Here is a 55,162-nt window from a genome sequence, read left to right on the forward strand (position 1 = left end):
GAAATATTTCGCTGGCGTTTTTATCATTAGATTAGTGAAATTAGCTACAACTGCTACCTTTATAACTCACACATTTAACGTTGAGGTGTAACATGGCTGTTTCTGCAATCCCAAAAGGTTACCATGCGGTAACCCCGTATTTGGTTATTGAAGGTGCCACTAAGGCGATAGAGTTCTACAAACAAGCTTTTGCTGCTGAACTTGTAATGCAAATGCCTCTGCCTGATGGTGGGGTGGCACATGCTGAAATAAAAATAGCCGACTCTCATATTATGCTTTCTGATAATTGCCCTGATGTGCAATTTAAGTCGCCGCAACAACTTGGCGGTACGCCGGTGAGCATTATGCTGTATGTTGAAGATGTCGATGCTGTTTTTGCTAAAGCATTATCGCTTGGGGCGAAAGAGCTGCGTCCAGTACATGACCAATTTTATGGCGATAGGTCAGGGACTCTAGAAGACCCTTTTGGTCATATTTGGACTATAGGGACACACAAAGAAGACCTCAGTGAGCAAGAGCTTATGCAACGTATGAGCGAGCTTATGAGTAAAGAGCAAGATGCTTAATACCTATCTGCAAATTATAGTTAATCATTTTGTTCTGATATTTAAATCCGGATAAGAAGGGTATTCGTATGTATGTTAAAACATATGAGTTATCCCATGAAAAAACGAGTTTTATATTGGCTACAAAATGATTTACGCCTAGCTGATAATGAAATTTTATCTGAATTAGCAGATTTTGCTGGCGAGCTTGATTTAGTGTTTGTGATTGAACCGCGTTGGTTTAGGCAAACTAATTACCAACAGAAGCCATATGGGGAACATAAGTACAACTTTTTACTTGAGAGCCTATCTGCATTTGCAAACGCAGTTGAGAATCTTGGCCAAACACTTCATGTGATCACAGGTGAGCCTGAGTATGTAATCAGCCAGCGTTTGCAAAAATATAATATTGAAACATTGGTTTGTACCGAGCAAGTTGGCGTTTATGAGCAAAAACAGCTCGAAAAAATTAAAGCTATATGCCCTCAAGCTGCCGTGAAAACTTATCAGCAAGATACCTTGTTTAAAGCAGCGGACTTACCATTTCAGCTTGATGAATTACCAAAAAATTTTACCGCCTTTCGTAAAAAAGTAGAAGCTGAGCCAACCTTTATAGCTGCACCGCGACCTGCGGTCAGCCGATTACCTCACCCAGTACAGTTATGTGCTGAACACAATATTGCTGACGTAGTTACCCAGTCAGCTAGCTTCAAAGGAGGTTTATTTGCAGCTCAGCAACATTGCAGTGCGTACTTTTCCTCAAAAGCACCAAGCAGCTATAAAGAGACTCGCAATGAGTTAGATGGCTTTAGCAACAGCACTAAGTTTAGTGTTTGGCTTGCTGGAGGCACAATTAGTGCTAAACAACTGTATAACGAAGTTGAAAAATATGAGCATCAAAACGGTGCAAATGAGTCGAGCTATTGGATAAAGTTTGAATTGCTATGGCGCGAATATTTCAAATGGCATGCACTGCAAGCGGGAGCAAAGCTTTTTTTATTCAAAGGTCAAAAGCAAAATGCGCCGCTAACAACGTTTAACAGCCAGCGTTTCACTGCTTGGTGTAATGGCTGCACTCCATTTCCATTGGTAAATGCGATAATGCATGAACTCAACACAACAGGCTTTATATCTAACCGCTCGCGGCAGATTGCAGCAAGCTGTTTGGTTAATGAGTTAGCTCTTGATTGGCGCTATGGTGCAGCTTACTTCGAACAGCAACTTATTGATTATGATGTGGCTGCAAATTGGGGCAATTGGCAATATATTGCGGGTGTCGGTGTCGACCCTAGAGGTGGGCGTCACTTTCATATCAATAAGCAAACAGCGCTTTATGATCCTTTGTCACGTTACATTCGCAAATGGAATGGCGAGCAAACGACCACAACGCTTTTTGACTCGGTTGATGAGGTTGACTGGCCGTCAAGGTGAAAAATACCAATCCGCAATAAATCTGTAAGAGTATATTTATTTGATTATATTTTAGTATTTTTTGCCTTTTTAACTAAAATAATGAATAAGACTTAATTGTTTATCATTAGGCTAGTTATTAAGGCAGATTATGGCATTTAGTGAAGCTTACAATGAACTAAAGTCGCAGCTAGGACTAGATATTGCACAGTTGCTTCTCGAAAGTGGTGATGTGGGAGTTTGGCTCTGGAATGTGCAAACAGGCGAAACAATTTTTAATGATAAATGGGCAGATATCATTGGCTATTCTCTGTGCGAACTAGAACCCGTTTCAATTGATACTTGGCTTACCTTTGCTCACCCTGAAGACTTAGTGAAATCTGAGCAATTATTAAATGAGCACTTCGAAGGTGAATCAGCGCGATATGTCTGTGAAGCGCGTATGAAACATAAACGAGGCCACTGGGTTAAAGTGCTTGATAAAGGCCAAGTACAAACGTGGGATAAAAACGGTAATCCAGAATGGATGGTTGGAATACATATTGATATTACGGAACAATGGCAAAAAGAACGCGAAATTGAATTCCTACATCAAGAACTAAAAAAGTTCACTGATAACCTCCCAGGCTTTGTTTATCAATATGTAATAGACAATAAAGATGAAGCGTTTTTCCCATTTGCTACATCAAAAGTATTTGATATCTATGGCTGCTCTCCCAAAGATATTGAGTCATCAGCAGATAGAGTTATGCAAGCGATACATCAAGATGATCTGGAACGTATTGTACGAAGTATTGAGCATTCACGTGCAGAGCTAACTGATTGGTGTGAAGTGTTTCGCGTTAACCACCCCAAAAAAGGACAGATCTGGATTTCGGCAAAATCATCTCCTATAGCCCGAGCTGATGGCAGTGTAGAATGGAATGGTTATTCTGAGGATGTTACAGAGGAAGTTAAAAGTAATGAGAGAATTAAACTATTAACGGCTGTTTTTTCTACAACTAGCCGAGGGATTCTGATCACCACCGCTGAGTCTGTGATTGTTGATGTAAATCCTGCTTTTGAGCAAATAACAGGGTTTAAGAAGCATGAGGTAATAGGTAAAAAACCTTCAATACTTTCTGCAAAGAAGCAACCAGATGAGTTTTATCAACAAATGTGGACTGAGTTGCTCGATAAAGGCTGTTGGCAAGGAGAGGTATGGAATAAGCGAAAGTCAGGAGAGGTGTTTCCTGAGCAATTATCCATAGATGCACTGTATGATGAAAATGGCTTAGTTTCTCATTATATCGGTGCATTTGATGATATCTCTTCGGCGGTAGAAAAGCGCCAGCTTCTCAATGAGCTAGTTAATCAAGATCCACTTACTAAGCTATTGAATCGCAGAGGACTCGATATTCAATTGCGTGCTTTCTCACAAAGAACGCCAGCAGAGCATAACCAATTTGCATTGATCTATCTTGATCTTGATAATTTCAAACTCGTTAATGATACATATGGTCATGAACAGGGTGACAATTTATTACTGGACATTAGTCAGCAATTGCGTTTACAAATGAGAGATAAAGATGTGCTATCGCGCATTGGTGGTGATGAGTTTGTTATTGTTTTACCTTCATTAACAAAGGCTAGTTTGTGCCAAGATATAGCGCTACGATGTCAGCAGGCGGTTAAAAAAGTAGCGCAAGATTATGAAACGGTTCAGCCGGTAAGTGCGAGCTTTGGTATCGCCATGTATCCTTTACACGGACACAGTGCAAAGGAACTTTTGGCCATCGCTGATAAACAAATGTATGAAATGAAATTGGCTCTAAAAGTCTCACCACTCGGTTGATATTTCAACACTAGGCAGTTTATTCAAAAGCGGAAGTAATGTGCGTTCTTTGCGCAAATCTTTACGCTCGTTTTCTAAATCTTTGCGTTCTCGATAAAGTTCTTTTTGCTGAGTATTATTAAGTTGGTTACTGTTAAGCTCGCCACGAATATCTTTTAATCGACGGTCGATATCGTCAATGCGATTATCAATATAACTCAGTCTTTGTTGCACTTGATATCTATCGTTACCTTCTTGCCATGCTTTACGAAACGCTGTGCTATTACAGACACCATTGTATGACGCGCCTTGCATGCCTAACGTAAAGCCATTTTCCGGTTCACAGTATGTAGCGAGGCCCTGATCGTATCCCACTTTATATTTAGCAATGTCAGCATTTACACCATACTCACTGCATTGTGATAGTGCATCTATGCCATCGCGATACTCAGTGCCATCTGCACCATGTTTATAACCAATACCATGCCAGTCAGCTTGTAAACATTCATTTTTGCTAACCGAGGTGCAGCCTGCTAATACGATTAGGGGCAGTAGAGGAAGAGTCCATTTTCTCATTAAAATTTCAGCTTATGATATTAATAACTTTATAGATTCTAGCCCGAAAAGTTCGTTGTTAGAAAGCTGTTTTTACTTCAAAGCAGTTAATTCAAAATGATGGCCTGAACTTTATTCACCATTGGCAGAATTTCTGAGCAACACGTAAATTAGGCTGAACATTCTTTAAATGAGTTAACTGTAAGATGCAAAGTAAAGTGAAATGGCAGCGCTTTATCAATAAATGGCGGTCAAAAAACATAATTTTAAACCATAGCTTTAATAGTTCTGTGGGCGACATAAGTTTTGCGCTATTCAATTGCCATTGGGTTTGATACTTGACGGTTATTGGGCAAGGCAAGTGTCCTGGGTAAGTTTGCCAAGGCGCAAGTAAAGCTCGTGGGTAATCGGTTTTTAACCATCGTTGATAAAAACGGTGTTTGCGAACGTACTCCACCGGTAAACCCAACGGATACTGTAGGACCTTCCACGAATAAAATGGATGGAAAAACTCCATTTTAAATTCGCAAACCTGCTCGTTAGGAACACTCAAATGGTGGTGTTGATCGTTAAGCAGCAAGAATAATTGAAATGCTTTTTCAAGTGGTAATTCAGCGAGTGGTTCGAAGCTAATTTTTAAGTTAGCTATCAGTTTTTGTTGTAATTGTTCAGCATTATGAACAACTGACTTAGGTAAAAAAGCGTATTGTTGTTTGAGGTAAGCACTGATTAGTTTATCTAAGTTGTTTTCTTTTGCTGCAGCATAAATTTCATCACCGTAATAAATAAGCCCGACCCCAACACTACCGCCATTTCCTGACCAGCTTATTTGTGGTCTGCATACGTTAGTGAAATCTTGATGTTTCGCTTTACGCCAATATTTGCCAAGGCGCTGTTCGACAGATAGCCGCTGGGTGTCTGAAACTTGTATTACTTCTAATGGTACTGCATTTTGTGATGCATATTGTTTAGCACAAAATAGATCTTGGCTATCAGATTGCGAAAAGTTAAACGACTTCAATTGCACGCCTTGGCGCAATAACTCACTGTTAATAAGCCTAGAGTCTAAGCCGCCAGATAAAGTGCAAAGAATTGTTTTATCTTTATGTTTTGCCTTTGCAACTAAAGTTTTAAAAGCCTTTGAGATCCCTTCAATTGCATCTGGTGCAACGAGCTTTTGTTTTGCAAGTGATACCCAATCAAAATATCTTTTTCTAGTTACACCCTGTTTTGCATTAAAGCATAGCATTTCACTTGGGTATGAGCATTTTACGTCTTTAAACGGCGTATGATCTAAAAGAGGATAACCAAGCACGGCAAGCTCAGTTAATGCATCCGGATTGTTCTGTAGTTGGATATCCAACTGCTTAAATAAATTAAGGTTAGTGGAAAATAGTAAACCATACTGTGTTTGTAAGGTATAAAAAGGTTTTAATCCAAGTGGATCAGTCGCTAATGTTAGGCGCTGGCTCTGCAGATCAAATTGACAAAAGCTAAATACTCCTTCGCATTGCTGCAAAGAAAAGTCGAGAGACTCGCAGCCCGCAAGTGTAATTAGGTCCTGTGTTCTAGAGCTTGATATGAGAGGGTGTCCAATGAGTGTTGCAATTTGCGACTCAGTTCGCAACCAGCTCGACTGCTCATAGGCATCAAAATCATACTGAAAAATGGCTCCATACTCGCAATTAAAAAAACGAACATGTTTTTCTTCATAGTTACTAAATACATTAGCTAGTTGATTTATATACTTAAAGTCAGTTTTATCTGAATCATTGAATTGGAAATAACCTGCAATAATAGCCATGTTAACCACCTTTTCGTTTGCTAACTTATTAGTAAAGTTGCAAGCCATAGGCCAAAACGAATAAAGGCCTTAAACAAGGCCTTTGGTAACATTACAAAATTACAAACGCAGATCAGCGATTGTTAAGTTGTTGGTTGATTTCATCAAATATACTCGCATCATCAATGGTAGATGGAATTTGTAGTTCTTCACCATCGACCAATTGGCGTAAGTTCTTTCTGAGTATTTTTCCTGAACGGGTTTTTGGTAGGCGCTCAACATGCAAAACATTCTTTAAACAGGCAATGGCACCAATTTGATGCCTTACAGAATGGACTAGCTGTTGCTCGACTTCTTTGCTATCGCCAAGGTAATCGTCTTTGAGCACTATCATCGCCATAGGTAATTGCCCTTTGAGTGCATCGTTAACGCCAAATACTGCACATTCAGCAACAGCAGGGTGGGCTGCAACAATTTCTTCCATTTCACCGGTTGATAAGCGATGACCCGCAACGTTAATTACATCGTCGGTACGACCCATAATAAATAGATAACCATCGTCATCAATATAGCCGCCATCACCAGAAAGGTAGTAGCCCGGATACTCGCTTAAATAACCCGCTTGAAAGCGTTCATTGTTTTGCCAAATTGTTGGTAAGCAGCCAGGAGGTAAAGGCAGTTTAATTACCACCGCACCATTTTCGTTTGCTGAGCACTGCTGCCCATTCATATCAAGAATTTGTACATCAAAGCCCGGTGTTGGCACTGTTGAGCTACCCGCCTTAGTGGCAAGCTGTTCAATACCAATTGGATTACACGCAATGGCCCAACCAGTTTCTGTTTGCCACCAATGGTCAAGTACGGGCAAGCCGGTGTTGTCTTTTAGCCATTCATACGTGGGAGGATCTAAGCGTTCACCGGCCAAGAATAAACGTTTTAAACTCGAAGTATCGTATTGTTTAAAGCCCTCTGCGGTAGGGTCTTCTTTTTTAATAGCGCGAAACGCAGTAGGAGCACTGAATAAGGCGGTGACTTTGTAATCTTCAACAACACGCCAAAATGCACTGGCATCAGGGGTTCTTATGGGTTTGCCTTCATAAAGTACGGTAGCGCAGCGATAAATAAGCGGTGCATATACAATGTATGAGTGACCTACCACCCAGCCAATATCAGAAGCAGCCCAAAATACTTCGCCGGGTTTCATGCCATACACGGTCTCCATGCTGTAATGCATTGCAACAGCGTGACCACCGTTTTCTCGAACCACCCCTTTAGGTGTGCCTGTGGTGCCTGAGGTGTAAAGAATATAAAGCGGGTCGTCACCTGCAACCGGCACGGCATCGACTGAACTTGCTGCATCAGAGGCTGATTGCCAATCGATGTCTCGGCCATCTTGCATCTCGGCAATGGCTTGCTCACGCTGAAAGACAATACAGTGTTCAACAGTATGCTGGGCGTTTTCGAGTGCTTCATCAAGCAGTGGTTTATATTCAATCACATGATTGATTTCGACCCCGCAAGACGCAGTAAGCACAAGCTTAGGCTTTGCATCATCAATACGCACCGCGAGTTCGTGCGGTGCAAAACCACCAAATACAACGGAGTGAATGGCACCAAGGCGAGCACACGCTAGCATACCAATAACCGCTTGTGGGATCATTGGCATATAAATGACTACGCGGTCACCTTTGCTTACGCCAAGGGATTGCATGAGTCCTGCAAATTTAGCAACTTGAGTTTGTAACTCGCCATAAGTGTATTGTTGTTTAGTATTGGTAACAGGGGAGTCGTAAATTAGTGCAGTTTGGTCGCCATAGCCTGCTTCGACATGTTGGTCGAGGGCTAGATAACAAGTGTTTAGTTGACCATCGGCAAACCAATGGTAAAAATCATTATCGTCATATTGATAAGGGGCACTTGGCTCTTTAAACCAAGGAATTCGTTTACTTTGCTCAAGCCAAAACTGACCCGGATCGCGCTGGAACTGTTGGTATTGTTGTTGATATTCGCCCGCCATTGTGAGGCTCCTATACTTTTTAGTGAGAGATTAGTACAACGTACTAAAAAATATAGGGCGGTTTTTGATTAAATAACATGCGACCTTGGTCGGCATTAATGGGACTAAATGTCGTTAAATTGCCCGGATTTGGGGCGATTTCAGGGAATCGAGATGCTAATTAAACCTGTTGTTCACTAATAAGCGGTAAGCAAATGAGGATCTTAACGCCACCTAACTCACTGTGCTCAGCCTTGATAGTACCTTTGTGCGTTTCTATTAGGCTTTTACAAATCGCAAGTCCAAGGCCTGAGCCACCCGTTTGGCGGCTACGCGATTTATCAACGCGGTATAAACGTTCGAATATTTCAACTAACTGATTGTTAGTCACGCCGGGTGGGGTATCTTCAATGCTAAAAGTAATACTCTGCGCTGAGGCTGTCGCTATAAATTTAATTTTGCCGGGTTTATCAGTATAAAAGGTGCTGTTTGATAAAAGATTAGCCAGTACTTGCTTAATTTTATCGATATCCCATGTCACCTTTATATCAGCAGTAACATGAATGTCACTGGTAAATTCAAAGCCTTTGCTTTGTACAAAAGCAGCAAAGTCTTGCTGCCAAACGGATAATACATCAGCAAGTAAATAGGGTTTGAGGTTCAGGTATAGGCTATCTGAGTCTGCTTGTGCTAGTTGGTGGATATCACGGATCAGTATATTGATATCGGTTAGCTTTCGATTAATTGCATCGTAAGAGGCATCAACGTCTTTTGCGATATTGTATTGCAATGCTTCAACTTGCAATTGTAGCGCTGTGAGTGGTGTGCGAATTTCATGGGATACATCGGCTAGTAAGCGGTTCTTCTTATCAACGACTTCTTGTAATAGTTGTGCTCGCTCGCTGGCAAGTTTACGCTTTTTAAATGAGCGGTAACCAAAGCCTGATATCAATAAAATCACACAGCTTAGGCCGAGTAACCAGGCTTTAAATTGCCATTCACTTTCGCTTAGTTGTGCTGCTTGAATTTGTTTATCTGCACTTAATTGGTTTATTTCTTGCTGATTTCGCATAAAGGCGACTTGGCTTTGCATCGCGGCCACAGTTAAGTCGTGCTGATTTTTACCCGTTTTATTTTCAAGGGTTTGATAGCGGCTTTGCGATTCAAATGCCTGTTTATAAAGTTGTAATGCAAGGTAAGAGTCAGTGAGTAATTTATTTAAGCTAATTTGATCTTCGACATCTTGTAACTCATTAGCCTGGTTTAAGGCCTGTTCTGCGGTTTTAATTGCTTTTGCATGGTCATTAAGAGCTTGATAGATACGTGTTTGGGTGATCGCTAAAGACACTAAATGGGAGCGGAAATTAAAGTCAGTGGCGATTGCCATGGCGCCATCAATATAGGCTTGCGCTTCACTAATGTTATTTTGTTTTAGAGCAATTAACGCCATTAAATTATATGAACGGCACAATCCTGTGTTTGAAGATGAGGGTAGATAATAGCTAATCGACTTTTCTGCATAGTCTGTGGCTGTTGTAAGCTCACCTTGTTTTAGCGCTGCATAGCCGACCTTCATGGCACTATTACCGATATCGACTTTAGAGCCAATTTCTAAATCCAGAACGTGCGACATTTTAAAGTGCTTTAACGATTGGGCACTGTCACCCATACGTCGATAAACTTCGCCAATTTCATAAAGTGCATCAGCAATGCCTTTTTTATCGTCAAGTTTTTGATGTAAAGAAAACGACAAAGTAAGATTGGCTAGTGCGTCGTGGTGGTCACCAATAATTGCTTCAATAATACCTAAGTTCTGCAATGCAGAGGCATAAGATTTATCGTCATCAAACTCTTGTAAAATATTGACTGCTTTTTGTGCTTCATTGAGGGCAGCTATGTACTTATCTTGCCAGCGTAAAATGGCTGCTAATCGCTCATAGGACTGGGCAATCAGCACTGAGTTATTTATCTGTTTGGCAATGGATAATGCAGCGCGATAGTGTTGCTCTGCCTTAAGAAAGTTACTTTTTCTGCCTTGCGCGTAACCTTGAATAAGCATTGCTCGTACTGTTACTGACTGGTTATTGTGCTTTTCCCCGTAATCAAGCAGCTGCTCTGCATAGCTAAGAGCTTGGTCATAATCGCCACTGCCCATATTCATAAATGCCAGCGATTCGAATGCCTCTTGTATGATGTTAGGTTCATTGGAAAGGGTCGAGTCGTTAGTTAATTGCTCAAATATTTTAGTGGCTTGGTTTGGATTACTGTTACGTAACAATTGTGCTTCGTTAAGCTTTTCTAAAGCTTGTTCAGGGGTAATAGCAAGGGTATTTAGCGATAAGCCGCTAAGCAAAATAGCTAAAGCTAAGCCTTTGTAAGATGATTGCGTGTTTTTCATTATAATCTAGGTAAAGGCAGATGCCATTTTTGTAAAATTGCTTGGTATTGACCGTTTTGTTTCAATGCTTTTATGGCATCACTCAATTGCATAGCAAGTTGCTTGTCCAATTTTAGATTCGCGGCTAAATAAAGGCCTGATGGGTAGTCGTCTAAGTGGAGGCTCTTATTAATGTCATTAGGGAGAACTCCTGATAACGCGAGTTCGTTTTGTAAGGTAAGCGTGTTGGTTAGTACAAAATCAATTCGTCCTTTCTCTAGCATTTGCCAAAGTTGATGGTAATGACTGACCAGCACCAAATTTTTATTTTCATTAAAGCCGGCTTGTTTCAAATAATGTTCACTTGAGTAGCCACGAATTGTTGCCACACGGTATTTCTTTGCTTGTTTTAAGCTTTTTATTTCGTGGTTTTGTTTGGCAAGCCCAACTAAATAAGCATCGGCAAAATAGGTTTGTGCTAGCCATTGGAATTTATATTCACGAGACTCATTTTTTAGCAATGAAATCATCAATATGCTTGGGTCATTTTGAAACTCATGAAAAGCTCGGGCCATTGGCATAATTGCGAATTCGCCAGCGATGTTTGTTTTCGCTAGGGCAGACTTTATCACTTCAACAAGCGCACCATCGGCTTTACCTTGCTGATTTTTAAAATGGTATGGGGGTAAATCTTCGGCAATAAAGGTCAGTGTTTTCGCCGTCGTAGCACTACTGATAAAGCAGAAGATAATAACAATCAGCAATGAACGAAGAAGCATAAAGAACCTACACCTTTAAACATATTGTTAACATAGTAATGAATATTAATAAAAAGGTATAGGTTTTTAATCGGTGAGTCGGAATTAGTTGTTCTTTTTGCTTCGTGGCGCACCGAGTAAAATACCGATGTGGCAAACACAGACAGATAAAAACGCACTCAATCCTAATGCACCGCCATAGCCATGTAAGCGTGGCACGAGGTACTCAAACAACAAAGCAAATAGTAATGACGCAATGGCTAATGTAAAAATGCCAAAGCGTTTTGGTGCGCTCATACCGATGAAAGTACCGCCGAAAAATGCCACGCTGTATAGCTCAACATCAACGGGGAATAGACTCAAAATCGCAAATGCAATAATGCTGGTGGCCGCTGATGCGCGAATGCCGTCGAAGCGATTATGATGTGCTAAAAAGTAGGTTGAGTAAGCACCTAATAACGCTGTTATCGCAATAAATATATTCATCAAAAAATCCCTTTTGCAAGCATATAAAGCGCCACACTGGCAAAAGCCACACTACCAAGTCGGCCGCCAAAACCTGCAAATAGATTCATAGTCAAAATATAAAGACTGGCACCGATCAATGAAATAAGACTTAGCTCCCAATAACTGTTTATTAAACTTGAAGAGCACATGCCAGCAAAGCTACCAGCGTAAATGGCCGCATAAGGGTGTGATTTTAACGTTCTTGAAAAAGGTAAAAACGTACCGATTAAGCCTGTCGCAGCAGCGGCTACAACAATAGGAACACGAAAATATTCGTGTAAGACGAAACAGATAAAGCAGCCAAAAAAGAAACAAATATACTTTATTAAAAAAAACCGAAAGTGCTCAAAGCTACTCATGTTTTTAAGCTTTGCTGTGTAATTTAAGATAAAAAGCTTAAGTGATTTCATACTCACTTATAGGTAGTTAGAAAGATAGTGATTTTCACATTATCTAACCACAAAGTACAATTATAAAAGGCATCTGACTTTGCAAGATGCCTTTAAAAATTATGATTGCTGGTGTCGTGGTGACCTAATGCTGTGGTGCCCATAAAGAGATACGATAAGAAAACATCCAAGTGGTACAACAAACGAAACCGCAGTGTTAAAAGCATCTATGGTTGCGGCTTGGATCAGAGGTAAAAATGCGCCCCCTAAAATTGCCATTACTAAACCAGCCGCACCAACTTTTGCATCTTCGCCAAGGCCTTCAAGTGCTGTGCCGTAGATGGTTGGAAACATCAAAGATAGACAGCTTGAAATAGCAACAAGTGCGACTACGCCCACTAAATTAACTTGGGTGGTAACAATAAAACAAAGCACGGCTGCAACTAAAGCCATAAAACGCAGTAATTTAGCGCCGCTAATAAAGCGCATTAGCCATGTCATAATGAAACGAGATACTAAAAACACCAACATCGAATATTGTAAGACTTGGCCGCCGGTAACTTCTGTCGTGTTAAGTGCTTCCATGGTGTAGCCAATGGTGTAGGTCCATACACAGGTTTGGGCGCCAACATTAAAAAACTGTGCCAGCACGCCAAATCGGTAGTGCTTATTTTGATACAAATGTTGAAAGGTCTTTTTAAGTTTACGCGGCTGCGCTGTTACTTTTGTTTCTGTTGCAGGAGAGCGGCTAAAGAAGATACATAGCCATAGTAAGATTAAGCAACAGGCCATACCCACATACGGCACCATCACAGCATCGAGCTCTGCACTCACAACGGTTTTTAATTGCGCTTCACTCATCAGGGCACGGCTTGCGCTATCAGCTTGATTTAAGTTCGGTAAGATCAACGTCGCAGCTAAAAACACACCAATATTAGTCCCAACAGGGTTAAATGCTTGCGCGAGGTTAAGTCTGCGGGTTGCTGTTTGCTCGCATCCTAACTGCATGACGTAGGGATTGGCAGAGGTTTCTAAAATAGACAAACCACCAGCAAGAATAAACAAGGCCAATAAAAAGTGGCTATAGAGCATGGTTTGACTAGCAGGGTAAAACAATAAGGCACCACAAGCGGCCATGGCTAAACCCACTAACAGCCCTGTTTTATAATTAAACCGTCTATTGATCATGGCTGCCGGTAAAGCTAAGCAAAAATATGCGCCGTAATAACTAAACTGCACCAGTGCTGATTGCAACGCACTCATCGAAAATGTTTTGCTGAAAACTTTAACTAATGGGTCTGTCATATTGGCCGCAGTACCCCAAGCAGCAAAGCAAATCGTAAGCAGAATAAAAGGCCAAAGCATTTGGCGCGATACAATAGCGGACTGTGTTTGCATAGTTCACCAGGTTAATGTGTTCATATTGTTGTGGCCGACAGTATTCACGACTATAAATAATAAATCAACCTAGTTGATTTATTATTTTGACTGGTAGATAGTACTGCAAACAGGTCTAATAGGCCGCTTATCAAGCTTGTATCAAGAAGGATGTTATGAAGAGCAGTTTATCGCGAGCACCAAGAAGCAATAACGAGCGCGCAATCTTAAGTTTAATTAGGCAACAGCAAAGCATGCCTAAAGCACAAATAGCAAAAGCGTTAGCCTTGTCTGCTCAGGCGGCAACAGTGAATATCAATAAGCTTGAAGAAGACAAGCTGTTGCTTCGTGATGCACCTGTTAAAGGCCGAGTAGGGCAGCCAAGTGTGCCGTTTAGGCTCAACCCAGATGGTGCATTTAGTTTTGGTTTGAAAATCGGGCGGCGACGCTTTGATCTGATACTCGTTGACTTACAAAGCACGCAAAGGGCGTCTGTATCTGTTGAGGTGCATGAAGCATCGGTTGAAGAACTTAAATCATTTTTAGAAATACATATCCCAAAGCTAATCAGTCAATTAGAGCCTGAACTGCGATCACATGTGTGTGGGCTTGGGGTCGCTATGCCGTTTGATATTTGGCAATGGCAAGCCGCTTCAGGCTCAGCAACCAATACACTTAGTCAGTGGCAAAATTTCGACTTAAAAGGTTACTTAGAAAGTCAGTTCCAGTTCCCTGTTTATATTAGTAACGATAATAACGCTGCCTGCTGTGCAGAACTAAGCCTTGGTAACCATAATAACTACAGCGATTTTTTGTATGTTTATTTGGGGGCTTTTTTAGGTGGGGCTGTAGTGATTAACCACCAGCTTCTCGAAGGTAAAAGTGGTAATGCCGGTGCTATAGGCTCAATGCTAAACGCTGATCGGGAGCAGTTACTTAGTCAATGTTCATTACTATCATTGCAAAGCGAGTTTGATAAGCAGCAACTTGGCATTTCAGTGTATGAGCTGACAGACAGTCAGTTTTCAGATCATAAACGACTCGTTCAGCCTTGGCTTGAAAAAGCTGCTGAGGCTATCAGTATTGCCATGCATAACAGTTTGAGTTTATTAGATATGCAAGCTGTGATTGTTGATTCGCCGTTACCGAGTAAAGCACTTGAACAGCTCAAGCAGTTATCAATTGCCGCATTTGCACGTTTAGATAATCGTGGGTTACGTAGCTGTGAAGTGAGTTTAGGCGTGTGCGGGGAAAAAGCGCAGTCGATAGGGTCTGCTCAACTTGCGCTTAGTCATCATTATTTTTAAGAGGAGTGAGCATCTCACTCCTGCTTAATTCATTACTTCTGATATTGTTTGAACCACGCAAGCGTGTATTCAATTTTCGAAATCATACGTGATGGACGACCCGCAATACCATGGGGTGAGCCCGGTACACGAATAAGCACGGTATCTACCTTTTGCAGTTTTAATGCTTGATAGAATTGCTCTGATTCTGAAATTGGCGTACGGCGGTCTTCTTCACCTGTCATGATCAATGATGGCGTGGTGACGTTACCCACTAATGAAAGCGGCGAACGTTTCCAGTAGTGCTCAACATTATCCCAAGGCATGCCAGGGAACTGGTTACGAATTTGACCAATATAGCTGTCAGCTGAAAGCGTTTTACTTAACCAGTTGATCACAGGCTTGGTAATTGCCGCAGCGTTGAAGCGGTTTGTTAAACCAACCGCATAAGCCGTTGCAATACCACCTGCTGAACCACCCGCAATAAATAGGTTATCTTTGTCGATAAAGCCTTTAGCAATCATGGCATCAACTGCTGAGTTGTGGTCAGCAAAGTCTTCTTCTGAACTGTATTTACCATCTAGCAGTAGTGCAAAGTCTTTACCGTAACTTGTTGAGCCACGGTAATTCACATACACAACCACATAACCTTCAGCGGCATAACGTTGTAATTCAGCAGTAAAGCTTGGGCCATAGGCAAGATGTGGGCCGCCATGAATTTCAACCATTAATGGGTATTGTTTGTTCTCATCAAAATCAGGTGGCGTAATGTACCAACCTTGAATAGCTTGGCCATCGAACTGTGACTTAACATTTAGTTCGTGCACTTTACCAAGATTTTTATGGCCTAACACATCTTCATTTAATGAAGTTAGCGTTTTACTTTTACCCTTGTATAGGTAGCCTAAATCAGCTGGGCGGTATTCACTGCCTGTGGTGTACGCAATAGCGCCATTATTGGCCATGCTGAAACTACCACTGATATACGGACGACCAATTGAAGTGCCCGATACCGTATCAGTTAAGTCAGTGACCTTACCGCGGCTGTTTACTTTAGCGAGCTTACGCTTGCCAAAATCATCGTACTGAATAACAAAGTCGCCATCGCCTGACCACTTATAATCAGCCACTGAGCGGTCTAATTTTTCAGTAATATGCTTGATTGATTTATCGTCTAAATCGAGCATAGATAGTGTTGAGTTAATGTAAGGCACAGGGGCGTTGTCACGCGCAACAAAGGCTAGTTCATCACCGTCTTCAGCGTAACGCGGGTTACTCTCACGGCCCGGTAAATCAGTTAGTTGCGTAAGCTCACCTGATTTTACATTGATTTCATAGAGGTCTGACTCAGTTGTGCGATATTCCCACTCATCATTGCGATCAGCAGAAAAAGCTAGTTTTGTGTTACTTGGATCCCAAGCAAGTGGGCCATAATGCTGATGATCACCCGATGTTAATTGGCGTGGTGTGCCACCCGAAACCGGAATAACAAAAACGTGACGATATGAAGGCTCTAAAAAGCCAGCGCCATCAGCTTGATAGCGTGCTTTTTCAAACACTCTCACTGGTTTTGACCACTCAGCGCCTTTTGGTTTTTTCGGCAGTTTTACCGATTTAGCGAACGCAGATTTACCTTCAGGAATGCTCATGGTGAAGGCAATTTGTGCAGAATCATTTGACCACGTTAAGTTACGTACTGATTTTGGTAGTTGCGTTAATAATGCTTGTTTGTCTTGCGCTAACCAATAAACGTGAAGTTGATTCGAACCGCTTGAGTTGCTGGTAAAAGCAATTTTCTTGCTATCTGGAGACCAAGTAGGTTGGCTGTAGTTATGCTCATCAGAAAACAGCGGCGTGTGTTGACCTGACTTTATATCGTACAGCCAAAAGCTACGCTTGTTACCATCTTTCATGATGTCGTAGCCGCTGCGCACATAAACGATTTTTTTACCGTCAGGGCTTATTTGTGGGTCGCCTGCGTATTCAAGTTGAAAAATATCTTCAGAGACAAACTTGTCGTTAGCATATACTTGAGCCGTCGTTGCTGCGCACAGCAAACTTGCTCCAATAAGAATTGTTTTTTTTAATTGCATGGAATGGTCTTTTTTTAGCCGTAAAATTTTATCCTAAAAGCAGACCATTTACTGCGCAAGCACATTGAGACCAAAATGCCGTAACGAGAGTTAAATAGACTCAAACTCGATTTGTACTTGCTAGTAGCTGATTTTAAAGGCTTAGGCAAACTTAAAATAGTCATCCCAACGCGCATCTAAACGCTGTTTGGCTTTGGTTAAATCAACGGCTGTATAAACGTCATTTTGTTGATGAATCAGCTCAAGCCTTACTAGCTTGTCTAAAGCGTCATCAATTTCAAAGTCGAGCTGGCAATGATGTTGTTCGTTAAACCATTGCTCAATTTGACTATCTAATTGCTGTGCAGTCATCGCTGATTCGCTTTTTAGTAAAAAGGTATAGGCGAGCAGCGCTTCTTTAACATCTTCTTCTTCAGCTGCATCGACTAGGGTATGAAAAACCCCGGCGTTGTTATCGAGGTTTTTAAAATACAAATTGTCGGCCAGTGCTTTCATAAAACGAATTTTGCGGTTTTTAAACTTGCTCCACTCTTTGAATATAAAGCTGCCAAACACCCCCATGCCGATTGCAAAGGTAATAAAGTGTTGCTGACTCATATGCACTTCTTCACTACGCCAACCACCCCAAAAGGCAATCATAGCAATCAGGAGTAAAATTGACGCACCTAATTTTGTGACCAGTACCACAGCTCCACCAATCAGTGCTGATGAACCAATAATCAGTTTATCTATTGGACGCATTTTTACTTCGCTATTCGGAAACAGCATTTCTAAATCGGCTTTTGGCACATTCTGGAATAATTTGACGATGGTTGAGTTTGGCTCAAAGCCTACCGGCATTTTGCCTTTTTCTAAAAAGTACTGCTCGTCTTTAAAGCGGATGAATATGGCAACGCGGTCATAGTTAGTAAACTGAATCTGCTTTTTCTTAAGCCCCCAAAAACTGCTTAGCGTCTCGGTTTTTTGCGATTCGCCGCGACGGTAAAAGACCACTTCTGCAAAGTCATCAAACTCAACGGCTAAACGTACTTTAAATAAAGACTCTTCATTCAGTGCATCTTGTAAGTCTTGATTGGTAATGGTTTCAAAATTGGCAGCATTGAGTACTTTGGCAAACTCTTTTGCAAAGGCAGATTGGTAGCTGGCACGTTGCTCGTTGGTAATCGGTGTTAGCGTTCGGGTGTCGCTATTTGGGTCAAATGGCGCATAGTTGTTTTTTAAAGACTCCAGCAGCTCGTGATATTGATAATGAGTCACGCTTTGCAAAAGAGTAGCAAACTCCATAAACGAAGCTGATTGCGGCTCACCCAAGTAAGCTTGGCAAAGATTTATGATGTCGTGTTTTCGAAAAGGGATGAATCGCGCGTTGCTCATAGATTTGTGTAATGTCATTAAAACTGGCTGGGATAATAAAAAAATAACGACAAAATTGCGACCGTTAGTGGCAAATGGCATGAACTTAGACTTTTTTACTGACTAAAACGGCTTATGTTTAGAATATTTACTCCAGTAAAAACGCTGGTTTTTCCCCTTTATAGTGGCTTTATCATGCACTTTTAAATTTGCTTTGCTAATGTTTAATTCATTGCAGCAAGTTGTCGTGATTAATTATGAATAAGCAAGCACCCCCTCCAGAAGTAAAGGCTGAGTTAAATTCAGTACCTCTTGTAGTAAAGCAATTCTTTATTAGCTTTTTTGTTGTCGTTTTATTGATGATAGTCGTGACTTATTTGTATAACTTTAATCGGCTTGAAAGTGATGTTTACTTAAATGGTGTGCTCAGTGATGCTATTAATTTGCTCATTTTGATTTGTATTTTTGCGTTTGTGCAAACTTCGGTGGTTGCTAAGCGCAGTTACTTATTTTTAAGTGTGGGTATCTTCCTTTGGAGCGTCGGACTTACATTTGATTTTTTAGATGAGCTGGTGTTCCAACCAATCTGGGTCGGCATTTATATCGAAGATATTACCCGCACCTTAGGGATGCTTATCACTGGGTTTGGTCTTTATTTAGCGCTTACTGATTTAGCTAAAACCCGAGAGCAGCTCGAAGAAGAGCTAAAAACCGATGTATTAACAAAGGCGTACAATCGTCGTTATTTTTACCATTATGTGCAGCAAAACCAAAGTAAACCACATAGTTTAGTGATCGCCGATATTGATCATTTTAAGGCGATTAATGATGAATATGGTCATGATGTAGGCGATCAGGTATTGATAGACTTTGTTTATCAGTGTCACCAAGCATTAGGAGAAGACGTTCTATTTGCGCGAATTGGTGGTGAGGAGTTTGCAATGTATGTTGCCACAGATGATGCAGATGAATTACATGCTACCTGCGAGCAACTGCTGAGCCTGGCCAGTAATGTGATGGTGACACCGAGTAAAACGCTCAGCGTGAGTGTTGGTTCAGCGATCAAACGTGCTACTGAGACCTTTAGTAGTACCTTGAAACGTGCTGATCAAGCGCTTTATTTGGCTAAAAATCAGGGTCGTAGTCGCTATGTTCATAAACCGTAAGGGACGGTTAAGACTTTTTGTTGTAACCTAAAATGCAACAAAACGATTAAGGATGAATAATGGCGATTGCAAAAAAGCTTAAGCAAAAAACACGGCAGTTTATTGACTCAAAACATATGCTTAAATCGATTACGGTGGCATCATTTTTAGAGTCAACCATAGTGCCTATTCCTCTTGAAGCTGTGCTTATTCCGTTAATGCAAGCCCGCCGTGAAAAGCTTTGGTTAATTGCCTTAATGGCGACCATAGGTTGTATAATCGGTGCTATTTTTGGCTATGCCCTTGGCTATTATCTATTTGATGTAGTGGGCGATTGGGTGATTAATACCTTCTCAAACCCTGAGCAATTCGAGCAAGTTAAGCAAAAAATGCAGGCACAAGGCTTTTGGTTTGTATTGACGCTCGGTATTGTGCCCATCCCATTTCAAATTGCCATGCTTGCCGCTGGGGCTACTAAGTATTCGATTTTTCTATTTTTACTGGCAACGGTCATTGCGCGTTCAATTCGCTACTTTGCTCTTGCTGCCGTTGTTTATTACGCGGGTAATCAGGCTGAGCGAATTATTCAAAAGCACAAAACCAAAGCCTTAGTGGCTATTTCTGTGTTAGTACTGTTACTTTGGTGGCTAAGTACGCTCATTTAATACACTCATTTAACAAATAAAAAATACTGATTAGGGTTATCCTGTCTATACTTTGAATTAAGGAAAGCGCTTAATAAAAACAACAGGATGACCCATGAATACCCTAGTGGCTGCACTGCCTATTTTGGTGCTGATCTGGATGATGGTAAAAAGCAGCCCCATCGCCTCTTATATTGCCTTACCCATAACAGCGCTACTCGCTGCTTTACTGCAACTGTTTTACTTTCAAGCTGATTTAAGGCTGTTGCTTGCTAATTCGTTTGCTGGTGTATTGTCTGTTATGACGCCTATTTCGATTATTGCTGGGGCTATTTTACTTAACCGCATGTTGGCGATATCAGGGGCCGAAACCACGATTAAACACTGGCTCGAATCTATTAGCAGTAATCAAGTTGCACAGTTGATGATCATCGGCTGGGCATTTGCATTTATGCTCGAAGGTGCATCGGGATTTGGCACGCCTGCGGCCATCGCTGCGCCTATTTTGGTCGGGCTTGGTTTCTCGCCTTTTAAAGTGATTATTTTCACTCTTATTTTAAACTCGATCCCCGTATCTTTTGGTGCAGTTGGCACACCAACATGGTTTGGCTTTTCAGCGCTACAATTAGATGATGGGCAAGTGCTGGCTATCTCAAGATGGACGGCGCTTTGTCATGTGATTGCTGCTTTGGTTATTCCTATGATTGCGCTGTGTCTTGTTTTACCACTAAAAAAGGTGCGTCAAAATAGCGTATTCATTTATTTAAGTGTGTTTTCATGTGTTTTGCCTTATTGGTTGTTTGCCCAGTGGAACTATGAATTTCCATCACTGATAGGTGGCGCAGTGGGTCTATTAGTCACTATCTATTTAGCCAATAAAGGAGTGGGGTTAGATAAGTCAGCTGTAAATGCACAAAACACGAAAGGCAAAGCTGAGTTCACACCCAAAGCGCTATTTTTAGCATTGTTCCCGTTATTACTTTTGATTGTTGTGCTGGTGATAACCCGTATTCATCAGTTGGGCATTAAAGCATTGCTTAACGACGAAACGCTCTGGGTGAGTATTCATTTGAGCTTCGCACAATTTGAATTAAGCAAAGCACTGATCTTATCTTTACATGAGATATTTGGCACCTCAGTGGGGTGGTCGTATAAAACCTTGTTTGTACCAGCCTTGATCCCGTTTGTATTGGTGGTACTGATCTGCGTGCCGTTACTTAAAATGAGCAAGCCACAAGTAAAGCAAATGTGCTCCGACACCTTAGGCCGTATTGCTATGCCATGTATTGCTTTGATCGGGGCGCTGGTGATGGTGAATGTTTTAATGCAAGGCGGCCATAATGCGCCCATATTTTATATGGCGAGCACCTTTGCAGATTTAAGCGGTGAGCACTGGGTGTTATTTGCCTCATACTTGGGGGCACTCGGCACTTTCTTTTCAGGTTCGGCAACCGTATCTAATCTTACCTTTGGCGGTATTCAATATGGTATTGCACAGCAAGTGGGCTTGTCAGAAACCTTAGTGCTTGCGTTGCAATCAACGGGGGCGGCGATGGGGAATATGATCTGCATTAGCAATATTATTGCTGTAGCCAGTATTGTTGGAGTGAATAATCAAGAAGGGCCCGTGCTTAAGAAAACCTTTTTGCCTATGCTAATTTACGGTGCAATAGTTGGGTGTTTTAGTTATCTATTTTACTGATTAAACATGTTCAGATAAAAAAGGTGCCCAGATAAACCGAGCACCCTACAGAGTAACTTATTGAATAGCTTTTTTTACCTCGCGCCAGTCAATAATCTTAAAGTTTTGCGGTGCCTGTGGCATACGGTTGTAACCATCTTGCACAATTAGCACCCCTTCAGGGTAGCCCGGTAGTGCAGCCGGTGTGACCGTTAGGCCATCGGTTTCTGATACGCCATCTATTGCTAACTCCAGGTTATTGCTGATTGCAAATTTACCCGCAAACGCTAGGCTTGGGGTATTGCCATCGATAATTTTATAAAGCACATAGCTGTAATCACCTTGGCTAGAAACCACTAAATAACGGGCATCTTTTGCGTGGTAGATTTCCATGCCTTCTACATCATCAACCAACAGATCGTTCACGGTTTGCAGCATTACAGGTTTATTTCCAGCTGTTGGCTCAGCGCCAATAAACCAAATACCTTCGTCTTCTTCACCTAAAAATAGCTGTGCGGTTTTATCATCAGCACTGCAACCTTCTGGTTGGCTTGGAACACTAAACTCGCGCACTAGTTGTGCTGATACGCTCTCATTATCACCTGTTAGTTTGTATTGCTGAAACAGGCCTGATTTGTCATTCATAAACACATAGTTGCCTGTGTTTGATGAGTACATACACATACCGTAAATTTCGTTTAGAGTCGTTGGCAGCTCAGCAAAATGTTGCACCTGATTGTGAGTATCGACGCTGTAAACACTGATGCTGTTATGAGTACGGTTACTACCTGCAATCCAGGTATTCGTTGCGTTGTTGATACTGGCATGTTGGCGCACATCAACATTATTTAAACGGCCTGTTTCTAGTGCTTGTAGCTCTTTGCCTGCAAGGTCATACACCATTAAGCCACGGCGTTTATCGGTACCTAAGATCAAGCTTTTAGCTGCATTATTAGGGTTTACCCAAATTGCAGGGTCATCGGCGGCATCACCAAAAGCACGTACTGCATCGGTTTGCGCTTGTGCATTGATGTAAGTAACAGCCGCTGTTTTAGCGCTAGTGTGTTGTTTAGCCTGCCCATTTATTTGACCTTTTACATAATGACCTGATTCATCATCGTATAACACGATGTCAGCTTGATTATTGTTAAAGCGCACTGCGGCAGACTCAATCGCCAGTTCACCAGCAAATTGCCAGCTGCTAAAACGCTTTGTGCTATTTTTGTAGCGATGTAATTGGTTATCTTCAGAAGTGGTGAACCATAAGCTACCATCTTCTGTTGTGCTTAATCCGCCAACTTCAGGCGCTAAGCTGCCAAATGGCGACATCATAGCAAGGGGCTTTTTATCGGCGCGTGATTCAGCGTCGGCGTTAATTTGCCAAATGCCTAGCTCGCCTTCACTTAAATAAAGAGTTTTACTGTTATCATCAACCGCGCAGCCTGATGTTTCACTTACACCAGCAAACTCACGTAATTCAAGGTTTAACGCGCGTTTGTTTGCCATATCAAACACCAGTGTTTCGCGGATAAGACCACGAGCGTCTGCCACAAATGCCGACACGGCTTGAGTGGTCGGGTTGGCAAATAAGCACACCGCCTCAGGTTTTGCTTTTGGTGGGCTGATACGGCTAATTTCAGTTAGCTGCCATTTAGCTGCTTTTTGTAAGCTAAAAATCACCGCTTGGTCGGCTTCGTTGTCGATGCTGGCAACAAGGTAACTGTTTTTGTCGATCGCCTTAACAGATAGCGCTTCGAAGTTACCTTTTTGTAATGCGTGCTGTTTACCAGTGACATCAATAAGTTGTAGGCCTTGGCTTTGTGAGCTTAATAGCCAAGCGTCATCAGCAAGGGCTGCTGCTTGTGAGCCTTGCATATTTTCAGTTGTGCCAAAGGCTGTTAATTGGTTTTTACTTGGTGCCTCAGTTGCCGTTGTTTGGCTACACGCTGCTAGGGTGCTTAGCATCACTGCACTGGCAACAAGATTAAGTGGTTTTTTAAAATTCATGGGATCCCCAAATATACAACAAGGCAGCAATGCGCTGCCTTAATAACTCTTATGTGTATTAAAACGCGTAGCGCAGCATTAACTGAATAACAGGGCCTGCTTCTTCAGACTCCAGTTCGTACTCGTCAAAATCGCGGTTGATTTGATCATCAACCGTGTCGAACTTGTTAAAGGTTTCGTCTTTGCTTGCATCAAGTAGGTTTGAGCCCACTAAACGAAGCGTGACGTCTTGCCAGCGTTTTTCTACGAATACTTCTAGGTCTGCGCCGTAGTGTGTGGTTACTTCTTCACCCACGATACGACCATAAGCATCACCTTGTTTACGGTACGTTGCACCGAACGAAGCGCCTAAATCAGGTAGGTCTTGAATAAAACCAACGTTAAACACGTAGTCTGATTGGTCGTTGAATTTACGGCTACCGAAAGTGTCATCTACTTCTGAATCAAGCCATGAGTAGTTAAAAAATACCCCTGTGTTTGGCATGCTAATGGCGCTTAGCGGCGTTGACAAATCAAGCTCGATACCTTTTACGTTGCCATCACCGGTGTTACGCGGTTGTAAAATGTAAGTACCATCACCTTCTGAGCCTTGTTGGCCTGTATTGGCTATTTCGATAAGGTCAGTGACATCGCGATAGAACACATTAATACCCACGACGCCGCTTTTACCTAAGCGGTACTCATAGCCTAAGTCCATACCCCACGATGATTCTGGTTGTAGGTCTGGGTTACCTAAAAAGTCGTTATCGCCTAGCTCTTTTTCAAGTAGAGCAGGGGTGATGTAATCAAAGTCAGGACGACGTAAGCTACGTGCAACCGATGCACTAACACGGCCATTTTCAGAGACGTTATAGCGTAAATGTGCCGATGGTAAGAAGAAGTCATAATCGTTTTTAGCGCTTACACCTTCTACTTTGTCAGTAATGGTTGAATCAGTTGTTTCGTAGCGCACACCTAACTCCCATGAGAAGTCTTGGTCTTCGTGCTTAACTAATGCAAATACATCTAGGCGGTCTTCTTCGAGTTTATTGACACCACCAGCGGCTGCTTCAAACTCGTTATTAAAGCCTGCCAGTGACAGTGGTGTTTTGTTGAACTGATCCCAGCTAGTAAAGCTTTGTTCGCTTTCACCTTCGGCTTGATAAACAGCAGTATTGCGCTCTTTACCTTGTACAAAGGCACCGAATTGAATCGTTTTGTTCTCGCCTGCAAATAAGCTATGTTGCCATTGTAATGACCATTCTTTGTCATCAAGGTCTACGGTTTCTTCTTCTTCCTCAAACACCATAGGTAGCTCAGAGGTATCGATTTCTACTTCTTGCTCGTAAACAGACTCTTCAAAGCTTGCAAAACCAAGCTTAAATTTACTGGTGCCACCAAAAAGGGGTAACTCATAACCCGAGTTGATGTTGTAGTTGGTTTGATCGATGAAAGATACATTGGCGTTGTCGGTCTCAAGGTTACCGCCTTCAACAATTGAATTATTGATTGCTGTTGGGTCGTCATATTCGAATGAACGCTCATCTTCAGTACGGTCGGTATCAACCCAAATCGCGCTGATATCAAACTTGCTGCCGTCATCAAAAGCTATTTCGTAGCTGGCGTTTAGCGAGGTGTCGTCACCGTCACGGGTGTCTGATTGATCTTCGCGGTTATCGAATTCTTCGGTTTTGTAATTGGCGTTATTCTCTGGGCTGTCGCCATAGCGTAGGCTTGATTTTTGTTTTGGGTTATAACGGCCTTGTACGTTCGCACCAAGTAGTAAACGGCCACCAGCAAACTCAGTGCCGTAAACACCTGCAAAGCTTTCTTTTAATTCGCCATCGTCATAACGTAGGCCACCTGCACGCAAGTAACCACCATCTAGGCTGTAACCGTCACGCAATACAATGTTTAGCGTACCGGCAATGGCATCGGCAGAGCGGTTTGCACTTGAAGCACGAATAATTTCTACACGCTCAATTAGCTCAGCAGGAATACGGTCAACAAAGAATGAGCGGTCAGCGCCTGCACCAGGTACTTCTTCACCGTTAATAAGTACCTTTGTGTAAGCTGGACTTAAGCCACGCATACGCGCGCCATCAGACTCTAAAACATCCGATAAAAACGTCACACTCGGTACACGTTTTAATGCATCACCGGCAGTCAGCGGTTCAAAACGTTGAAAGTATTCTTGTGAGTATTCAAGCGTCGGTGCCAGCTCTTGTGATCGGTTGCGATAGCCGATTTCGCCATATACAACAAGCTCTTCAGATACTTTTACTTTTTTCTCATCGCTGCTTTGTTCGTCTTGTGCGTAAGCGGCAAATTGGCATAAGGCGAGGGCGCTTACTAACGCCTTCGTTTTAAATTGTTTCATGGGTTTGCTCCTGGTTGTCCTTGGTTTGATGAGCAAAGTACGCAGTTTAAATGACGCAAATGTGACAGAAAATCGCTAACAACCAGTAAAAACAAGTGATTAGCGGGTTTTAAAAGTGCTTTTGAGCTGCAATAACCCCACCTTTTTAAGGTAAATACAGTGCTGAAGGGGTTTAACAAGGTATGACTGTCGTTTTGTTGTCACATCATTGAGCTAATATGACCCTGCTGCTTTAAGCGCTAACGAGTTAGCATGGCAGCGTGAATTATTGTTAGGTACTGAGAATGCGATATAACCCTTTTACTCATCATCGATTTTTAACCAATGCCGTTATTGCTTTGTTTGTGATTGCGTTTTTGCTAAGCGCACAAGCAGGAGAATTAAAGCCTCTTGCTGATATTGCTTGGTTAGATATTTTAGGCGAGGGTGGCATTGTGCTAATGACCCTTACTTGGATAGCTGCGCTACTTATTTCGAGGCCGCCCGGCAAGGTTACTAGCTTTTTAGTGCTTGGACTTGGGCTTTTTATGTTTTCAGCTTCCCTTGATTTATTTGATGAGTGGTTACATCAACCAACAAACACATGGCTTACTTGGATTGAATCATTGCCTGCGCCGATAGGCATGATTTTCACAAGCCTTGGGCTGTATCAGTGGCACCAAGAGCAATACGTGCTTAACAGGCAACTAAAACGCCGTGAAGCTCAGCATCGTGAGCATGAATTAGTATGCTCAATAACCGGGCTGTATAAGGCTGATTACTTACAAGCTGTGTTAAAAGAGCAATTAAGTGAGCCACAGCCTCTGCAACTGGCCGCTATTGATATTCGTGGTTTTGCTGATTTTAACGCTGAATTTGGCTTTATCGAAGGCGACCGCTTACTAGGTGAAGTAAGCGAGCTTTTATTGATGAATTGTCGCCTTAGCGATGTGGTGTGCCGCTATGCAGGAGACTGCTTTATGGTGCTAATGCCAAACACCAGCGCAGTACAAGCGAAAGAGCTGGTGGCGCAAATTACCTCGGCGCTGAGCCATTGTGCATTTAAGGTCGAAGGCGAAAAACACGCTAAGTTTCAAGATGTAACAGCGGCCTTAGTGGGCAGTATGCAAGGCGATACACCACAAAGTTTAAGCTCGCGTTTACACGCTAAGTTACAACAAAAAAAACAACAAAGAGTCAGCCATTGTGAAGCCGTATCTTAATCAAGATGACAAATACCTCACCGCACAGGGACTGATCACCACGCTGGTGGAGCTGGCCTTAAGTCGCGGCATTGCACTGCATAAGTTACTCAGAGGCACAGGGGTGTTTGAGCAAGACTTAATGAGTGTGCAGCATCAGTTTAGTATTTCGCAGCAAGTACGCTTATTGACGCAGTTTAAGCAGTTGATGAAATCCGCCGACAGTGGCTTTTTATTAGGCAGTCAACTAGCAAACGATACCTCTGTTGCCGCCCAAGGCGTGTTACATGCAGCGCATATCGGCCAAGCTTTAAAGCAGTTACACAATTTACGCATGCAACTAGCCCCTTTGTTATTTAGTTACAGTTATGTACACAACGAGCAGTACTACATTGTGCTGCAAAATGCTGTGGGCTTGGATGATGAAATAAGCCAGTACGTTATGGAAATTTACAGCGCCGCGTTTTACCAAGTTCTTAAAAAAGTGGCGGGTGAGCGAGTACCTTGTCAGTTTGAGTTTGCCTATAAACGTGCCAGACATAGCCAAGAATACGAGCAGCATTTGGGCCTTAAAGTTGCTTTTGAAAAGCCTATAACCCGCTGGGTATTAAATAAACACACGCTTAGGCTTACTAACCCCGCGTTTAGTAGTTTTCGGTTCTCACAAATTAACTCGCAGCTAGCGGCATTAGATTCAGCAAATAGCACTTTTGTGGAAGCCGTAAGCCGATTAATTTATCAAAATCCGGCGTTAAATTTAGACCAAGTCGCCAGCCAATTTGCTATGAGCCCTGCAACTTTCAAGCGTAAATTAAAAGCTCATGGCGTACGTTTTTCTACCTTGTATGATGAGCAAAGTAAGCGCAAAGCGATTTACCTACTTGCCATGCGCGAGCAATGCAATGAGCAAGTTGCCATGCGCTTATCATTTTATGATATTGCTAATTTCAGACGAGCGTTTAAACGCTGGACCGGGCTTACGCCAAGTCAATTGAAGGGGTAAGAAAGCCCGCTCTTATCGCTAAGAGCGAGCGTGCAGTTAAAGGGTTTCTAAAAATGCGATAAGCGCATTTTTTTCATCTTTACTAAGTGCTAACTTATGCAGTAACTCTGTTGTTTGTGGGTAGTTTGGATCATCTTTAAATTTTTTGCTCGGTTTTGGCCTTGCTCCACCTGCATTATAAAAGTTGACTATCCCCAGCAAACTTTGAAAGCCACCATGGTGCATCCAAGGCGTACTTTGTTGTAACGCTAAAAGAGAAGGGGTTCTAAACTTGCCTATATCAGCTGGGTCTTGGGTGGCATCAAAACGTCCTAAATCTTGAAGTTTTCGACCATAAAAATGCAGCCCCGTAATATGAAATTCATTGTCGCTGAGTAAAGCACCTTCATGGCAAGTCATACACCTTGCTTTGGTTCTAAAAAGATGCAAGCCTTCAAGTTGTTGATCGTTTAAAAGTGCAACCGCTTCACTAGGACTCGTTTGCGCTTTATCGATAAAGCGCGTGAATAATGATTCTGGAATATCAAAGGTACGTTCAAAGGCAACAAGCGCAAGAGCCAATAGTTCTTTGTTTAGTGCTTCTTTGCCAAAGGCATTGAATATTGGGCTTTTATAGTCCTCAGCACTGTTTACTTTGTTAAGCACAAGATCAACGGAAGTGCCCATTTCTATCGGGTTTTCAATCGGCATTAATGCCTGCTCTGTCGCAGTTTTAGCCCTGCCATCCCAAAAGAAACTTTGCCAATGGTCAACACCAATAATGGCTTGGGTATTTCGGGTGCCCACTTGGCCATCAATGCCGACAGCTAGTTTTCGCCTATCTGAGAATGCTAAACGAGACTCATGACAGCTTGCGCAGCTTACCGTGTTATCTCGTGACAAACGGGTATCGTTAAATAGCTTTTCGCCTAATGTGATGATCTCATCACTTTGATTAAACGGTTTAGCTTTTAAAGGTTTGAGCGGTGCAGCTGGCACATCTTTACTGCTAATAATCGCAGGCCACTCATGCTGTGGCTTTGCGTATAACTTGCGTAATGATTGCTCTTGTGTGAAGGCGCTCGTTGTAAAAATGCCGCAAGTTAAGAGAAATAACCATTTATTCATAGTTATAAGATACCCCTAACCAAAACATTCTACCTGGTTCAATACCTGAATTTCCTTCTGTAATAGCGTGACTTCTGGCATTAAATAAGTTGCTGATATCAAGGCGAACTTCAAGAGATTGAGATTGACTAACTTGATACTCCCAACGGCTACTTAAGGCAAATATAATACGAGCGTCAAAGGTATGAGCTTCATATTTGGATATATATATATCGGTCGAACCACACGTAGCACATTCACTTCCAATGCCTATTCTTTGATCGTTACTAGACTTAATAGCGGTTGTATAACTACCGCTGTAGGTTGCTGTTAGACCAGTTGAAAAAGTATCAGTCCAGTTGGCATTCCAACCAAAGTTAGCAGTTACAGGGCGACCAAAATTCGCTTTAAGGGTATCTAACTCAGATAAGCTCATCAGCTCACCCTCATAGTAAACCAGTGTTTCAACAGGCGTGTTATCGGGTGTTGCAGTGTAGTCGCTATTGCTTTCACTGTTTTGGCTATAAGATGCATTAGCCCATATTGAATGGTCGCCAAATTTGGCATCCCAAGATAGCGAGTAACGCTCGCTTTCACCTGTACCATTATTATAAATAGTAATATATTTAAAACCGTCATTTTTTAGGTTGGTTTCTTCGTTTCTCGCTAATTGTTCTTTTTTGTTACGGTGCACATATTTTAATGCAAAGTTACCGAAATCTTCTGTCGCGTGACGAAGACCTAAGGCAATTTCATCATCGTAAGGACTTTTTACGTCGTCATAGATATAGCGGAAGTTACCTGTGTAAGAAGAAGGAAGCCAAGCTTGTAAATAACCGTTTTGAATAGGGCGATACTCACGATAAGCAAACTTTTGTTGCTCTTTAATTTTATAACCGAGTAGGCCCGCATCGTAATAACGGTTTAAACCCGCGGTCAATAGTGTATTGCCATCGTTAAATACGTCATAACCCATTGATAAGCGTGGCGCGATATTGTGATTTTTGAAAAAATCATCGTAGTCGTATCTAACACCTAAATGAAAATCAAACTGTTTCCAGGTGATCACATCGGTGGCATATAGTGCCACTTTATTTAAGCTTACGTCTATTTGTTCACTGGGTGTGACTAAACGTGAGTTAAAATACTGAGCTGTTGTCGCTACGTTATTCGAGTAGGCAAGTAAGTGCTCTGGATTATTAAAATCGATACTGCCACCTAATTGCTCGGCAAGGGTATCTAAATCAACATAAAAATTTTGCTCAACACAATCAAGGGTATAGCCACTACAGTTTAGTTGTGCGTTGGTTGATGAGTATTGAATTGGCGAGTCATACTTATAATAGTTTTGTTGGCGGGTACGCTCATAGTTTTGATGGTTGAGTTCAGCGCCCACGCGAATTGCGTGCTCAGTATTGCCCCAACTTTTACGCTCAAGTGTTAGGGAATTTCGCCAATTAAAGCTAGTTTGCGTGTTATCAAGATTGCCATAACCGCCGTATCTTGAAACAGGAGTTGAATCAGGGCTCTGATCGGCTAATTGACCCCACTCTTTGCCTTTTGCTTGAAGCCAAGTATAAAAATGCGCAGGCCCTGTGCGATTATTATCACTTTGGCTCATATTAAACTTACTGCTGAAGTGACCAAGGCGTGTTTCTTCACCTAAATTAGCCGTAAAACCAAAGCTTCCTCCTTCGACTTGGTAGTCACTATTAAGCACGTCTTTCAAGTATGAATCTGAAGTATAAGGGGCATACATAACGCTTAAATCGAGTGAATCAACCCAGCCATCGCGATAGCTGTATTTAAGTAATGCATTGATGTTTTCTCTACTTTCGACCTTTTGTGCTGAAAGCGAAACATCTGAGATATCACTTTTTAAATAGCTTACGCTTAGCAATAAGGCATGCTTGTCAGTCAACTCTTTTTGAATTGAAAAATCGATATTGGTTTTTTCATAGGTTGGTGGCTCAAGGGCGTCTTTGCCCTCAGCGGTGTCATCTGGCTCATCATTATCGATTATATGGTACTCCCCCCAATCACTGCGATTACCACGAATACCTAAGCTTACACGTGTTTCTCTAGAGAAAGCAGATATCGTTTCGGCATCAATCACGCCACCAGAAAAGTCGCCAAAGTCTGCTGGAATGTTGTGATCGTACACAGTAATTGACTCTACGATTTGACTGTTAATATTCATGCTTTGCACACCGCCTGACACCTCATTTTCAGAGGCGCCAATGCGGCTCGCACTGGCAGGATCAAGACGATTGTTATAGTTCATGCCATCAATCATAAAGCCTGTTTGCCAAGGCTTTGCACCCGAAATACTAATTTCAGGGGCACTAATTTCCGCAAGGTTATCAATCGAGTAGTAGTCTTCACTTAATTGCACGCCCGGCAGTAAGGCAATCAATTCGTTGATATCACCATTACCTTTTGGAGTTGCTTCAATAAAGTTTCTATCTAAATAGGCGCGACCAATTACTTCAGGTACTTCAATCCCTATGTATTGCCCTTTAATGGTAATGCGCTCTACCTCTTGATCTGAGCATTGCTTATTGTTCTTATCATTACATTGAGGATTTGTTGCTTGTTGCTTTACTTCATTAGCGTGTATAGGGGCATTAAGTAAAAGCATCAAACACGCTGATAAGTAGCGCATTTGCATGGTAAAACTCCTGAAATACTAGTGATTAGATTAAAATAGGAACAGTCAAATGACTTGTAAGGCTTCATTGCATTTTTTAAATGCTGCTTTTATTGCGCATTACACATAAAAGTAAATGATGAAAAATTACAATGCTAAACATACGAAGAGATTTCGGATGTGTTTTAAAGTTTGACTTTCTATTGAATATAAAATTTTTTTCTTAATGTTATTGAATAATAATGCGAGGCAAGGCGACCTCGCATTATTGTGATGGTGTTATTCTCCTAAAGGAGTCACATCGATACTATCTTCAATACCATCATTGTCGGCATCGTTATCAGCAATTAAGCCCGACTCAGCAATTGCTTGCTCTGATGCGCTGGATAGGAAGAAGTTAGGTTTGCCATCGTGGTCTGTATCGATACTTGCGATCGAAGATGCAGGGAAGTCATCTTTTTTAGCTACTAAGTTAGCATAAAGGGCTGTAAGTGATAGCTTATCTGCTTCTGCATTGACTGAGTGATCGATTAATTCTTTTACTGCGGCATCATTGCCAAGTCGGGCCTGAAAAGTAAGCAATGTTTCAAGGTTACTTTGAATAACTTTATCGGTTTGTAAGAGTACAAACGTATTTGCATTGGCTACGAATGGCTTTAACATTTCAATTGTTTCAGCATAAGCTGAAGCATACTGCTCGTTATTTACTTGGAATCTAGCTAATGATGAGGTGAGAGAATAGCTTTTGAATAGTCCACCACTTGTTTCGCTAGTACTAAGTGTCGCGTAAAGTACTTTATCAAGTAGAGTTTTATAGTCATTAATATCAAGGTTTGATTGTTCTGATTGCAGTGTGGTTAAACTGATATCTAACCAATTTAACGCCATATCAATTAGCCCAGCTTGCACAAGGTATCCGAGTGAACTCAATCGCCATTCTATTTGTGTTTGTTTTTCTTCAATTAAGTTAATTTGAGTGTTAAGTCTTTCTGCGGTGATGGCTACCGAGTCATTCTGAGATACAAATCCAAAAATAGCTAACTGCTGATTTAAAGCATAAGCAGCAGAGGAAGTACTAAAGTTAGTGTTATTTTCTATAAAGTAAGAATCTATAACCTCAGCACAGCGTTGTGCAAAAATATTTGCTTGTTCTTCCCCACCTAAACTAAGGGTAAAGTCGACAAGGCCGCCACAACCGAATATTCCGGTGACATAATATGCGTTAGTTTCATTTAACACATACTCTTCAGAAAATAGGATGTTTGCGGCGTAATCCGTCAGAATTAGGCCAAGTTCATTTTCACCTCGAACTCGAAGAATATCAGCAGCACCTGGTTGGCCTGATGAAGTTATAAGTGTTTGATAGAAACTTTTTGCATTAGGTGTTTCGCCACTCATAAAGTATTCTTTAGCGTTTTGCACCGCATCCTCTATGGAGATACCCGCTTGTAGTTTGTTAGCTACTTCATAAGCAAAAGAAAATTCAATAGCATCATCTTTGTCATCTTGATCTGTAAGTAAAGCAAAGGCTGGGTTATTTGAAAGCTCTACATCATATAAAGCTTTAATATTTGCTGTTAACACTTCTAATGGATAGGTGTATGTCGCTAAAGTTGCTTCTGCATATGGGCTTGCAGTAAAGCTATATGTATTATCGAATCCAACAACACCATAATATGAAAGCGCTAAGTTCGTATAATATTTTGCCAAATCAACTTCATTGAGCTGTATAAAAGATTGAGCAGCCCATGCAATGTAAAGCACTCTCATACGCTCAGTTGGTTGGCCTTTGTATTCACCTGATTTTTGAGTAAAATAACCGATTTTTTCACTTAACTCGGCCATGGCTTGGGTGACTTTTACTCCTTCATTTCTTACTGTTTCTGTGTGAGTCGCTGCGTATTGATCTTTAGAAGATTCAACGGTTTTTTTGATTGCAGATATAAATCTAATATAAGTCGCATTATATTCTTCTGTATAAACCTCATTTGCATAAAGTTTAAGTGTGTCTAACATGGCTTGAGCGTATTCGGTTTGGCCAGCTGCGTTGTATTGATTGGTTAGAGTCAGATAAAACCCCGGATCTGAGCTGCTGATGTTATCTAGGCCTTTTTCAGCAAGGTACTGATTGTAAAGAGTTGCAGCATCTTGTCTAAACGTTAAAGCCCTCTCGCTTAAACTTACTAAATCAAGAGATTTAGCTGCATCTAAATAGGCTTTTGCTTTTGTGTCTATTGCTGAAATTTTGTTGAAGTGTTCGTCTGCTTTCTCAGCAAAGCCTGCAATAAGATAACCAATAGCTAATTGTGTGTTTACTTCGTCCATGTAAACATCATCATTGATATTGTCACTAATCGCTTGTGCTTGTTTTAAATGAGAGTTATTTGAGCTGTAGTAGTAATTAAGTTTATCTTCGTTAGTCACATAGGACGGTTTTAATTCAATGGTTGCGCTGATAGGCGAGCTAATAATGCCATCGGTAAATTCGATAACAAAACTGTCGTTAATTTCTGACAACGTATCAGCTGTGAATAGAAATTCACCCGTTTGTTCATCTAGAGTAAGGGTGCCGTTGGCAGGGGCCGTTACTAAAGAAACAGTCACTGTGTCACCGTCAACATCATTAAATACTAATGTGCCTTCAGTTGTCGTTGAGGTGGTTACCGTGATTGATTGGCTCGCCAGTGTTGGTGCATCGTTAACGTTATTAACCGTAAAAGTAAGTACTGCATCAGTACTTAAGCTGCCATCAGTGGCGGTAACGGTTACTGTGTCTTGGCCTGCAAAATCTTCTTTTGGGGTATAGCTAAAACTACCATCAGCATTTAAAGCAAATATCCCGTTACTTGCTGCAGAGCCGAGGGTATAGCTAACAGCATTATCACCTGTTGCCACAACTTGACCTGTAATAGATGTATCTTCATCTAGAGTGAACGCTGAGTTGCTGGTGAACTCAGGTGCATTATTACTATCTGAACCGCCACAGCCAGTGAGTGCAAATGCAATCACAAGTGGTAAATACTTTATTCTATTAGTCATGTTTATACCCGCATTTATTATTGGTAATTTCAAAAGGGAGGGAATGTTATCATTATAATGCGAATGATAATAGATCTTAATAGCGTTTATTTGTGCATTTTTATGCAATTGTAGTGACTCAGACTTGAAAGCTTAGGTAGAAACTATGCTTTCCATCTGAGAATAATCGCATCATTGAAAATTAAAGCTAATTCATAGCAGTTATTTTTCCCGAGCTGCGTTAGACTATTGTTATTGATGTAATTAACCGAGGTCTCAAATGATTGAGTATCCTGTTGACCAACTTCCCCAGTTAATTGATGACTTGCTTCAGTGTGACACCACAACACGCAAAAATAAGTTACTTACTGATGCTAAAGAAAAGCTTTCTACAGAACATTTATCGTTATTGTTTGAAGCGCTACCTAAAGAACAACGTCTAGAGATTTGGCAATTACTCGATGAAGACACGCAACATGAAATCTTCATTAACTTAGGCGGTGATAGCTGTCGCTGGTTATTGCAAAGCTTAGATGAAGCTGAAGGTTTTAAGCTACTTGACGAAGTGAGCGTAGAAGAATTACTTGAACTCGAAGAAATTATTCCTGAGCGCTTTGTTGATTATGCACGTAAACAACTTGATGAAGTTCAAACAAAGCAGTACGACCTTGCACAGCAATATAACCCAGAGCAGTTAGGTCACTGGCTCGATTTTGATGCGCTAAAAGTATCAGAAAAACTCACCGTGGCTGGCGCGCGTAAAATTTTTCAAAAAGGCTTACCGCAATACACTGAGGTGATTTATTTGGTTAGCCGTAAGGGTACACTTATTGGTGAAGTGGCAATTAATGCATTATTCAAAGCTAATGATAACGACAGCCTGCTTGATTACGCGAACCTTGATGTATCGGCTTTACATGCTGATGACGACTTATACGAAGCTGCTGAAGTGGTTATTCACAGTGAGCAAATGGCGATGCCTGTTGTGAATGCCGATAACAAATTATTAGGCCGATTGTCAGTGTCATCTGCTTATGAATTGCGTCAAGAAGTGACCGACGAAGCCGCTGCAAAAGCCGGTGGTCTTCGTGAAGACGAGGATCTGTTCTCAAGTGTCACTAAGTCGGCAAAAAACCGCGGTATTTGGCTTGGTATAAACCTAGCAACGGCATTTCTAGCATCTTGGTTTATTGGTTTGTTTGGCGCAACCATAGAGCAAGTGGTTGCGCTGGCGGTACTGATGCCAGTTGTTGCCTCTATGGGTGGGATTGCAGGTAGTCAGACGTTAACGGTTATTGTACGCGGTCTAGCTCTTGGTCAGGTTACCGACTCCAACCGCAAAGCACTGTTAAAGAAAGAGCTAAGAGTAGGGGCATTAAACGGCTGTGTTTGGGCCTTTGTGATTGGTGTACTCACTTATTTTTGGTTCAACGATGGTATGTTAAGTTTAACAATCACTATCGCTATTTTACTTAACTTAGTTGCCGCGTCGTTATCAGGGGTGGTGATCCCATCGATTTTAGATAAGCTTAAAATTGATCCAGCCCTTTCAGGTTCTGTGATCCTTACCACAGTCACCGATATTGTTGGTTTTGTCACTTTCCTTGGCCTGGGTAGTCTTCTTTTACTTTAAGTGGTTAATGCGCTGGCTAAGATAATTAGCCAGCTTCATTTCGATTATGCTGTTTCTTTACGGGTATTGGTTGCAATTACCTACAATTCCAATATCACGACGTTTTGCTTTGCCATCAAAGGTCCAAGTTGAATTGTTCTAACTTATACAAGTGACTATTCGAATTTATTCATTATTTAGCGTCTCTATTAAGATACTGGATTAGAACTATTGTTGGTTACATTTATTAATTTAGTTAAAAAATACTGTTATAAAGCATTAAACTTTGTTAGCTTTCTGAAGGTGTTATCACTGAGATAATTGTGGATGAAGAAAAAGTTAGCCATGTTATTGCTGGGGTTATCTAGTTTTAATGCCTCAGCCTCTGAAAACTTTAGTGATCATGAGATGTTTTGTGAGCGGCAATCGCAAATTAGTTGCCTAGATTACATTAATCAGCAGCTTGCCAGCAGCGAGATTGGCTCTGCGCGTTGGTATGAGATTAAATCGTATCAGTTAGATTACTTCTACGACAAAATGGAATTTCAAACTTTAAAGGATCGCGCTGAGCCTTTTATTACAAGTGAAGAATTGCCAGTCGTCTTTCAAGTACAAGTTTACTTTTATTACGCAAAATCAACACACTATTTAGGTGACTCAGAAACTGGTCATAAATATGCGACGAAAGCGTTTGAAAAGCTACAAGCTATTTTTGATTCGTTTGGTAATCCGATGCGTATGGTCGAGCTGGCCAATTTGCAATTTGTGTTTGGTAATAAAGAAACAGCGTTGCAAATTCTTGATAGGGCAGAGCGCCGTTTTGGCAAAAGCAAAGACCCCATTTTTCATTTTGAATTAGCGTCGAATAAAGCGAATGTTTTTCATTCATTAGGGGATATAGATGGTGCACTTGTAAACCGACAAATTGCAGCTGATTGGATTTTAAAAACTAATCATAATCGTAAGATTTCTGTAGCATTAGGTAACTTAGCCCGTACTCATCAACTTCTTGCTGATTATGTGAAAGCTGATCATGTTTATGTGCAGTCACTCAAATTCATGGACACGGACTCAGATCGCAACGCAGTTGCTATTTATAAATTACGCCTTGCTGAAATCAATTGGCAAGCTGGCAAGCCAGCACAGGCTTTAAAGTGGTTTAAACAAGTGCATAAAGAAGACATTCGTCAATCACATGCGAAACTTTATGCACATCTTAGTAATGTGCTTTAGATAGTGTAAAAACACCCAGATTTTTCATCTTCACCCGGCGCTAAAATTTGTAGATGGGTTGAATCGCCTTGCTCCATCAAAGGTTTCATAGTTTTATCAAACTGCTTAGCGGCATGTTCAATTAACTTTGCTTGCTGCTCTAGCGCTTTAAAATCGGCATCATGAGCAGCCATCAGTTTATTGAGCTCTGTAGCCAACTTATCTTGCTCTTTTAATAAGCTTTTATTAATTCGCAGGTGATTCTCGTCTTCAATAACAGCTTTTTCGGCGATCGCTTTTATTTGCTCAGAGTACTCAGTCACTTGTTGTTCTATGTTGCTAATTGGTTGCTCTAGCGCTTCTAATTTTACTTGCTCATGTTTAAGCTCTAGGTATGCAGCAATCTGTTCGTTATTGAGGGTAATTTCGCTCACCTTTTTACAGTCTTTAAAAGTGATAACGCGATAATCACCTTGGTCGTTCGCTGTACTGGCATTAGAGAGGCCGATACAAGCGGTAGTGGCAGCAATTAAGAGTGCGCTTGCGCTGATGCGTACTAAATTCATAATGATATCCTACAGGGTTATGTTATTTAGTTAGTCGTCGCAAGTATGAAAAAGGTTGTTTAAGTTTTAAATTTATATCCCACACCATAAATTGACTCAATGTAATGACTATTAGGGTCGGCTTGTGTCAGCTTTTTACGCAAGTTTTTAATGTGTGAATCAATACTACGCTCGTAGCTTTCAAAGTACTTCCCTTGGGTCATGGTTAGTAAATCTTGGCGTGAAAAAACCTTATTGGGTGAGGCAATTAATATTTTTAATAAGCTAAATTCATTAATTGTTAGTTTTAGCTCTGCATTATTTACCAGTACTTTGTATTCGCTCGGATCAACAATAATATTGCCCGCTTTGAGCGTATTTGGTGCGGTAGTTGGCATACGGCGGCGCTTTAAAATAGCCTTTACACGTGCCATTAACTCTTTTGGTTTAAATGGTTTAGTAACATAGTCATCGGCACCGACATCAAAACCAATTAAGTGGTCAATTTCTTCAACCCGTGCCGTAAGCATAATAATAGGCACATCACTGTATTGTCTTATCTTGCTACACAGCTCGATGCCGTTAGTGCCTGGCAACATGATATCGAGAATAATTAGGTCAGGGTTTAGCTCATTAACAGCATCAAGTGCGCAGGTGCCATCGTGAATTAAGCTTGTTTTAAACCCTTCCAGATATAAATACTTTTCTATTAGTTCGGCAATTTTAACTTCGTCTTCAATAACGAGAATATGCTGTTTTGCTATGGTTTCTGACATATTATTACGCCTCTGCAAGCGGGAGTTTTAACGTTATACACAGACCGCCTAACCGGCTTTTAGTTGCATTTATTTTTCCTTGGTGGGCTTCAACAATTGTTTGGCAAATCGCCAAACCTAGGCCAAAACCGCCGGTTTTTCTGTTGCGAGAGCTATCGGTGCGATATAAACGATCAAACAGTTTTTCAAGGGCTTCATCGGGGACACCGGGGCCAGAATCTTCTATCGACAAAAATACATGATGCTTAGACACGGTTAAATCTAACCAGACTTTTTGCTGTTCATCGGTATAGCGTAAATTATTTTCTAAAATGTTTTGTAGTACTTGTGTAATACGATTCTGATCAGCCAAAATTATTACGGGTTGCTCAGATAAGGTTGCATTGAGGGTGATGTTTTTTGATTGAAATTTAAAGGCATATTTATGCGCTTGTAAAGTTACTAAGGTATTAAAATCAATCTCTTCCATCTGGTAGTTGAAGCTGTATCTGTCAAGTGTGCTGACTTTATGTAAGTCGTTCACAAGTCGACTTAACAGCGCCACTTCTTCTTGTAGTGAACTTATCGCTTTTTGGTTGGGTTCGATAATGCCATCGTTAATTGCTTCAAGTTCGCCCTCTAAAATAGTTAAAGGCGTACGCAGTTCATGAGAAATATCCATAATCCATTGACTTTGCTGCGATTCAAAACGCCTAAGCTCTGTGGCAATACGGTTGAAATCTTCCGCTAAGGTGGCGAATTCATCGCTACTATTTACTGTAATTTTGGTCTCAAACTCGCGCTCAGCAAGGGCTTTTGCACCTTCTTTTAGTTGTGAAATAGGATTAGTAAAATGACGTGCGAGTAAGTAACTAAACAATAAAGCAATTAATAAACCAATCCCCGCTGTCCACAAACTGATATTAATTTGTGTATTAAGGTAATGCTGAGTAAGCGCGCTGACATGGTTACCGTTAGCATGCAACTGCAGCACTGCAACAACGGCACCATTGTGAGTGATTTCTTGCTCGTTCACGACCTCAGTATCGGTATTGCCTGCAATCAATATTTTGCCTTTTGCATCAAGCAAGCTGAGGCGTTTTTCAAAAGGCATAAAGTCATCAGCCATCGGTTTATTGCGAGGTGGTGGCATTCCCTCATTTTGCATGTGCTTTTGAGGGGGGCCTTCTAGTGAAAAAGGTCTGGGCTCTCTTGGTTTTGGTCTGTTCGGCGAAAACAATAAACGGCTTGAGTGAAAATTGCGGTTAATTAGCTCATACCACAGAGCTTTAGAGTCGATAAACATACCAATCGAACCCGTTTGCTGGTACTGCTGGCTAATTTCAGTGGCTATAAGGTTAAATGCTTCGTTGTCTATATCCTCAAATACACTATTGAGCATACGCTTATTAGTTATTGCATTAAGACCAAACATGGTCAGTACCAGCAGCAACGTAATAATAAGATTCGTAATTAAGAGTTTGTGAATTAACTTCATAGGTATAATAGTAAAATGTAATAGCCAAAATTGAATATACTATAAATGTCTATTTTTTGGCATGTGCATCCTAATCACTCTATAAAAGCACCACTTTTTCTACACAAAGTCTCTACATTTGTTCTTTATACTCGACGCTAATTATTCAAGTTAACGAAGGGGCACAAGGTGACTTTAAAACCTGAACTTTATACTCGTAGAAAAATGCTAAAAACATTAGGGGTTTCTCTTGCTACTGTGCCTATGTTGGCATTTTTAGGCTGTAACTCAGACACAATATCGTCAACGGACACAACCTCAGGCACCGACACATCAACGGGCACAGGCACCAGCACTGATACAGGCGATACAACAACCACGAACGACAGTGAATATGTATCGGGCACAACAGCGCTTATTACTGATGACTTTCCGGATGACAGTATTTTTGAAACATCCACCGCATGTGTGTTAGCACTAACTAAAGCAACAACAGAAGGCCCCTGTTACTTCCAAGCTGATTCAGACGAAGATATTTCGGATGGCTTAACTGGTTTGCCTATGATGCTTTGTTTACAGTTAATTGATAGTGACTGTAACCCATTAGCAAATTACGAAATATCGGTTTGGCACTGTGATACCCGCGGTATTTACTCGGGTGATACAAGTAGTAGTTCTGATAGCTCACGTTTTGCGGGTGATTTCTGTACTGATGGCGATACCGAAGCTGAGGCAAGCACCTGGTACCGAGGTTCATTGATCACAGATAGTAGTGGTCGTGTGAACTTTAAAACGCATTTTCCAGGTTGGTATTCGGGGCGAACTATTCATATTCATTTTAAAGTGTCGAACAACAATAACGACTATGTAATTAGTCAGTTTTGTTTTACAGATGCGTTTGCAAAAGAAATTTGTACCACTCATAGCGATTACAAATCACGTGGTGAACAAGATACAACCCTTGCTAGCAACGATAACGTGTTTGGTAGTGATTATGAGCAGTTTATTTTAAATACAGCACAAAATAGTGATGGCACTTTATTGGCCTACCACACTATTCAGATTAATTAAGCAACCCATCATTGTAGGTTAGGGCGTGTTAGCAATTACTGCTTTCACGCCCTATTTTTTAAAAGCTATAAGTGATGTTACCGTAAACAAAACGACCATCTAAACTGTATGGCGTAAATGCACTGTAGGTAAAAATTTGATTGAAATCACTATAACCTATATTGCTTACAGTATCTTGAGGGTACTGATCAAATAGGTTATTAGCGCCTAATGCAAATTTCCACTGCTCATCGGGACGATAAGCTACCTCTAAGTCAGTGATCCATTTAGCATCAATAATTTCATCACCTTCAGGCGTACTTGAAGTGTCAACGACTTCGCCATAACGGGTTGCACGTAATGTGGTCTGAAAGTTTTCATAATCCCATGTTGCAGATAGGTTCCACTTATCAGCAGGAGTGCCTTCTTCAAAGCGAGTGATTTCACGACGTGCGAAGTATTGATAGTTATCACCTAGTGCTTCTAGCTCTGCTGGGTTTTCTTTAACGTGTGTGACTTCTGTGTCGTTAAAGTTAACCGCAGCACTTAAGCGTAAATCACCATAGTTTTCTAAACCTAATGAGTAGGTAGCTACAATATCAACACCTTGCGTACGTGAATCAATAGCGTTTGTAAAATATCGAACGCTTTGAGTGTTTTGTTCACCAGCTGCAGCTAGAATCGCTTCAACTTCGGGACCACTTAAGTTTTCAGACAATACGATACGGTCGTCAATTTCAATGCGATATGCGTCAAGCGTCAGGCTAAAACCGCCTTGCGTAAAGATAAAACCCGCCGTCATATTAACTGATTCTTCAGCATCAAGTTTGCGTGCCCCTAGAGCTTGGGCTGCAGGTTCATCAACTGGGAATAAACCGACCTCACTTGGAATACCGTTTTCAAATACAGTACTTACTGATTTATAAGAAGTTTGTGCAAGTGAAGGCGCTCTAAAACCTGTGCTAATTGCACCGCGTAACGACAATGACTCGTTAATGCTGTAGCGCGTAGCTAGTTTAGAGGTAAAAGTGCTGCCAAAATCGCTGTAATCTTCAAAACGACCAGCCAACACTAGATTCCAATCTGTTGTTAGGTAAGTATCAAACTCAGCAAATACCGCAATGTTATGGCGGCTTTCGTCAGTTGCACTTTCTGGAGAGAAACCAGCTAACACTTGTGCGCCACCAGCAGCAACAGGGTTGCCATCGTCATCCAATACGGTGATGTATGAAGCCTCTTCACCTGCTTTGATTTGATAATTTTCGTGACGATACTCAGCGCCCACGGTAACAAACACATCATCAGGTAAGCCAAGGTCAAGAGTATTGCTGGCATCCATGTTAATTAAGTATTGCTCATAAACAAGGGCGCCGTTATCAAATTCAGTTGGGCTGCTAACACCCATCGACGTATTTAAGCTATTACTGACCCCTAAGCCGAAATCGTTGCGACCATAATTGGTACTTACATCCCATGCCCAGTCATTGGTTTCGCCGTTAACACCGATCGCAAATGAATAGTCATCAACATCCGTATCTATTTCAGGTAAGAAGCCGTTAGGGTATACTTCGGTTAAGTTACGAGAGTCTTTGGCACGGCGATAAAAGCCTGCCGAATTACCTTTACGGTTTGAGTAACTAGCAAACGAGTAAAGTGATAGTGAGTTATCAAACTCGTAACCTAGATTATAAAAAAGTGCATAGTCTTCGATATCGGCTTTACCAAAACGATGATTGTAACGGTCGAAATCAAATTCACGTGAGTCTAGGTTGCCATTTTCATCACGACTGTATTGCTCGCGTTGATCAATTCCCGAGCGGTTTGTTGGCTCGTTATTGCGAGATTCAATAGAGATGTTTATAAAGCCGCTATCACCTAAAGCAAAACCGGCATTCGCACTTGCTGTTCGTGATATACCATCGTTTAATTTACGATCACTGCCTTTTGCAAAGCTCAAGTTACCATCGTTATCAGCACTTGTGCTTAGTAGTTGCGGCGAGCCAGCCATTTGCGTGTCGTATTCACCGTAAGTGTAGCTAACGCTACCGCCCTCATCAGCGTCTTTTAGTACAATATTGATCACGCCAGCAATGGCATCAGAGCCATATTGTGCTGCAGCACCATCGCGAAGAATCTCAACGCGCTTAATAGCTGAAGTAGGAATATTGTTTAAATCAACGGCCGTCGAGCCACGACCCACTGTGCCACCTAAGTTTAATAGTGCACCTGCATGGCGACGTTTACCGTTTACTAATACCAGAGTGTGATCAGGAGCAAGGCCACGTAAAACGGCTGGTTTTGCATGATCAGTACCATCGGCAAGAGTGGCGCTAGGGTAATTAAAACTTGGTAACTGTGAAGCAAGTACTTGGCTAATTTCAAGCTGACCAGTACTTGCTAAGTCGCGGCTTGTTAGTAGATCAACTGGCACTGTACTTTCAGAAAGGCTACGTAAACTCCTACGTGTACCTGTAACAGAGATAACCTCAATATCTTTTGCTGTATCTTCTGTATTTTGCTCAGCAGCGATTGCAGTCGCTGATGCAGCTAACGTACTTGCGATTGCAAGTTGCAAAGGTAATTTTTTGAATAATGTCATTATTGTTCCCATCTGACTTATCTAACTGAATTTAGTCTATAATACGAAACGGGAACAAACAAATAACATTAAAATATAGTATATGTGTTACTTATGATTGTTGTTGAATTTATGTTTTTATTGTTACTGTTATGTTTACGCGCTAATGCTTATTTTATTTCTGCCCTCTGTTTTTGCTCGGTATAAAGCAGTATCTGCTGCACAAATTAATGCCTCTGAAGTACGATATTGATTATTGAACTCGCAAGCAATTCCTTGGCTTACACTTATTCTTAAATCACTCGGTAATCCTATGTCAGTAAATGGCATGTTATTTATTTTTATTTGAATATGTTTAGCAATAGCGGCGGCTGTGTCTTTTTGACAACGGGGTAATATAATAGCAAATTCTTCACCGCCATAACGCGCTGCTAAACAATCGCGAGAAGGGAGTGATTCTGCGATTATACTGGCTACTTTTTGTAAGCATTTATCGCCTTTTACATGACCAAATCGGTCGTTAAATAATTTAAAGTAATCAATGTCGATTAATATAGTGCTAATGGCTTGGTTGGTTTGTACGCTTTCTTGCCAATGCTCTTTTAATGATTCCTCAAGAGTTAATCTATTTGCAAGGCCGGTTAAGTGGTCAGTGGTAGCCTGTTTAATTAAGCGGTTATATTGTTCTTTGTGTGATGATAAATCATGTAATACACAAATAAATAAATTTTCTGCAACAGCAATGTTTTTTGGCAGGCTCGATATACATAAATCCGCCTCAAGGGTTTTACTGTCGGCACGGTTTATTTTAACTTCGTTTGGCCCAAGACTTATCGGCGAGTCTTTATGGTCTAACCAACTGAGTAGAGTATACATGTATTTATCACGGTCGGTGTCGTGTAGGTAATGTAAAATGTTTTGCCCGATTAACGCTTCTTGGTTGTCACCTAAAAGCTGTGCTGCCATCGGGTTTGCAAATTCAAACGTGCCTTGGCCATTAATGATAAACACTCCCTCAGGAATGTTCTGAAACATTTGGGCAATCAGCGCAAGTTGCTCTGAATTGATAGACTGCGGTAGTGCGTTTTTCGCTTCTGGTTTTGCAGTGCTTGGTTGTTCATTTTTATTAGTAGACACGTTCGTTTCCTTTTTGCCGATGCAAACGATTTTGGTGTCTATAAAGTTACTTAAAAAAGTGCAAATTAACCTTCCGGTAATCTTCTGGTTTTAATTTGTTGTTTTATAATGTAAAAAAGCTCCTAAAAAGGAGCTTTTCACGAGAGGCTTTTAGTTTTCTTTTTCGTTCTCAACTTGTGGATCTGCACTTTCATAGCTTGTGCCATTGCACTCTACGATGAAAATCATACACGCAGTACCGCTATTTTCATCTGAATCGGCAATCTCAATTGTTTGACCATTGTTAGTGACTTTAAAGCTAAAGTCTTGCTCGCAATCACCTTCAAGGTTTGCAAATTTAGCACCTGTAAATTGAAAGCCAGCATCCACTGTTGCATCATCAAGTGTATAAATACCTAGGCTGTTTCTTTCATTCACAGTGCCGCCACCAGAAACTTGCTGACCGTCTTGGAAGTATGTGAATAAAGCTTCATTTTCAGTGTTAAGTTTAATATTCACTGAAAAATTGTAAGTTTGACTTTCGCTCATTGTTATTACCTTCTAGTTGTTTTTTATAGATCAAAGTTAGTAATACCTAACTCTATTAGTTTACTTTTAATTGTACCTACCTCACTTTCCTTGTTTAAACAGGTGTAGGCTTTAATAAGTGGGTAAGTTCTTTTTATACTTTTATCGCCGTTATTATTTTCTTCAATTGCATTAATAGCTTCTTGGCATGCTTGTTGTCTTGCTATCTTGTCTTCAGCAAGCTTTGCTTTAATTAAATTAACCTTTATCAGAGCAGCGAGGTTTTCTATTTTGCTAGTGTCAGAAATTCTCTCTATAAAGTCTGAGTTGCTTTCTAACTTTAACAAAAGGTCTTCGGCTTCTCTTAAAAGGTTTCGATTGATATAATAATGAATCACCCCAATTTGAATATTTATTGAGGTTGTATCTGAAAACCCTTGGTTATTAATGTAACTCAAAACATCTTTTACTCTTTCACTTTTTTTGCTTTTATCTAACAGCATTAATTGGTATGCAAGTGATCTATAAAAGGTGCGTTGAAACTTTTGATTTTTTGGATCTTGTATTCTTGCTTGATTAATCGCATTGGTTGCTTTTTCTGCTTTTAAAAATGCCGCTTTCTTATTTGGGAAGTAGCTCAATAAAAAGCTTTGCTGCATATAAGTGTTTGCTAAATAATTATATATGCTTGCATCATTCGGTGACGTTTCAAGCATGTTGATTAGCTGTTGAGAAGCTTGTTCAAGTAGTTCGAGTGCAGCGTTTAGATTCCCTTGGCTTTCTTCTGTGGTTGCAATCCAGCTGATAGTATCTGTCTTATCGCGTAATAAATTTTTGTTATTAGGTTTAAGCTCAAGGGCTTGGTTTTTAAGTTTTAAAGATTCAGTAAAGCTCTGCTTTGCGAGCGCGTAATTAAACTGCTTTAAATACAGCGAGCCAAGTGAATTGTGTGAGTAAGATAGCTCCATAATTGAATTAAAGTCATTAGGGGCAAGCTGATACATTTTTTCACTGTAAGCCAAGTAACGTTTGAACATTGGCTCAGTCGCTAAATAATTACTTTGCTCATAAGTTAAATTACCAAGCCAAAAGGCATTGACCCCTGCGAGCATTAAAACATCTAGGTTATTGGGTTGAATTTTTAGTAATGATTCTAGGCGCGTTCGCGCATTTTCAAAGGCGGTGAAGGCTTCGTCGGTTTTGCCGCGAGAGTAGGCCACTTCACCCATGGCCTCTAAGGTTTGAGCGTATTGAAAACGGTTATTAAACTGGGCTTGTTTATCGCTAAAGTCAAACAACGAGGCAACTTCCTCGTCTTGATTGGTAAAATACTCAAGGGCTTTGTTGCTAATACCATCCAGTAAATCCATACGCCTTACGCTTCTGAGTTTGTCGGCAAATTCACCAACCATAAAACCCAATAAACTCTCCGCTTCTTGGCGTTTTTGTTTTGCTATTTGTTCGGCGTGATAGCTGCGCACGCTCATAAATGTGGCAATAAAGGTTAAGCACACAAGTGCAGCCGCTGTTATTTGTAACACGCGTTTTTTACGTTTGGCTTTGTTGTTAGAAGCTTTGATTAACGCTTGTTCGTCGCTCGATAAGCTAAACATAGGGTTTTTAACTAGGGTTTGTGCTTCTTGCAGCGGTTTGCCTTGGGCTAATAAAAAGTCGCTGTGTTTATGTTCTAGCAGCCATCGCTCGGTGGCAAGTTGCACACGGCTTTGAATTGCTAAGCTTTGTTGATGCTCTTGCACCCAATCTATGGCGCGTTGCCAATGGCGCAGCAGCGCTTCGTGGGCAAGGCTAAAGCAGGCTTGCTCATTTTTAAGGTGTGATACAAACAAGCGGCTGTCGACCATAGCCTGAACAAGCTTGGTCGCGGCAGGGCTGGTTAATTCGCTCCAATGTGCTGCACGGCTAGTAAGTGTTTCGCCATCTGGGCTTAAAGTGATCAGCTTAGAAAGTACTGCGGCAAGTTCAGCTTGTTGGTCTTTGGGTAATTGGCAAAATACCTGTTCGGCTTTTTGGCCGATGGCTCCTTCGATGGTGCCAAGGGCTTGGTATTCAGAAAACAATAATTCGTTGTCTGGGCTGCGCTGCAAGTAAAGCTGCTGCAAGGTGTATTGCAGCATTGGCAATGCATCTGGGTTATTGGCAGTATCGTTACAAAGTTGTTCATCAAGCGGTGTGTGATGCTCTGGGTGATGTTGCCAACTTAAGCCTGCTGCAAGTGCTGGCAAACGGATCATTTGCTTAAGCTCAGAGCGAGTTGGCGCTAATAAGTCAAAGTGTGCGCCATTGGCTTTACCTGCCATTAAACTTGGTTGACTCACTACTTGCGGGTAAAAGTCATTACGACAGGCACTAAAAATGATCATGCAGCCACTTGTTGCTAAGCGCTCAATAAGTGCTAACAGCTGGTTGCGCTCGTCATCGCTAAATAACGGCGATGACAATAGCACTTCGAGCCGGTCGATAAATAAAAATAAATAGGGCGTAGTGCGCTCTGCTTGTAGCGCTGCAAGTGCTGCTTTACAGCGAGAAATAACCTGTTCTGGATCTGTTAATAACAATTCAGCCAACGCATCGGCGCTTATATCGCTAAGTACAGGTGCGTCGTTTATTTCTAAATCGAGCAAGGTTGAGGCTAAATCAATCAGTAAGCGTTCTTTGTTGACATCGGCAAAGTCGAGTTGGCAGTAACTATGTACTCTAATGCCATCGTAGCCATTACTCGACATTAAAGCGGGCAATACACCTGCGTTAACTAACGACGATTTACCTGAACCACTGGCTCCCAAAATTAAGCAAAATGCGCGACCAAACTCAATTTGAGCCGACACTCGCTGTAACAAGGTGGCAATTTGTTTGTTACGACCAAAAAACACATCAGCTTGCTCTGGTGAAAACGCACTTAAGCCAACAAAGGGCGAATCACCTTGCCAACTGGTTTGGCTGGCTTTTTGTTCTTCGTTGAGTGGAAAGTTGATTTCGGCAATAACCCGATAACCACGTTTACGAATGGTTTCTATGTAATGCGGATCACTTGCTTTATCTTCAAAGGCTTTACGTAATTGGGTGATCACTTTATGCAGGGGGTTGTCACCGAGCGCTACATTTGGCCAGCAGTGGCTGATAATTTCTTCACTTGTTAGTAGCTCACCTTGTTTTTCGCATAGCAGCAGTAATACATCCATCGCCTTGGGTTCAAGATGCTTTGTTTGTTCACCGCGTCTGATTGAATTAGTAGCCGGAGTAACTTGCCATTCGCCAACGAAAAACAGCGCCGTATTCATAGTGTTATCTTCATTGTTATTGTTAGAAACGCAGTCCGATTGGACCGATTTTATATTAGATTACGGGATACTTTGATTAATACAATATTATGAGATCAACAGCAAGCGCCTTGCCTTTTCTGACATTAAAAAATCATATTGATGTCGTGTATATAAAACTTTTTGTAAAGTTTGTTTGACTTTTTGTGTTGCTAGGTTAATCTTTAGTCAAGTTTACTTTACTTTTAAGGTGAGAATAATGAATCAAACAGGATTAACCTTTAAACAACGTAATAAGCAGAACACGCTAAACCTCGCTAAATGGACATCAGCATGGGTGATTACTTTAGCAATTGCCTCATTTGGGCCGCATTTTTTATGGCAAGAGCAGGCTATTTTTAGTGTTGTAGCAATCTTAATTAATGTAGTAGTTGGCATCATGATGATTTTATCGAACAAACGACAACTTCAAGGAATGGATGAGCTGCAGCAGCGTATGCACCTTAATGCAATGGCCATTACCTTGGGTGCAAGCTTGGTATTTGGTTTAGCTTACTCGGTGGTGCAATCAAGTGGTTTAATAAGCTTTAAAGAAGATATATCGCACCTCGTGCTCTTTATGGGCTTAACCTATTTAGTGAGTCTTTTAACGATGAATAAGCAGTTAAACGACGAGGGCGAAGAATGAAAAACCGCTTGAAAGTGCTTCGTGCTGAGCACAACTACACCCAAGCGAAACTCGCAGAGCTTTTGGATGTGTCTAGGCAAACTATTAATGCGATTGAAAAAGGTAAATTTGACCCAAGTTTGCCATTAGCATTTAAAGCCGCGCGTTTATTTAACCTGAGTATCGAAGAGATATTTCAGGATGAGTAAGTCTGATAGCGTAGGAGGCGTTTTAACGCCGAATGTTAAATCATTCAGGTTAAACGCCATTTATCCTACGCGATATAAAATCGCTACTACATTTTTGAGAGCTTACAGCTTTGTTTTTTCATCTGCATCGCACTTAACGACCACATTAAAAAGCCACCTAAGAATAATGCCGCCGAAACATAGCCTGTTTGACTAGGGAGTGCGCCCCCAGCAATAGCCATGCCGCCAAGCCAAGGGCCTATGGCATTGGCAGTATTAAACGCACACTGTACTAGCGCACCAATCATGGCATGCCCTTGTGGTGATACATCCATTAATAGCGATTGGATCACGGTACCTAAACCAACACTAAAACCAATAAAGAAAATCACCGCGTATAACAGCCAAATATTATGGCTTGCGCTTACATAACTGGCTGCAAATACTACAGCACCAATTAGCGCAGCCCCTGTGGTTTTCAGCGGTGAGTGGTCGGCGGCTTTACCTAATAGGTAGTTACCTAAAGTACAACCAATACCAAACATGATCATAGCAATAGAGATAGTGTAAGCAGGGGTATGGGTGACTTCTAAAATAGTGTCGGCAATGTAAGTGTAAACACAAAATACACCACCAAAACCAATAATGATGATACCTAGAATGGTCCATACGAGCTTGTTCTTTAATACACTTAACTCATCGAGAATCGATGTTGGCGCGGTATTTTTTACGTTAGGTACGTATTTCACAATCAATACCAAGGCAACTAACGCAAGTACAGCGGTGCCTGCCAAACAATAACGCCAGCTAAAGTTTTGCCCCACTAAGGTGACCATGGGCACACCAACGATAGTGGCAATGGTTAAACCCATAAACACTTTTGACATAAAGCTTGCGCGTTTATCGGCAGGGGCGATGTCGGCAGCCAATAAAATAGCAGCGGCGAAGTAGGCACCGTGTGGTAAACCACTTAAAAAGCGAAATAAAATAAGTTGCTCAAGCGAGTTTGCAAAAGCACTTAAGCCATTGAATAAAAACATCATACTGACAAACATCAACAGTGCATTGCGCTTACGCATGTTGGCGGTTGTGATCATAAATAGCGGTGCACCGACGACGACGCCTATCGCGTAAGCGCTGATGGCATAACCACTTTGCGCTGGCGTAGACGAAAATGTTTCGCTGATCAGGGGCAACATTGGCATCATAGAAAATTCTGATAGGCCTAAAATGAATGTGCCTAAAGCCAATACTATCAGAATGGTAAACGTGCTTGCGTTGCCTTGGGAGTTGGCTACGTTAGTCATGTAATTCCTTTAAAATAAATTTAAAAACAAAATAGATTTTTGATAATTGAAAGTGCCAGTAACAAATACTTTGTTCTGGAGTAGAGATGTGTGCCCAGCGCTATTGTAATACAAATTAATGGGGTTGATACAGTACTTTTTGGAACGTTCTATATTTGTTTGCTATAAGAAAATAACCTGAACTTCTTAAGTCTTTGCTGTTCAAAATAAATACAGAGAAAAAGCCAACTATACTTGGTGAATTAAATTGGTTTAAAGGAGAGTGCAATGAAAAAGATATTTGCTTGTATCGACGGTTCATGCATGACCGATGCGGTGACAGAAGCGGCTATTTGGATTTCTAAGCGCTCCAGCCATCCAATTAATTTTCTGCATGCTTTAGAGCCACCTTTGCCGCAGGGCAGTGATGATTTAACCGCAATTATTGGTTTAGGTTCGCAAACTTCATTGTTAGAGCAATTGGCAAAACTTGAACAAGAGCGCAACAAAGTAGCGTCGCAGCATGGTCAATTATTGCTAGATGAAGCAATGAAAAAAGCTGAGCATGCAGGCCTAACCGAGATTGAGCAACAGCAGCTTTCAATGAGTCTTGTTGATGCCTTACTTGAACATGAAGACAATGCCCGTGTGATGATTATTGGCCGCTCTGGTAAAGGCCATTACGATGATTTTAAAGTACTGGGCTCGCATATTGAAACGCTGATCCGTCAGGTGCATACCCCGGTTGCGATTGTGCCGCCGCAATTTCATGAGCCTACAAACTTTATGCTGGCTTATGATGGCAGCGAAAGTACCGACAAAGCGATTACACAAATTATCAATGGCGGGATTTTATCTGGCTTAGATTGCCACTTGGTGATGGTTGATAAACAAGACGGTCACTGCCAAGACAAACTTGATACTGCCTCAGCAAGGCTGGCAGAAAATGGCTTTAATGTGAGAGCGCGCATGCTCGATGGCGATGTTTACCAAGCGCTGTGGCGATATAAAAGTGACCACGCCGTTGATTTAATGGTGATGGGCGCATTTGGTCACTCTAAATGGCGGCAATTCTTTTTAGGTAGCACGACCTTAAAAATGCTTGAAGATAGCCGTATTCCATTAGTGGTGCTGCGCTAAGTTATTTACCTGTGACAGGGTGCGACAATATGTCACGTGTTCAGGCTAATTAATGAGTTTTATAATCGGCGTCATTAATTATTTGCTTTGATTTCAAAAGAGTTATGAACACGCAATCTTCTCGCCCTGGTTTTTTATTTTCTAAAATTGCTGCAGCACTTAGCTGTGTTTTAAGTATTTCGGCCTTTGCTGATGATTCTATTGAAGTAATAGAAGTACAAGGTCATGCCCAAAATAACCATCAACTAGTTGGCTCTGCAGATGCGTTACTGAAAGATTTAGGTGTTGATTTTTCAGCAGCCGGAGGTGTGTCTAATTTGCCAGTAATGAACGGCATGATGGGCGATAGAGTTAAAGTTTTAGTCGATGGTGCTGATGTTACAGCAGCGTGTGCTAACCAAATGAACCCGCCACTCTCTTATGTGTCGGCAAACCAAATTGCCTCTTACAGTGTTGTTGCTGGTGTATCACCGGTAAGCAGTGGCGGTGATAATATTGCCGGTGTTATTAGAGTTAATACGATTGCCCCTGAATTTAGTGATACAGACTCAGTGAACTGGCGCGCAGGCTATGTTACCGCCCAGTACAAAAGCGTTAACGATAGCCAAGCATACGCGCTAGGTGCCAGCCTTGCGAGCAAACAGTTTAGCTTGTCTTACCAAGGCAGCTTTGAAGATGCTAACAGCTATGATGATGGGCATGGTGAGCGTGTACTTGATACCTTATATCGAGTGCAAAATCATGCGTTAACGGGCGCTGTTCGTGATGAGAAACAACAGCTTGTGGTTAAGCTGACGCATCAAAAAATTCCTTACCAAGGCTTTGCAAATCAATACATGGATATGACCGATAACACCAGCTATGGTTTCGTTGCTCAGTATCAACGTGAGCTTGAAAATGGTGATTTGCAGGTGCAAGTGAATGCGCATGATGTAAAACACGAAATGGGGTTTTTCAGTAATGAGAAAACCGGCATGATGCCGATGAATACCGATGCACAAGATTACAGTTACCAAGTTCATTGGCGCACTGACTTATCAAAACAGTCATCACTAATGCTAGGGCAAGAATATTACGGTTATCGAATTGATGATTGGTGGCCAGCGGTTACAGGGTCAATGATGATGGGCCCAAATGAATACGTAAACATTAACGATGGCAAACGTGACCGCCTTGCGGCATTTGCGGAGTACCAAAACCAAGTAAACCAAGCATGGTGGGTGTCGGCAGGTGTTCGAGTTGAGCAAGTCACAACAGATACTGGCGAAGTGCAGGCTTATAACGAAGGTGGCATGAGCGGTATGGCTAATATGGGCTCAATGATGGATATGTCAAAAACCGACGCCCAAGCTGCGATGGAATTTAACCAATTAGACCGTAAACGTGACGACACCTTAGTTGATATTAGTTTACTTGCTCGCTATCAATTATCGAACAACGATGAGCTACAATTTGGTTTAGCTCGTAAAAACCGCGCCCCTAATTTATATGAGCGTTATAGCTGGGGTGTAGGTACGATGGCAACCACCATGATTGGTTGGTTTGGTGATGGTAATGGTTATATTGGTAACCCAGATTTAGACGCCGAAACAGCTCATACGTTAAGCTCTAGCTACACCAAACTTGCCAAAGACGATAGCTGGCAAGTAACGGCAAATGTTTGGTACACGCAAGTAAATGATTATATTGATGCTGAAGTGACTAAGAGCTTTAATCGCACCGACATGGCGCATACCAAGCGTAATATTCTTACTTTTACGAACCTAGATGCCACTCTTTACGGTGCAAAACTGGCGGGCTTGGTAGAGCTTTACAACTCAAAGCAAGCAGGAAAATGGCAATTAAAAGGCTCACTAACCAGTACTCATGGTGAGCGTGATGATAGCAATGAAGACTTATATCAAATTATGCCACTGCACACTGAGCTGAGCCTAGAGCACGAATACAAAGGCTGGCAAAACGCACTGAGCTGGCAATGGGTTGATAGTAAAACTCATGTTGATGAGCGCCGTTTAGAAAACCAAACCGACAGTTATCAGTTACTGGCTATCTCAAGCCAGAAAACGTGGCAAAATTTAACCTTTAAGTTAGCAATTACCAACTTACTTGATGAATATTACCAACAGCCACTTGGCGGTGTAAGCATTGCTAATTACAAGCAAGATATGAGCAATGGCTTTGAGCAACTTGCCGGACAAGGCCGTTCGTATAATGCCAGTGTGAGTTATAGGTTTTAGAGAAAGCTATCAGCTTTCAGCTGTCAGTTTGAAGCTGAACGGTGTTGCTTACAGGCCTTTACCAAAGGCCTAGCTCGTAGGGGGGACTTTAGTGCCGAAAATATCTTCACAAAATAATGACGAGCTGTCAGCTATCAGCCGTCAGCTTTCAGATTAAAAACCAGAGTTTCTAGTTACGAGAGTAAAGTTAGCGAGTCAGGTCACGTGTCCGATATAAATGTGACATAAGCTGTCGTAGGCGTGAAATTTTTTTCGCGCGAGGGTGCTTGTATTGTGTGGTGGTTGAGACGCGCCAAGCAAGCGTGACGCCTACGGTGTAGGAAGCGTTTTAACGCCGAACAGCTTTATTTTATTCACGGCTAAAGCCGCTCCCACGTTTTTTGATGTAGGCGTGAAATTTATTTCGCGCGTTATATTTTTATATTGCGCGATATAAAATCGCGCCTACAATCTTTTCCTCGAACCTCGAACCTCGAA

The 55,162-nt window shown here is 41.4% G+C and carries 39 protein-coding genes; 16 read left to right on the forward strand and 23 right to left on the reverse strand.

From position 1 onward, the window contains the following. Nucleotides 1–92: 92 nt before the first annotated feature. From CWC02_RS17055 to CWC02_RS17065, 3 genes are all read left to right on the forward strand, one after another. On the forward strand, nt 93–566 hold the full coding sequence (locus tag CWC02_RS17055; protein ID WP_054551851.1) for a VOC family protein: 474 nt from the start codon (nt 93–95) through the stop codon (nt 564–566). Nucleotides 567–662: 96 nt separating this feature from the next. Next, nucleotides 663–1,976 carry a DASH family cryptochrome gene (locus CWC02_RS17060; RefSeq protein WP_054551850.1) on the forward strand — a complete coding sequence of 438 codons (1,314 nt, stop codon included), beginning with the start codon at nt 663–665 and terminating at the stop codon, nt 1,974–1,976. Nucleotides 1,977–2,106: 130 nt separating this feature from the next. After that, nucleotides 2,107–3,789, forward strand: coding sequence for a sensor domain-containing diguanylate cyclase (locus tag CWC02_RS17065; protein ID WP_054551849.1), 1,683 nt, complete (start codon nt 2,107–2,109; stop codon nt 3,787–3,789). On the opposite strand, the gene CWC02_RS17070 is transcribed toward CWC02_RS17065, so the two are convergent. From CWC02_RS17070 to fucP, 8 genes are all read right to left on the reverse strand, one after another. Beyond that, a complete protein-coding gene (locus CWC02_RS17070) occupies nt 3,775–4,344 on the reverse strand; it encodes a DUF2799 domain-containing protein (protein ID WP_138619528.1) in 570 nt (189 codons plus the stop codon). The genes CWC02_RS17065 and CWC02_RS17070 overlap by 15 nt on opposite strands. A gap of 115 nt (nt 4,345–4,459) precedes the next feature. Continuing rightward, nucleotides 4,460–6,127 (reverse strand): asparagine synthetase B family protein, encoded by a 1,668-nt coding sequence (locus CWC02_RS17075; protein WP_171043861.1) that lies wholly within the window; start codon nt 6,125–6,127, stop codon nt 4,460–4,462. A gap of 112 nt (nt 6,128–6,239) precedes the next feature. Next, nucleotides 6,240–8,123 (reverse strand): propionyl-CoA synthetase, encoded by a 1,884-nt coding sequence (locus CWC02_RS17080; RefSeq protein WP_138619532.1) that lies wholly within the window; start codon nt 8,121–8,123, stop codon nt 6,240–6,242. A gap of 160 nt (nt 8,124–8,283) precedes the next feature. Further along, nucleotides 8,284–10,500: a tetratricopeptide repeat protein gene (locus CWC02_RS17085; protein WP_138619534.1), complete on the reverse strand. Its 2,217-nt coding sequence runs from the start codon at nt 10,498–10,500 to the stop codon at nt 8,284–8,286. Continuing rightward, nucleotides 10,500–11,258, reverse strand: coding sequence for a substrate-binding periplasmic protein (locus CWC02_RS17090; RefSeq protein ID WP_138619536.1), 759 nt, complete (start codon nt 11,256–11,258; stop codon nt 10,500–10,502). Before CWC02_RS17090 ends, CWC02_RS17085 begins: the two co-directional genes overlap by 1 nt. An 84-nt stretch (nt 11,259–11,342) precedes the next feature. After that, nucleotides 11,343–11,723 carry a hypothetical protein gene (locus CWC02_RS17095; RefSeq protein ID WP_054551843.1) on the reverse strand — a complete coding sequence of 127 codons (381 nt, stop codon included), beginning with the start codon at nt 11,721–11,723 and terminating at the stop codon, nt 11,343–11,345. Then, nucleotides 11,723–12,103, reverse strand: coding sequence for a hypothetical protein (locus CWC02_RS17100; protein WP_171041543.1), 381 nt, complete (start codon nt 12,101–12,103; stop codon nt 11,723–11,725). Before CWC02_RS17100 ends, CWC02_RS17095 begins: the two co-directional genes overlap by 1 nt. A gap of 150 nt (nt 12,104–12,253) precedes the next feature. Beyond that, the gene (fucP, locus tag CWC02_RS17105; RefSeq protein ID WP_138619538.1) at nt 12,254–13,531 is read right to left on the reverse strand and encodes an L-fucose:H+ symporter permease; all 1,278 of its coding nucleotides are present in this window, start codon (nt 13,529–13,531) and stop codon (nt 12,254–12,256) included. Nucleotides 13,532–13,686: 155 nt separating this feature from the next. Between fucP and CWC02_RS17110 the strand changes: the two genes are divergently transcribed. Then, nucleotides 13,687–14,817: an ROK family transcriptional regulator gene (locus CWC02_RS17110; RefSeq protein WP_138619540.1), complete on the forward strand. Its 1,131-nt coding sequence runs from the start codon at nt 13,687–13,689 to the stop codon at nt 14,815–14,817. Nucleotides 14,818–14,849: 32 nt separating this feature from the next. On the opposite strand, the gene CWC02_RS17115 is transcribed toward CWC02_RS17110, so the two are convergent. Together CWC02_RS17115 and CWC02_RS17120 are read right to left on the reverse strand one after the other, a co-directional pair. Beyond that, complete coding sequence (locus tag CWC02_RS17115) at nt 14,850–16,889, reverse strand: S9 family peptidase (protein WP_138619542.1); 2,040 nt, start codon at nt 16,887–16,889, stop codon at nt 14,850–14,852. A gap of 141 nt (nt 16,890–17,030) precedes the next feature. Beyond that, a complete protein-coding gene (locus CWC02_RS17120; protein WP_138619569.1) occupies nt 17,031–18,263 on the reverse strand; it encodes a TMEM143 family protein in 1,233 nt (410 codons plus the stop codon). A gap of 236 nt (nt 18,264–18,499) precedes the next feature. Here CWC02_RS17120 and CWC02_RS17125 point away from each other — a divergent pair, with 236 nt between their 5' ends. The 3 genes from CWC02_RS17125 to CWC02_RS17135 all read left to right on the forward strand — a co-directional run bounded on the left by CWC02_RS17125 (nt 18,500) and on the right by CWC02_RS17135 (nt 21,733). Then, entirely contained in the window at nt 18,500–19,408 is a 909-nt protein-coding gene (locus CWC02_RS17125; protein ID WP_054551839.1) for a GGDEF domain-containing protein, read from the forward strand. A 59-nt stretch (nt 19,409–19,467) separates the two neighbouring features. Next, nucleotides 19,468–20,052, forward strand: a complete 585-nt coding sequence (locus CWC02_RS17130) for a YqaA family protein (RefSeq protein ID WP_054551838.1) — start codon at nt 19,468–19,470, stop codon at nt 20,050–20,052. A gap of 94 nt (nt 20,053–20,146) precedes the next feature. Next, complete coding sequence (locus CWC02_RS17135) at nt 20,147–21,733, forward strand: L-lactate permease (protein WP_138619544.1); 1,587 nt, start codon at nt 20,147–20,149, stop codon at nt 21,731–21,733. A 57-nt stretch (nt 21,734–21,790) separates the two neighbouring features. Here the strand turns inward: CWC02_RS17135 and CWC02_RS17140 are convergent, their stop codons facing one another. Both CWC02_RS17140 and CWC02_RS17145 read right to left on the reverse strand, forming a co-directional pair. Then, entirely contained in the window at nt 21,791–23,719 is a 1,929-nt protein-coding gene (locus CWC02_RS17140; protein WP_138619546.1) for a phytase, read from the reverse strand. 58 nt (nt 23,720–23,777) lie between these two features. After that, nucleotides 23,778–26,078, reverse strand: a complete 2,301-nt coding sequence (locus tag CWC02_RS17145) for a TonB-dependent receptor plug domain-containing protein (protein WP_138619547.1) — start codon at nt 26,076–26,078, stop codon at nt 23,778–23,780. Between the two features lie 284 nt (nt 26,079–26,362). Here CWC02_RS17145 and CWC02_RS17150 point away from each other — a divergent pair, with 284 nt between their 5' ends. Both CWC02_RS17150 and CWC02_RS17155 read left to right on the forward strand, forming a co-directional pair. Then, complete coding sequence (locus tag CWC02_RS17150; protein ID WP_138619549.1) at nt 26,363–27,280, forward strand: GGDEF domain-containing protein; 918 nt, start codon at nt 26,363–26,365, stop codon at nt 27,278–27,280. Next, entirely contained in the window at nt 27,264–28,262 is a 999-nt protein-coding gene (locus CWC02_RS17155; RefSeq protein WP_138619551.1) for a helix-turn-helix domain-containing protein, read from the forward strand. The genes CWC02_RS17150 and CWC02_RS17155 overlap by 17 nt, the downstream gene beginning before the upstream one ends. Nucleotides 28,263–28,298: 36 nt before the next feature. Here the strand turns inward: CWC02_RS17155 and CWC02_RS17160 are convergent, their stop codons facing one another. The 3 genes from CWC02_RS17160 to CWC02_RS17170 all read right to left on the reverse strand — a co-directional run bounded on the left by CWC02_RS17160 (nt 28,299) and on the right by CWC02_RS17170 (nt 35,037). Next, nucleotides 28,299–29,369 carry a cytochrome-c peroxidase gene (locus tag CWC02_RS17160; RefSeq protein ID WP_054551832.1) on the reverse strand — a complete coding sequence of 357 codons (1,071 nt, stop codon included), beginning with the start codon at nt 29,367–29,369 and terminating at the stop codon, nt 28,299–28,301. Further along, nucleotides 29,362–32,019, reverse strand: coding sequence for a TonB-dependent receptor (locus tag CWC02_RS17165; protein WP_138619553.1), 2,658 nt, complete (start codon nt 32,017–32,019; stop codon nt 29,362–29,364). The genes CWC02_RS17160 and CWC02_RS17165 overlap by 8 nt, the downstream gene beginning before the upstream one ends. Before the next feature lie 258 nt (nt 32,020–32,277). After that, entirely contained in the window at nt 32,278–35,037 is a 2,760-nt protein-coding gene (locus CWC02_RS17170) for a cadherin-like domain-containing protein (protein ID WP_138619555.1), read from the reverse strand. Nucleotides 35,038–35,296: 259 nt separating this feature from the next. On the opposite strand from CWC02_RS17170, the gene CWC02_RS17175 reads away from it, so the two are divergent. Continuing rightward, nucleotides 35,297–36,649 carry a magnesium transporter gene (locus tag CWC02_RS17175; RefSeq protein WP_138619557.1) on the forward strand — a complete coding sequence of 451 codons (1,353 nt, stop codon included), beginning with the start codon at nt 35,297–35,299 and terminating at the stop codon, nt 36,647–36,649. A gap of 306 nt (nt 36,650–36,955) precedes the next feature. After that, the gene (locus tag CWC02_RS17180; protein WP_138619559.1) at nt 36,956–37,861 is read left to right on the forward strand and encodes a tetratricopeptide repeat protein; all 906 of its coding nucleotides are present in this window, start codon (nt 36,956–36,958) and stop codon (nt 37,859–37,861) included. On the opposite strand, the gene CWC02_RS17185 is transcribed toward CWC02_RS17180, so the two are convergent. Genes CWC02_RS17185 through CWC02_RS17195 form a run of 3 tightly spaced genes read right to left on the reverse strand, consistent with a single transcriptional unit; the run spans nt 37,858 to nt 40,638 of the window. Beyond that, complete coding sequence (locus CWC02_RS17185; protein ID WP_138619561.1) at nt 37,858–38,406, reverse strand: hypothetical protein; 549 nt, start codon at nt 38,404–38,406, stop codon at nt 37,858–37,860. The genes CWC02_RS17180 and CWC02_RS17185 overlap by 4 nt on opposite strands. Nucleotides 38,407–38,465: 59 nt before the next feature. Beyond that, complete coding sequence (locus CWC02_RS17190) at nt 38,466–39,161, reverse strand: response regulator transcription factor (protein ID WP_200909086.1); 696 nt, start codon at nt 39,159–39,161, stop codon at nt 38,466–38,468. Nucleotides 39,162–39,165: 4 nt separating this feature from the next. Continuing rightward, the gene (locus CWC02_RS17195; RefSeq protein ID WP_138599937.1) at nt 39,166–40,638 is read right to left on the reverse strand and encodes an ATP-binding protein; all 1,473 of its coding nucleotides are present in this window, start codon (nt 40,636–40,638) and stop codon (nt 39,166–39,168) included. A gap of 168 nt (nt 40,639–40,806) precedes the next feature. Here CWC02_RS17195 and CWC02_RS17200 point away from each other — a divergent pair, with 168 nt between their 5' ends. After that, a complete protein-coding gene (locus CWC02_RS17200; RefSeq protein WP_249362600.1) occupies nt 40,807–41,688 on the forward strand; it encodes a dioxygenase family protein in 882 nt (293 codons plus the stop codon). Between the two features lie 58 nt (nt 41,689–41,746). On the opposite strand, the gene CWC02_RS17205 is transcribed toward CWC02_RS17200, so the two are convergent. The 4 genes from CWC02_RS17205 to CWC02_RS17220 all read right to left on the reverse strand — a co-directional run bounded on the left by CWC02_RS17205 (nt 41,747) and on the right by CWC02_RS17220 (nt 49,188). Next, on the reverse strand, nt 41,747–44,266 hold the full coding sequence (locus CWC02_RS17205) for a TonB-dependent receptor plug domain-containing protein (protein WP_138619563.1): 2,520 nt from the start codon (nt 44,264–44,266) through the stop codon (nt 41,747–41,749). Between the two features lie 135 nt (nt 44,267–44,401). Next, the gene (locus CWC02_RS17210) at nt 44,402–45,382 is read right to left on the reverse strand and encodes a GGDEF domain-containing protein (protein WP_249364127.1); all 981 of its coding nucleotides are present in this window, start codon (nt 45,380–45,382) and stop codon (nt 44,402–44,404) included. Nucleotides 45,383–45,532: 150 nt separating this feature from the next. After that, nucleotides 45,533–45,910, reverse strand: a complete 378-nt coding sequence (locus CWC02_RS17215; protein WP_138619565.1) for a DP-EP family protein — start codon at nt 45,908–45,910, stop codon at nt 45,533–45,535. Between the two features lie 23 nt (nt 45,911–45,933). Then, a complete protein-coding gene (locus tag CWC02_RS17220) occupies nt 45,934–49,188 on the reverse strand; it encodes an nSTAND1 domain-containing NTPase (RefSeq protein WP_138619566.1) in 3,255 nt (1,084 codons plus the stop codon). A gap of 238 nt (nt 49,189–49,426) precedes the next feature. Between CWC02_RS17220 and CWC02_RS17225 the strand changes: the two genes are divergently transcribed. Together CWC02_RS17225 and CWC02_RS17230 are read left to right on the forward strand one after the other, a co-directional pair. Then, nucleotides 49,427–49,855, forward strand: coding sequence for a hypothetical protein (locus CWC02_RS17225; protein WP_062565075.1), 429 nt, complete (start codon nt 49,427–49,429; stop codon nt 49,853–49,855). Then, nucleotides 49,852–50,043: a helix-turn-helix transcriptional regulator gene (locus tag CWC02_RS17230; RefSeq protein ID WP_054551820.1), complete on the forward strand. Its 192-nt coding sequence runs from the start codon at nt 49,852–49,854 to the stop codon at nt 50,041–50,043. Before CWC02_RS17225 ends, CWC02_RS17230 begins: the two co-directional genes overlap by 4 nt. 86 nt (nt 50,044–50,129) lie before the next feature. Here the strand turns inward: CWC02_RS17230 and CWC02_RS17235 are convergent, their stop codons facing one another. After that, nucleotides 50,130–51,329, reverse strand: coding sequence for an MFS transporter (locus tag CWC02_RS17235; RefSeq protein ID WP_138619567.1), 1,200 nt, complete (start codon nt 51,327–51,329; stop codon nt 50,130–50,132). A gap of 267 nt (nt 51,330–51,596) precedes the next feature. Here CWC02_RS17235 and CWC02_RS17240 point away from each other — a divergent pair, with 267 nt between their 5' ends. Together CWC02_RS17240 and CWC02_RS17245 are read left to right on the forward strand one after the other, a co-directional pair. After that, nucleotides 51,597–52,448: a universal stress protein gene (locus CWC02_RS17240; RefSeq protein WP_062565077.1), complete on the forward strand. Its 852-nt coding sequence runs from the start codon at nt 51,597–51,599 to the stop codon at nt 52,446–52,448. Nucleotides 52,449–52,552: 104 nt separating this feature from the next. Next, the gene (locus tag CWC02_RS17245) at nt 52,553–54,685 is read left to right on the forward strand and encodes a TonB-dependent receptor (protein ID WP_138619568.1); all 2,133 of its coding nucleotides are present in this window, start codon (nt 52,553–52,555) and stop codon (nt 54,683–54,685) included. The last annotated feature ends 477 nt before the right edge of the window (nt 54,686–55,162 follow it).

Origin of the sequence: Pseudoalteromonas sp. S2721 (genome assembly GCF_005887425.1) — a bacterium.
GTDB lineage: Bacteria > Pseudomonadota > Gammaproteobacteria > Enterobacterales > Alteromonadaceae > Pseudoalteromonas > Pseudoalteromonas simplex.

Excerpts from the sequence above, each read along its gene's own strand:
- CWC02_RS17055 (WP_054551851.1), top strand. The coding sequence starts at position 93 with ATGGCTGTTTCTGCAATCCCAAAAGGTTACCATGCGGTAACCCCGTAT.
- CWC02_RS17060 (WP_054551850.1), top strand. The coding sequence starts at position 663 with ATGAAAAAACGAGTTTTATATTGGCTACAAAATGATTTACGCCTAGCT.
- CWC02_RS17065 (WP_054551849.1), top strand. The coding sequence starts at position 2,107 with ATGGCATTTAGTGAAGCTTACAATGAACTAAAGTCGCAGCTAGGACTA.
- CWC02_RS17070 (WP_138619528.1), bottom strand. The coding sequence starts at position 4,344 with ATGAGAAAATGGACTCTTCCTCTACTGCCCCTAATCGTATTAGCAGGC.
- CWC02_RS17075 (WP_171043861.1), bottom strand. The coding sequence starts at position 6,127 with ATGGCTATTATTGCAGGTTATTTCCAATTCAATGATTCAGATAAAACT.
- CWC02_RS17080 (WP_138619532.1), bottom strand. The coding sequence starts at position 8,123 with ATGGCGGGCGAATATCAACAACAATACCAACAGTTCCAGCGCGATCCG.
- CWC02_RS17085 (WP_138619534.1), bottom strand. The coding sequence starts at position 10,500 with ATGAAAAACACGCAATCATCTTACAAAGGCTTAGCTTTAGCTATTTTG.
- CWC02_RS17090 (WP_138619536.1), bottom strand. The coding sequence starts at position 11,258 with ATGCTTCTTCGTTCATTGCTGATTGTTATTATCTTCTGCTTTATCAGT.
- CWC02_RS17095 (WP_054551843.1), bottom strand. The coding sequence starts at position 11,723 with ATGAATATATTTATTGCGATAACAGCGTTATTAGGTGCTTACTCAACC.
- CWC02_RS17100 (WP_171041543.1), bottom strand. The coding sequence starts at position 12,103 with ATGAGTAGCTTTGAGCACTTTCGGTTTTTTTTAATAAAGTATATTTGT.
- fucP (WP_138619538.1), bottom strand. The coding sequence starts at position 13,531 with ATGCAAACACAGTCCGCTATTGTATCGCGCCAAATGCTTTGGCCTTTT.
- CWC02_RS17110 (WP_138619540.1), top strand. The coding sequence starts at position 13,687 with ATGAAGAGCAGTTTATCGCGAGCACCAAGAAGCAATAACGAGCGCGCA.
- CWC02_RS17115 (WP_138619542.1), bottom strand. The coding sequence starts at position 16,889 with ATGCAATTAAAAAAAACAATTCTTATTGGAGCAAGTTTGCTGTGCGCA.
- CWC02_RS17120 (WP_138619569.1), bottom strand. The coding sequence starts at position 18,263 with ATGAGCAACGCGCGATTCATCCCTTTTCGAAAACACGACATCATAAAT.
- CWC02_RS17125 (WP_054551839.1), top strand. The coding sequence starts at position 18,500 with ATGAATAAGCAAGCACCCCCTCCAGAAGTAAAGGCTGAGTTAAATTCA.
- CWC02_RS17130 (WP_054551838.1), top strand. The coding sequence starts at position 19,468 with ATGGCGATTGCAAAAAAGCTTAAGCAAAAAACACGGCAGTTTATTGAC.
- CWC02_RS17135 (WP_138619544.1), top strand. The coding sequence starts at position 20,147 with ATGAATACCCTAGTGGCTGCACTGCCTATTTTGGTGCTGATCTGGATG.
- CWC02_RS17140 (WP_138619546.1), bottom strand. The coding sequence starts at position 23,719 with ATGAATTTTAAAAAACCACTTAATCTTGTTGCCAGTGCAGTGATGCTA.
- CWC02_RS17145 (WP_138619547.1), bottom strand. The coding sequence starts at position 26,078 with ATGAAACAATTTAAAACGAAGGCGTTAGTAAGCGCCCTCGCCTTATGC.
- CWC02_RS17150 (WP_138619549.1), top strand. The coding sequence starts at position 26,363 with ATGCGATATAACCCTTTTACTCATCATCGATTTTTAACCAATGCCGTT.
- CWC02_RS17160 (WP_054551832.1), bottom strand. The coding sequence starts at position 29,369 with ATGAATAAATGGTTATTTCTCTTAACTTGCGGCATTTTTACAACGAGC.
- CWC02_RS17165 (WP_138619553.1), bottom strand. The coding sequence starts at position 32,019 with ATGCAAATGCGCTACTTATCAGCGTGTTTGATGCTTTTACTTAATGCC.
- CWC02_RS17170 (WP_138619555.1), bottom strand. The coding sequence starts at position 35,037 with ATGACTAATAGAATAAAGTATTTACCACTTGTGATTGCATTTGCACTC.
- CWC02_RS17175 (WP_138619557.1), top strand. The coding sequence starts at position 35,297 with ATGATTGAGTATCCTGTTGACCAACTTCCCCAGTTAATTGATGACTTG.
- CWC02_RS17180 (WP_138619559.1), top strand. The coding sequence starts at position 36,956 with ATGAAGAAAAAGTTAGCCATGTTATTGCTGGGGTTATCTAGTTTTAAT.
- CWC02_RS17185 (WP_138619561.1), bottom strand. The coding sequence starts at position 38,406 with ATGAATTTAGTACGCATCAGCGCAAGCGCACTCTTAATTGCTGCCACT.
- CWC02_RS17190 (WP_200909086.1), bottom strand. The coding sequence starts at position 39,161 with ATGTCAGAAACCATAGCAAAACAGCATATTCTCGTTATTGAAGACGAA.
- CWC02_RS17195 (WP_138599937.1), bottom strand. The coding sequence starts at position 40,638 with ATGAAGTTAATTCACAAACTCTTAATTACGAATCTTATTATTACGTTG.
- CWC02_RS17205 (WP_138619563.1), bottom strand. The coding sequence starts at position 44,266 with ATGACATTATTCAAAAAATTACCTTTGCAACTTGCAATCGCAAGTACG.
- CWC02_RS17215 (WP_138619565.1), bottom strand. The coding sequence starts at position 45,910 with ATGAGCGAAAGTCAAACTTACAATTTTTCAGTGAATATTAAACTTAAC.
- CWC02_RS17220 (WP_138619566.1), bottom strand. The coding sequence starts at position 49,188 with ATGAATACGGCGCTGTTTTTCGTTGGCGAATGGCAAGTTACTCCGGCT.
- CWC02_RS17225 (WP_062565075.1), top strand. The coding sequence starts at position 49,427 with ATGAATCAAACAGGATTAACCTTTAAACAACGTAATAAGCAGAACACG.
- CWC02_RS17230 (WP_054551820.1), top strand. The coding sequence starts at position 49,852 with ATGAAAAACCGCTTGAAAGTGCTTCGTGCTGAGCACAACTACACCCAA.
- CWC02_RS17235 (WP_138619567.1), bottom strand. The coding sequence starts at position 51,329 with ATGACTAACGTAGCCAACTCCCAAGGCAACGCAAGCACGTTTACCATT.
- CWC02_RS17240 (WP_062565077.1), top strand. The coding sequence starts at position 51,597 with ATGAAAAAGATATTTGCTTGTATCGACGGTTCATGCATGACCGATGCG.
- CWC02_RS17245 (WP_138619568.1), top strand. The coding sequence starts at position 52,553 with ATGAACACGCAATCTTCTCGCCCTGGTTTTTTATTTTCTAAAATTGCT.